Here is a 55,996-nt window from a genome sequence, read left to right on the forward strand (position 1 = left end):
CGATGCGCTGGCAATTGACGGCGTTGCGGTGCTGGGTGCCTCGGTGAGTGCGTCGCAGGCGTCACAGATCAAGGCTGGAGGGCAGATGCCTATCGTGATGGCGGACCTCGATCACGCCGGACAGGGGCTCATCGATGCCGCTCTCGTCCACGGATGGCGTGTCGCCTTCCCGCATGCAGATGGCTGGTGGGAAAGCGACGTGAAGGATGTGGCGGAGGCGGCTCGGCGCTACGGGCAACTCTACGCGTTGCGCGCCATCGTCGGGTCCTCGACCGCCAGCCCGGCGCTGATCGCGGCCAAGCGGATGATGTTCGTGAGGTAGCGAGGATGCAGGCAGGGATCGGTGACGGCGAGGCGTCTTCGATTGACTTCATCCGATGACGGGTTCGCCCTTGCCACGGGAACCCTGCATTGACCCTACACGGGGCAAGTCATTGATAACGCTTGTTACATGTAGGGTGTGCAGGGTTTGTATAGTTCTTCTTTGATTGAAATTTAAGAACTATGTCCCTGCCGAAGGATGACCCAAAATGACTGGTCATACCCGTCACACCCTACATCGAGAGCGGTCTTGTTCTGGCCGACCATGGTCGGCGGGTCGTCCAGACTCCGTCGCGGCCCATCTCCAGTTCCACAGGGAGCTTGGCGCCGCAAATGCAGGGTGTGTAGGCCGTGCAGGGTTCACAGGCGGCGCCGAGAACCACGCAGCCACCGGCACTCGGATGCCGAACTCATCGGCACCGATCAAGCGCCTCCAGCAGAACCGCCTGCGGCCCACGCCGGAGGGATACCGTTTGGACAGGCCGGTCCGCGTCGCCAGCAGCCCGCTCCAGCCGGTCAGGACCTGTGCAGCGCCGTCGCGCCCACCATGGCCGAGCCCCGTCGCCTGTCGGCTGCTGAAATCAAGAATTGAGTCTGGTCGTCAGCGCAGTGTCCATGACGCTCGGCGACGATTGCCGAGTTGTCGAGCGGCAGATCGAGCACTACCGATGGCGCCACCCCGGTGGCGCTGGCGGCGGCGTACCAAGATTCGAAAACTAGGTTCTGGCTCCGTGGAGACGGTCGAGAACCGGGTGGTCACCGGCGCCATGATGCCAGAACCTCGCAGGTGCTTGCGCTGTGGCCATAGGCCAGCGCGTCGGCAGCAGCCGTGTCCAGCCCAACAGGCCAGCCATGAACCGCCCGCCATAGATTTCAGATCAGGCGCCGTGCAGCCCTGCCGCGCCGAGCATGGCCGAGAATGGGCCACCCATCGGCGGCCGAAATCAAGAGTCGGCGTGGATCGTCCTCAGCGTCCATGACGCCCACCGGCGATGACGCGACCTGCCGTCATGGAGGTGGCTCGCTGCTGGTGCCGGAGGCGACTGCGGTCCCCAAGGTCACGGACTACGCCCTCAGGCGTCCCAGACTCTGGCTCCCAAACTTGCGGCCGCAATCCGCGCATCCGGCGCCGCCAGAGTCCAAATAGAGTCCGCCGTGGTCGATCCGGGCGATGTGCTGGTCCGGAGCCGCCATCGGCCATAGTGGCGTCGCCCGGGACCCGAATCCCACCAAAGCGAGGAAACTGGCCGTCCTTCTTGCAGCGGGGCCGGGGCGCGGCTATCGTCGGGTCTGCGTGCGGGCGTAGTTCAGAGGTAGAACGTCAGCTTCCCAAGCTGAATGTCGTGGGTTCGATTCCCATCGCCCGCTCCAGCCTCGCCCACCCAACACCCACCCGTGATCGCCACCCCCTGGACCTCCGCCGCGCGCCCTTATACTTAACCAAAGAGTTAAGTATAGCGCCCCATCGCAAGGAGATCCGCATGTCCTACATCGACGGCATGGTGGCCGCCGTGCCCGCCACCCAGCGCGCGGCCTATCTCGCCCATGCCCGGCTCTTCCAGCAGCTGGTCCAGGAATTCGGCGCGCTGCGCGCGGTGGAATGCTGGGGCGATGACGTGCCGGACGGCGAGGTCACGGATTTTCGCCGCGCCGTGCAGGCGGGGGCGGATGAGGGGGTGGTCCTCTCCTGGATCGAATGGCCCTCCCGCGCCATCCGCGATGCCGGGATGCAGCGGCTGATGCAGGACGCGCGGATGAAGGACACGCCCATGCCCTTCGACGGAAGCCGCATGATCCATGGCGGCTTCCTGCCCATCCTCGACAGCCAGGGAGAGGCCCCATGACCAACCCCCATGGCAGCTTCATCTGGTACGAGCTGCTGACCACCGATCCCGCCGCCGCCGCCCGCTTCTACGGCAGCCTCCTCGGCTGGACGGAAGCCCCGCATGGAGGCCCCGATGGCGGGCCGGTGCCCGGCTATTCCATCCTCAGCCATGGCGGCCAGGCGATCGGCGGCCTGATGCAGGCGCCGGAGGGCGTGCCGCCCGTCTGGCTCGGCTATGTCGCGGTGGAGGATGTCGATGCCGCCGTCGCCGACATCCAGGCCGCGGGCGGCGCGGTGCAGATGCCGGCGCGGGACATTGGGGGCGTCGGCCGCATCGCCATGGTGGCGGACCCCCGGGGCGCGCCATTCTACGTCATGCGCGGCAGCAGCGACCGGGCCAGCGTCAGCTTCGATGCGGAGGCCATCGGCCACTGCGCCTGGCAGCAGCTCTCGACATCCGACGCCGAGGCCGCCATCGACTTCTACGCCGGCCGCTTCGGCTGGAAGCGGGGCGAGGCGCTGCCCATGGGCCCCTCCGGCGCCTACCAGCTGATGGAACTGCAGGGCCGCCCCTTCGGCGCCATCATGCCGCGGCAGGACGCGGCGCCGCCGCACTGGGCCTTCGTCTTCCGCGTGGCGCGGATCGGTGAGGCGGCGCAGCTTGTGCCGGAAGGCGGCGGCACCATCGTGTATGGCCCGGCCGAGGTGCCGGGGGGCGACCATGTCATCTTCGGGCTCGACCCGCAGGGCGCGCTCTTCGCCGTGATCGGCAAGCCCGGCTGAACCGGCTCAGAGACCGTTTGAGAAGGCCGGCGGCCGAACCGACCCGTCCGCTCTTCTCAAACGGTCTCTCAGGCGGCCCGCGCCGCCGGCAGCGGGTCCTCCGCCAGATAGCCGCTGCCCCAGACGGTGCGGATGCAGGGCGCGGCGCCGGCCGCGGCCAGCTTGCGGCGCAGCTTGCAGATGAAGACATCGAGGATGCGGCTCTCCGGCCCCTCCGCCACGCCGTAGAGCCGGGCGAGGCAGTCCTGCTTGGTGACCAGGCTGCCGCGCCGCAGGAACAGCATCTCCATCACATCGTATTCGCGGGGCGTGACCGGCAGCGGGCGCCGCTGCACCAGCACGCGCCGGCCCGCCTGGTCCAGCGTGACATTGCCGAGCGTGATGCTGGCCGAGAGATGGCCGAGCATGCGCCGCTGCAGCGCGCGCAGGCGGACCAGCAGCGCCTCGGTCGGGATGGGCGCCTGCAGCACCTCATCCGCGCCAGCGGCGAAACCCGCCTCCTCCTCCTCTGCCGTCGCGGCGCCCAGCAGCAGCACCAGCGGCAGGCCCAGGCGCAGGCGGGCGATGCCGCGCAGGCCCTGCTGCAGGGCGGGCGTCACGCGGCCGGCCTCGGCCAGCACCGCATCGAAGGGCCCGCCGCGCCGCGCCGCGTCGGCCGGATCATCGGCCAGCCGCGCCAGCTCCACCCGCAGCCCCGCCCGCAGCAGCGCGGCCGCGAGGCGCTGGCCCGAGGCGGGGGTGGAGGCGAGGACCAGCACGCGCATCGGCAATCCACCTTCCGGATGGAAGGGCATTGTCCTGACATGGGGTGACGTGGACCAGTCAGCTTTCGTAGGCGGTCCGGCCAAAGCCTCCGCCTCCCGCTGACGGAACCTTACGAGTTCCTACAACCCGCCCCCAGGCCCGCCCGCTAGCCTGCTCCGTCTTTGGTGCGCGCAAGGCGGGGGACCGATCATGCAGCTTCTGATCATCGCCGACCGGGCCGCCGCGCAGAACGAGGTCTGGGCCGGGCTGGAGGCCGCCGGCATCGCCGCGCGGCTGCTGCCCGCCCCGGGCGGCGAGGAGGCCGCTTCCCTCCGCGCCGGCCAGCAGGCCGCCCGCGAGGCCGGAGAGGCCGATGGCGTGCTGATCGACTGCGCCGCCTTCCGGGGCCAGGCCCTGCCGCTGCTGCAGGGCCTGCGCGAGGCAGGCTGCGCCCTGCCCATCCTCCTGCTGGCCAGCGCGGGGCCGGAGGCCGAGGTCGAGGCCTTCAACCTGGGCGCCGATGCGCTGCTGCCCCGGCAGGTTCCCGTGCCGGCGCTGGTCACGCGCCTGGCCGCCATCCAGCGCCGCAGCCGCCTGCGGCCCTCCGGCCTGCTGCGCTGCGGCAATGTGGTGCTGGACCGTGCCACCGGCAGGCTGGCGGTGGATGGCCAGCCGGTGGAGGCGACGCCGCTGGAACGCGCGCTGCTCGAATTGCTGATCTCCGCCCGCGGCGCGGTGCTGCCCCGGGAAAGGATCACGAAGACGCTGCAGGATGGCCCGGCGGCGGCAAACAGCGCCGTGCTGCGCGTGATCGTCTGCCGGCTGCGCCGCAAGCTGGCGGAGTGCGGGGCGGATGACATCATCCACACCGTCTGGGGCGTGGGCTACCGCGCCGAGGCCCCGGCTTCTCGCACACCCCCGGCCTGGCAGGCGCCGCGGCTGGGTCACTAGTCCGCTCCGCGGATGGGACGCTAATCCGCTCAGCGGCTGGGCCGCTACTCCGCGTAGATCATCTTCCGCGTCATGCCGCCATCGGTGACGAATTCCGCGCCGGTGACGAAGCCGGCCTCCGGCCCCAGCAGCCAGGCGACCAGCGCCGCCACATCCTCCACCTTTCCGACCCGCCCGGCCGGGTGCTGGGCATGGTCCTCCGGCCGCAGCGCCTCGCTGCCTGTGTCGATCCAGCCGGGGCTGACGCAGTTCACCCGCACATCAGGCCCCAGGCTGATGGCCAGCGCATGGGTCAGCGCCAGCAGCCCGCCCTTGGAGGCCGCGTAGCTTTCGGTCTCGGGCTCCGACTGATGCGCGCGGGTGGAGGCCATGGTCACCACCGCGCCGCGCCCCGCGCGCAGAAGGTCCTCCGCCGCGCGCAGCAGCAGGAAGGTCGCGGTCAGGTTGGTGGCGAGTACCGCATTCCATTCGGCCAGGGTCAGCCTGGAAATCGGCTTGCGGATCATGAAGCCGGCATTGGAGACCAGCCCGTCCAGCCGGCCCTCTTGCGCCCGGATCTCCTGCACCAGCGCGGCGACGGCGGCTTCCTCCGCCACATCGGCCTGGGTGAAGCGCACGCCGTCCAGGGGCTCCGCCGGCGGCTCCCGGTCCGCCGCCACCACACGCCAGCCATCCCGCGCCAGGCGCGCCGCCACGGCCCGGCCGATGCCGCGCGCGGCGCCGGTCACCAGCGCCACCTTCTTCGCTTCCGTCATGCGATCACCCTCCGCCCGCTGCAACGGGCGCCGGGGCCTCGGGATCCGCGGGCGCGCAGTACAGCCGGTACAACGTCTCCAGCACCGCGGCGACTTCGGGGCTGGCCAGGCGGTAGTGAATGGCTTGGCCATCCCGCCGCGTCTCCACCAGGCGCAGGTCGCGCATCCGCGCCAGGTGCTGCGACAGGGCGGTGGGGGACAGGCCGACCAGCGCGGCGAGCTGGCCGACCGGCTTCTCCCCCTCCAGCAGGTGGCACATCGCCATCAGCCGCTTGGCATGGGCCAGCGCCGCCAGCATCCGCGCCGCCTCCTCGGCCTTGGCCTCCAGGGCGGCCAGGGCCGCCGGGTCGGTTTCCGCTTTCATATTGACATATTCGCACATTCGAAGGTATTAATCAAAGCACCCTCTACCCCAGGGAGCAGTCCCATGCACAACGTCGGTTCGGTCGATCGCGCCATCCGCCTCATCCTTGGCCTGGTCCTGCTGCTTTCGCCCTTCCTGGCGGCGGGCAGCTTCGCTGGCCTCGGCGCCTGGCGCTACGCCATTGCCGCGGTCGGCCTGGTGCTGATCGCCACCGCCGCCTTCCGCTTCTGCCCGGCCTATCGGCTGCTGGGCATCCAGACCTGCGCGCGGCGCTGATGGCGACCATCTTCACCCCCTGGGCCTCACTGGCCGGCGGCGCGCTGATCGGGCTTTCGGCGGTGCTTCTGATGGCGGTCTCCGGGCGCATCGCCGGGATCAGCGGCATCGTGGCGCGGCTGCTGCCGCCCTTCGAGCGGCCCGGCCTCGCCGCGCGGCTGGCCTTCGTCCTGGGGCTGGTCGTGGCGCCCTTCGCGCTCGGGCTGGCCACCGGCACGGTGCCGGCGCCGCAGATCGCGGCCGGGCCGGCGCTGCTGGTGGTCGCCGGGCTGCTGGTGGGGTTCGGCGCGGTCTGGGGCCATGGCTGCACCTCCGGCCATGGCGTCTGCGGCCTGGCGCGCCTTTCGCCGCGGTCGCTGGTGGCGGTGCTGGTCTTCATGGCCACCGCCATCGCCACCGTCTTCCTGATGCGCCACGCATGACCATCCTGCTGCACTTCGCCATCGGGCTGGTCTTCGGCCTGGGCCTGGTCATCGCCGGCATGTCGAACCCGGCCAAGGTGCTGAACTTCCTGGACATCGCCGCGATCCCCAGCGGCGGCTGGGACCCCAGCCTGGCCTTCGTGCTGGCGGGTGCCGTCGCCGTCACCTTCCTCGGCTACCGCTTGGTGCTGCGCCGGCCGAGGCCGCTTCTGGCGGAGCGCTTCCACCTGCCGACCGCCACCGCCATTGATCGCCGTGTGGTCCTGGGGCCCGCGATCTTCGGCATCGGCTGGGGCCTGGCCGGCTTCTGCCCCGGCCCGGCGCTGACCGCCCTCGGCACCGGCGGCTGGCCCGCTATCCTCTTCACCCTCGCCATGCTGGCTGGCATGGCCGTTGCGCGACGACTCAGCCGGCCTTCAGCCGGTCCGGAATCGGCAGGCCGAGGCGCAGCGGCACCGGCCACAGCTCCCGCACCACCCGCGTGATCCGAAAACCCGCCTCCAGGTAGTTGGGCAGGGCGCGCGGATGGTCGGCGGTGCAGGTATTCACCGTCAGCAGCCGCGGCCGCTCCGCCCAGGCGGTGTCGATCGCATGTCGCAGCAGGGCGCGGCCGGCGCCGCGGCCGATGGCATGCGGCATCAGCCCGAAATAGGCGAGGTTCATGCCCTGGTCGGCGCTGCGGCGCTCCAGCTCGTAGAAGCCCGCCGGCTCGCCGCCCTGATACAGCACATGCATGCTGATCTCGGGCCGCGCCAGCAGCGCCGCGATCTCCGCATCCGGCACGGTGCGGCGCAGCCACCAGACATAGTCGCGGCCGACCGTGTCATAGAGGTAGCGATAGAAGGGCACGGAACAGGCGGCCAGCCGCGCCACGCCGGCGCCGGGCGGGAAATCCGGTTTCGTGGTGGCGGGCGGCGCATCCATGCGCAGGAAGGTGACATCCACCTCGATCCGCTGCACCGGTTCGCGGAGGCCGGTGCGCGCCGCCGTCGCCATGGCTCAGTTGTCCAGGAAGCTGCGCAGCTTGCGGCTGCGGCTGGGGTGCTTCAGCTTGCGCAGCGCCTTCGCCTCGATCTGGCGGATGCGCTCGCGCGTCACGTTGAACTGCTGGCCCACTTCCTCCAGCGTATGGTCGGTGTTCATGCCGATGCCGAAGCGCATACGCAGCACGCGTTCCTCGCGCGGCGTCAGGCTGGACAGCACCCGGGTCGTGGCCTCGCGCAGGTTGGACTGGATCGCCGCATCCAGCGGGATGATGGCGTTCTTGTCCTCGATGAAATCGCCGAGGTGGCTGTCCTCCTCGTCGCCGATCGGCGTCTCGAGGCTGATCGGCTCCTTGGCGATCTTCAGGACCTTGCGGACCTTCTCCAGCGGCATGCCGAGTTTTTCCGCCAATTCCTCCGGCGTCGGTTCGCGCCCGATCTCGTGCAGCATCTGGCGGGAGGTGCGGACCAGCTTGTTGATCGTCTCGATCATATGCACGGGGATGCGGATGGTCCGCGCCTGGTCCGCGATGGAGCGCGTGATGGCCTGCCGGATCCACCACGTCGCATAGGTCGAGAACTTGTAGCCGCGGCGGTATTCGAACTTATCGACCGCCTTCATCAGGCCGATGTTGCCCTCCTGGATCAGGTCCAGGAATTGCAGGCCGCGATTGGTGTATTTCTTGGCGATGGAGATCACGAGGCGCAGGTTCGCCTCGATCATCTCCTTCTTCGCCTGCGTCATGTCGCGCTCGCCGCGCGAGACGGTCTGGTAGACCCGGCGGAAATCCGGCACCGGCAGGCCGGTATCGGCGGCAACGCGGGCGATCTCCGCGCGGATCGCCTCCGCCTCGTCCTTCGAACGCGCGACGAAGGTCTTCCAGCCGCGCGTCTGCAGCTTGCTGATGCGTTCGAACCAGGCCGGGTCCAGCTCGCTGCCGCGCCACTGTTCCAGGAATTCCTCGCGCTTGACCTTCTGGGCCTCGGCCAGCCTCAGCACCTGGCCTTCGAGAGTCGTCTGGCGGCGGTTCAGGCCCTTGAGCTGGTCGACCAGCTCCTCGATGCGGTTGTTGTGGAGATGCACCTTCTCCACCAGCGCCACCAGCTCCTGGCGCTGCTTCTCATAGGTCTTCTCGGAGCGCTGGGACGTCTCCCCGCCCGAGGTGTAGGCATCCATCCGCTTGGAGGCGAGTTTCTGCAGCTTGCCGAACAGGCTCTCGATCTGCTCGAAGGCGGCCAGCGCCTCAGGCTTCAGCTTTTCCTCGAGCGCCGAGAGGGACAGGCCGACGCCTTCCGCGGCCTCGTCGCCTTCCTCGTATTCCTCCTCGGGCGGCGGCGTGCCCTCGGGGGTGTTGGCGCCGGCGGTCGCCTCCAGGTCGATCACGTCGCGCAGCAGCATGCGGCCTTCCTTGACCGCGTCGTGCCAGGCGACGATGGCCTTGAAGGTCAGCGGGCTTTCGCAGAGCCCGCCGATCATCATGTCGCGGCCGGCCTCGATGCGCTTGGCGATGGCGATCTCGCCCTCGCGGGACAGCAGCTCCACGCTGCCCATCTCGCGGAGATACATGCGGACCGGGTCGTCGGTGCGGCCGAGATTGGCCTCGTCGACATTGCCGCCGCCTTCCTCGTCGTCCTTCTCCTCCTCATCGGCCTTGGCGGCGGGCTTTTCCGCGGCGCCCTCGCCATCCTCGCTTTCCTCGGATTCGACGACATTGATGCCGAGCTCATTGAGCGTCGCCATCGTATCCTCGATCAGCTCGGAGGAGACCTGTTCGGAGGGCAGTGCGGCATTCAGGTCGTCATAGGTGACGTAGCCGCGTTCCTTGCCACGGGCGATCAGCTTCTTGACCGCGGCGGTCAGGGTGTCCAGCAGCACGCCTTCCACCGCCTCGTCGCGTCCTTCTGCCGTGTCGGCGCCATTCGCGGCCTTGCTCGCCATGCCTTTTCCCGCTCCGTCAAAGGCGCCCTGGCAGGGTGGGCTCTTGCCCCCGCCCTGCCCGCGCGAATTCGCCACTTCGGCGCCACCGCGCCATCTCACCGGCCCACCGGGTCATCCGCCCAACCGCTCAACCAAGCGAGCCGGCCGGCAGGGCCGCCTCCTCCGCCTCGCCGCGGCGTTGCGCCGCCAGCGCCTGCTTCAGCCGGATCAGCCGCTGCTGCACCCGGGCCTGCGCCACCGGATCGGTCGCCGTCACCCAATCCCGTTGCGCGATGGCCAGATCCTCCAACAGCGCCGCCTCGCCCCGCAGCAGGCCATAGAAGTGCCACCAGCCATCCAGCACATCCTTCGGCTGAGCCTCCGCACCGGCGGCCTCCGGCAGGCCCGGATCCCGCAGCAGCCCGGTTGCCAGCTCCGCCAAGCCTCTGCCGGCGAGTTGGTCCATCAGGCGGGTTGAGTCAAGTTCGTGGCCGCCTTCCAGCCAGGCCAGCATCGCCGCGTGGCATTCGGCCAGGCGGGCGTCATCCGGATCGATCGCGGCGAAGCATTCCTCCACCTCCGCCAGCAGCCAGGGATGGCGGAGCGTGATGGCCAGCAGCGCCGCCGCCTGGGCGCCGCGGGTGCGCGCCGCCGTGATGGCGGGGCGGTTGCGCGGCGGCGCCTGCGGCTTGCGGCCGGGCGGCCCGCCGCGCCCGCCGGGGGCGGCGCGGGTGCTGGCAAAGAAGCGGTCCAGCAGGGCGCGGCGATACTCCGCCGCCAGCGACTTGTCCGGGATGGCATTCGCGGCCTCCGCCAGCCGGTTGCGCAGCCCGGCGCGCTGTTCCGGCGTGGCGGCGGGGCGGCCTTCGGTCAGCAGCGCATACAGCGCCTCGGACAGTTGCCGGGCGCCGTCCAGCACGGCGGTGAAGCCGGCGGGGCCGCGGCGCGCCACTAGCGTATCCGGATCCTCCCCCTGCGGCAGGGTGGCCAGCTTCAGGCTGCGCTCCGTGGTCAGCAGGGGCAGCGCCGCCTCCGCCGCCCGGGCCGCGGCGCGGCCACCGGCGGCATCGCCATCGAAGCAGAGCACCGGTTCCGGCGTCAGCCGCCAGAGCTCCTCCATCTGCTCCGGCGTCAGCGCGGTGCCGAGCGGTGCCACGGCGCCGGCGAAGCCCGCCTGGTGCAGGGCGATGACATCCATGTAGCCTTCCACCACCACCACCGGGGCGCCGCGGAAGGCGCCTTCCCGCGCCAGGTCCAGGCCATAGAGGTTGCGGCGCTTGGAAAACAGGCTCGTCTCCGGCCCGTTCACGTATTTCGGCTGGCCATCCCCCAGGATCCGCCCGCCGAAGGAGATCACGCGGCCGCGCCGGTCGCGGATCGGGAAGATCACGCGGTTGAAGTAGAGGTCCGAATACCCCTCGCCATCCTCGCGTTCGCGCATCAGCCCGGCCTCGGCGAGCTGGGCCGGGGTGATGCCCTCCGCCTTCAGCTCGGCCGCCAGCACGCCGCGGCCGCTGCCGGACCAGCCGAGGCCGAAGGCGGCGATGGTCTCCTCCGTCAGTCCCCGGCGCTTCAGATAGGCCAGCGCCGCCTCGCCCTCCGGCAGGCGCAGGCGGCGCCGGAAGGCGGCCTCCGCGGCCTCCAGCACGCCATACAGGTCGCGCGCCCGGCGTTCGCGCGCCGCGGCCTCCGGCGTGGCCTGGGGAATCCGCATCCCGGCCTCGGCGGCCAGGCGCTCCACCGCCTCCGGGAAGCCCTGCCCCTCCGCCCGCATGACGAAGCTGATGGCATCGCCATGCGCGCCGCAGCCGAAGCAGTGGAAATGGTCGTCATAGACGTAGAAGGAGGGCGTCTTTTCCCCATGGAAGGGGCAGCACCCCTTCCAGTTCCGGCCGGACTTGGTCAGCCGCGTCTTCCGCTGGATCAGCGGTGCCAGCGGGGTCCTTGCGCGCAGCTCCTCGAGGAAATTGGGAGGAAGGGCCATTGAGCGCGCTCCTTAGCATCCCGGGCAGGGGTCAGGGGAACAGGCTGGCGTAGCGAAATCTTCAGGCTTTGCCGCCCAGCATGGGGGCGGTGACGCGTTCCCCCAATCCTTCCCTGGCCGCCCGCCGCCCCGACAGCCAAGGGACGAGCTGGCGCGATGCCCTGGCCATCGACTACAAGCCGATGCCCGCGGCCGAGCTGGCGGAGATGCTGGCGGCGCACCAGCTCCACCTGAAGGGCGCCAAGGATGGGCGCCGCGCCTCCTTCAAGTTCACCGACCTCGGCCATGCCAGCCTGCGCGGCGCGCAGCTGGCCGGCGCGGACCTGACGGGCGCGCGGCTGGAAGGCGCCGACCTGGCGGAGGCCGATCTGCGCGATGCCTGCCTCTTCGGCGCCAATCTCCGCCGCGCCGATCTGAGCCGGGCGCAGCTGCAGCAGGTGGATCTGCGCGGCGCATCCCTGCGCGGCGCGTCGATGATTCGCGCCAACCTGACCGGCGCCGACCTGCGCGACGGCCACCTGGTCCGCGCCAGGAACGGGGAGCTGGTGCCGGCCGGGACGACGGAGGGCCATGGCGACCTGGCCGAGGCCAGCGCCGCGAACGCCAACCTGACCCGCGCGAAACTCTCCAACGCCTTCATCGTGCAGACCGACCTGCGCGATTCCAACCTGCGCGAGGCGGTCTTCATCCGCGCCGACCTCAGCTGCACCGATCTCAGCGGCTGCAACCTGGAAGGTGCCGACCTGTCCGAGGCGAACCTGACCGGCGCGGTGCTGGAAGGCGCGATCCTGACCCGCGCGGTGCTGCGCGCCACCAATCTCAGCGGCGCCAATCTGCTGGGCGCGCTGCTGGACGAGGTGGACCTCAGCAGCGCGAAGCTGGAGGGCGCGGAGATGACGCGCAAGCTGGAGAACCTGGACGGCGCGGTGGGCGCCGCGCTGCGCCTTCACCAGGACTGGATCCGCAGCAATGGGCGGGAGGGGGAGCGCGCGGACCTCTCGGCCTGCGACCTTTCCGGCCTGAACCTGGCCGGCGTGAACCTGGCGGCGGCGGTGCTGAAGCATGCGGTGATGCGCGGCTGCGACCTGACCGGCACGGTGCTGGCCATGGCGGATCTTTTCATGGCGGATCTGCGCGGCGCCAAGCTTTCGGGCGCCGTGCTGCGCGGCGCCAGCCTGGTGCGGGCCTCGCTGAACGAGGCCGATTGCAGCCGGGTGGAGGCCGGGCCGATGCTGCTGAAAAGCGGCCAGAGCTGGCCGACCAATTTCAGCAATGCGCGGATGGTGCGGGCGAAGCTGGTCGGCGCCAATCTCTCCGCAGCCCGCATGGCGGATGCCGACCTGACCCAGGCCGATCTGCGGGAGGCCGGGCTGGTCCAGGCCGATCTGACGGATGCGACCATGACCATGGCCGATCTGCGCCAGGCCGATCTGCGCGGCGCCCGGCTGGTGGGGGCGGAGGGGCTGATCCTGCCGGGGCGGGACGAGGTCTAGGCGCCGATCCGCCCGAGGCGTCGGGCTATGGTGGCTGCGGCCTGGAATGAGCTGTTGCCTTGCGGCCGGCGATCCGCGATCCTCAGCCTGTGATTGAATATTGCATATAATCAGAAGATGAAATGATCAGCGCGGACTCGCGCCGGCGCGAATGGTCGCTCGGACTGAGCCTGGCGGCCGATACGGTCATGCTGCTCGCCTATTCCGTGGCGTCCCTTGGCGCCGCCTCCCTTCCGATGCTGGCCGAGACGCTGCGCGCCAGCATCCAGCTCACCCTCGGCTGGGGGATCCTGGCGATGATGCGCCGGGTGCATCGCGGGCATCTGCAAGCCTATGACTATGGCAGCGGCAAGCTGGAGCGCTTCGCCAACCTCCTGATGGGCCTGCTGATGCTGCTGGGCGCGGCCTGGGTGGTGACGCGCACCCTGGGCGCCTACCTGACCGGACCCTCGCCCGCCGCCAGCGGGCCCTGGCTGCTGGCGGCAACCGTGCTAACGGCGCTGAACGTGGTGGTGAACGGCCTTGCCTTGCTCGGCCTGTGGCGCGCGGCGCGGGACGGCACCTCGCTGCTGATGACCGGCCAGGTGCAGGCGCGGCTGGGCAAGCTCGCCATCTCCGCGCTGGTGCTGGCGGCGGTCGCGGTCGGCGCGGCCTGGCCGGGTACGCGGGCGGCCTGGATTGCCAATCTCGCCGGCGGGCTGACGGTGGTGGCGGTGATGGCCCTCATCGGCGCCGCCATGCTGCGCCAGGCGCTGCCGGACCTGCTGGACCGCGCGCTGGAGGAACGGCTGCAGCAGGCGATCAACCGCAGCCTCGGCAGCCACTTCCACCGCTATGAGACGCTGGAGCGGGTGCGGTCCCGGCAATCCGGCGGCCGCGCCCATATCGAGATCGCGCTCGGCTTCGCCCCCGGGCGCCCCTTCGGCGAGGTGGCGGCGGTGGCACAGGAAATGGCGCGGGAGCTGGAGGCGCTGATCCCGGGTGCGGAGGTGGTGGTGGTGCCGGTCGCCGCGCCCTGAGCCGGCCTAACCGCCGAGGGCCGCCTTCACCAGCGGGCCGGCCTTGGCCATGTCGAGGCTGGCGGCGTGCTTCGCGCGCAGCGCGGCCATTACCTTGCCCATGTCCTTGACGTTCTGCGCGCCTGTCTCGGCCACCGCATCGCGCACCGCCTGCTGCATCGCGGCCTCATCCATCTGCTGCGGCAGGAAGCTCTCGATGATGGCGATCTCCGCCTCCTCCTTCTCCGCCAGCTCCGGGCGGTTGCCCTGGCGGTAGAGCGCGGCGGCCTCGGCGCGGGATTTTGCCATGCCGCGCAGCATGGCGATGATCTGGTCGTCCGGGATCTTGTCCACGCCGGAGGGGCGGGCGGCGATATCGGCGTCCTTCAGCTTGGCGGTGATCATCCGCAAGCCGGAGGTGCGCGCGGCGTCCTTGGCCAGCATCGCGGTCTTCAGCTCGGCGGTGAAACGGGTGCGCAGGTCGTCGGCCATCGGGATTCTCCTTGTGACCAGGGTGTAGCATGGCGTGGCCCTTGGGAAAAATCTTCCCGTGGGACGATCGCCCTTCCCCTGGGAGGAAATTTCCCACATTATCCGGCCATGCGAACTGTCGAAGAGATCATCGCCCTGATGGGTGGGCCGGAGGCCGCGGCCCAGCGCCTCGGCATCGGCACCGAGGCCGTGCGGAAGTGGCGCCAGGCGCGCGCCATCCCCACGAAGCACTGGTCCGCCATCCTGGCCGCCACCGGCCTCGCCCTGACTGACCTGCCGCAAGCGGATAGCACCCCCCGCCCCGCCCCGCATCCGGAGAACCGCCCCGTGAGCCAGACCGATACCCCTCCTGCCGGCGCGACTGCCGCCCTGGTGCTGGCCGATGGCAGCGTCTTCTGGGGCCGCGGCTTCGGCGCCCAGGCCACGACGGTGGCGGAGATCTGCTTCAACACCTCCATGACCGGCTACCAGGAGGTGCTGACCGACCCCTCCTATGCCGGGCAGACCATCTGCTTCACCTTCCCGCATATCGGCAATGTCGGCGCCAACCCCGAGGATATCGAGGCGGTGACGCCGGCCGCGCGGGGCCTGATCGTGAAGCAGGACCTGACGGAGCCCGCGAACTACCGCGCCACGCGGCACCTGGATGACTGGCTGAAGTCGCATGGCGTGCCGGGCATCGCCGGCATCGATACCCGCGCGCTCACCATCCGCATCCGCGACGGCGGCGCGCCGAATGGTGTGCTGGCCCACCCGGCCGATGGCCGCTTCGACATCCCGGCGCTCGTCGCCCAGGCCAAGGCCTGGCCGGGGCTGGAGGGGATGGACCTGGCCAAGGAGGTCTCGACCCGCCAGTCCTATAGCTGGGACGAGACCGAATGGGCCTGGGGCCAGGGTTTTGGCAGCCAGACGGCGCCGAAGGTGAAAGTCGTGGCCGTGGACTACGGCGCCAAGCGCAATATCCTGCGCTGCCTGGCCGCCGCCGGCTGCGCCGTGACGGTGGTGCCGGCGACGGCCACCGCCGAGGATATTCTGTCGCACAAGCCGGACGGCGTTTTTCTCTCCAATGGTCCGGGCGACCCCGCGGCGACGGGCGCCTACGCCGTGCCGGCAATCCGCGGCGTGCTGGAGACCGGCCTGCCCGTCTTCGGCATCTGCCTCGGCCACCAGTTGCTGGCGCTGGCCCTTGGCGCAAAAACCTACAAGCTGGATCGGGGCCATCGCGGCGCGAACCAGCCGGTCAAGGAACTCGCCACGGGCAAGGTGGAGATCACCTCGCAGAACCACGGTTTTGCGGTGGACGATGCCAGCCTGCCCGAGGGCGTGACGGTGACGCATCGCAGCCTGTTCGACGGATCGAACGAGGGCATCGCCAGCAGCACGAAGCCGGCCTTCTCGGTGCAATACCATCCGGAGGCGAGCCCGGGCCCGACCGACAGCCACCACCTGTTCAAGCGCTTTGTCGGCATGATCGAGACGGCGAAGGGCTGAGCCATGGTCGCGCCCGCCACCCTGCTGGCCTTCGCGGCAATCGCGCTCGGCATGGTGCTGACGCCGGGCCCGAACATGATCTACCTGATCAGCCGCAGCATCCTGCAGGGCCGCGTGGCGGGCTTCGTCTCGCTGGCCGGGGTGGCGCTGGGCTTCGTCTTCTATCTGCTCTGCGCGGCGCTCGGCATCACCGCCATCGTGATGGCGGTGCCCTTTGCCTATGACGCGCTGCGGCTGGGGGGCGCGGCCTATCTGCTGTTCCTCGCCTGGCAGGCGGTGCGCGCGCCGGGCACGCCCTTCGCGCCGCAGGCCCTGGCGCCGGACAGCCCGGCGCGGCTGTTCGCCATGGGCTTCCTGACCAATCTGTTGAATCCGAAGATCGCGGTGCTCTACCTGTCGCTGCTGCCGCAATTCATCGACCCTGCTGCGGGGCATGTCTTCGCGCAATCCGTGCTGCTGGGCGCCACGCAGATCGCGGTCAGCATCAGCGTGAATGCGATGATCGTGCTGGCGGCGGGGTCCGTCGCGGCCTTTCTCGGCACGCGGCCGGTCTGGCAGCGGGTGCAGCGCTGGCTGATGGCGACGGTCCTCGCCGGGCTGGCGCTGCGGCTGGCCCTCGACGGGCGGCGCTGACATGCCTTCCCTCGACACGCTGCTGATCTTCGCGGCCCTCTCGCTTGGCCTTGCGGTCACGCCCGGGCCGAACATGCTGTACCTGATCTCGCGTTCGCTCGCGCAGGGCACAGGCGCGGGCATGGTCTCGCTGGTCGGCTGCCAGTTCGGCTCCTTCACCATCATGGTCTGCGCCGCAGCCGGCATCACCGCCGCGCTGCTCGCTATTCCCTATGCCTGGGACATTCTGCGAATCGGTGGTGCCATCTACCTGCTCTACCTCGCCTGGCAGAGCGTGCGACCCGGTGGGCAGCCGATCTTCGCGGCGCGGCCGATGCCGCGGGAGCCGCGGGCGCGGCTGTTCTGGGTGGGGTTTGCCACCGCCGCGCTGAACCCGAAGGTGGCGCTGTTCTACATGGCGGTGCTGCCGCCCTTCCTGGATCCAGCTCGGGGAAATCTGTTTGCCCAGGCCGCCATCCTCGGCTTCGTGCAGATCGCCATCTGCACCGCCTGGGATGCGGTGCTGGTCTGGGGCGCGGCCGGCGCCGCGCGTTTCCTGGGCGCGAATCCCACCTGGATGGCGGTGCAGCGCTGGGTGCTGGGCGGTGCGCTGGCGCTGCTGGCGGTGAAGCTGGCGACGGAAAGCCGCGCCGCATGATCCCCTTCGCCGTCGCGCTGTTTGCGCTGGCCTATTCGGGCCTGGTGCTCTTCACCGTCGCCTCCTCGCTGCGCCGGCTGATGTCGCCGATGCGCGCGGCGGTCGCGGCCTTCCTGCTTTCCGTCCTCGTGCATGGCGCGACGACGCTGATGTTGGCGGAGGAAGCGCCCACCGCCCTGTATTTCTGGGGCATCCCCCATCTGCTGATCCTGCCGCTGCTGCTGCTGAGCGCGCGGAAGCAAACCCCTTCGACCGGAGCCTGACCATGCCGAAGCGCACCGATATCAAGTCCATCCTCATCATCGGCGCCGGCCCGATCGTCATCGGCCAGGCCTGCGAATTCGACTATTCCGGCGCCCAGGCCTGCAAGGCGCTGCGCTCCGAAGGTTTCCGGGTGATCCTGGTGAACTCCAACCCCGCCACGATCATGACCGATCCGGGCCTGGCGGATGCCACCTACATCGAGCCGATCACGGTCGAGATGGTGGAAAAAATCATCGCCAAGGAGCGGCCGGATGCGCTGCTGCCCACCATGGGCGGCCAGACCGCGCTGAACACCGCGCTGAAGCTGGATGCCGCGGGTGTGCTGAAAAAATACGGCTGCGAGCTGATCGGCGCCAAGGCGGAGGTGATCGACAAGGCCGAGGATCGCCTGAAGTTCCGCGATGCCATGAGCAAGATCGGCATCGAGAGCCCGCGCTCCGCCATCGCCCATTCCATGGAGGAAGCGCGCGCAGGGCTGGATCTGGTGGGCCTGCCCTGCGTCATCCGCCCGAGCTTCACCCTTGGCGGCACCGGCGGCGGCATCGCCTATAACCGCGAGGAATTCGAGCAGATCGTGGCCGCCGGCCTTTCGGCCTCGATGACGACCGAAGTCCTCGTCGAGGAAAGCGTACTGGGCTGGAAGGAGTTCGAGATGGAGGTGGTCCGCGACAGCGCGGACAACTGCATCATCATCTGCTCCATCGAGAACCTGGACCCGATGGGCGTGCATACCGGCGACAGCGTCACCATCGCCCCGGCGCTGACGCTGACCGACAAGGAATACCAGCGGATGCGCGATGCCAGCATCGCGTGTTTGCGGGAGATCGGCGTCGATACCGGTGGCTCCAACGTGCAGTTCGGCATCAACCCCGTCGATGGCCGCATGGTGGTCATCGAGATGAATCCGCGCGTCTCGCGGTCTTCCGCGCTGGCGTCGAAGGCCACCGGCTTCCCCATCGCCAAGATCGCCGCGAAGCTGGCCGTGGGCTACACGCTGGACGAGCTCAAGAACGACATCACCATGGTGACGCCGGCGAGCTTTGAGCCGACGATCGACTATGTCGTGGTGAAGATCCCGCGCTTCACCTTCGAAAAATTCCCGGGCACGCCGGCGACGCTGACGACCAGCATGAAGTCGGTCGGCGAGACCATGGCGATCGGGCGTTCCTTTGCTGAGGCTTTGCAGAAGGGCCTGCGCGGGCTGGAGACGGGTTTCACGGGGCTTGATGAGATCGAGGTGCCGGGCGATGGCAGCCACGCCGCCATCCGCACCTCGCTCGCCACGCCGAAGCCGGACCGGGCGCTGGTCGTGGCGCAGGCGCTGCGCGCCGGCATGTCCGTCGAGGACATCCACGAGGCCTGCCGCTTCGACCCCTGGTTCATCCGCGAGATCGCCAAGATCGTGGACGCCGAGACGAAGGTGAAGGCCGAGGGCCTGCCCAAGACCGCGGACGGCTTTCGCGCGCTGAAGGCGCTCGGCTTCGCGGACACGCGGCTCGCCAAGCTGACGGGCAAGACCGAAGCGCAGGTTTTTGCCGCGCGCGATGCGCTGGGCGTGCATGCCGTCTTCAAGCGCATCGACACCTGCGCCGCCGAATTCGCCTCCGACACGCCCTATATGTACTCGACCTATGAGGGCGGCTTTGGCGCCCCCACCTGCGAATCCCGCCCGACGGACCGGAAGAAGATCATCATCCTCGGCGGCGGTCCGAACCGGATCGGCCAGGGCATCGAATTCGACTATTGCTGCGTCCATGCCTGCTACGCGCTGCGCGATGCGGGCTACGAGACCATCATGGTCAACTGCAACCCGGAGACCGTCTCCACCGACTACGACACCTCCGACCGCCTGTATTTCGAACCGCTGACGGCCGAGGACGTGCTGGCGATCTGCCGCAAGGAACAGGAATCCGGCGAGCTACTGGGCTGCATCGTGCAGTATGGCGGCCAGACGCCGCTGAAGCTGTCGCAGGCGCTGCACAAGGCGGGCATCCCCATCCTCGGCACCAGCGCGGAAGCCATCGACATTGCCGAGGATCGCGAGCGCTTCCAGCTGCTGCTGAAGTCGCTGGGCCTGAAGCAGCCGCAGAACGGCATCGCGCGCGACCTGGACGAGGCGCTCGTGGAAGCCGAGCGGATCGGCTACCCGGTCGTCGTGCGCCCCTCCTATGTGCTGGGCGGCCGCGCCATGGAGATAGCCCATAGCAAGGAACAGCTCCGCCGCTTCGGCGCGGAAGCCGTGAAGGTCTCGGGCGAGAATCCGATCCTGATCGACCAGTACCTGGCGGATGCCATCGAGGTCGATGTCGACTGCATCGCCGACGAGACCGGCGACGTCTATGTCGCCGGCGTCATGGAGCATATCGAGGAAGCCGGCATCCATTCCGGCGACAGCGCCTGCTCCCTGCCCCCCTATTCCCTGCCGCCCGCCATCATCACGGAGCTGAAGGCGGAAACCGAAGCCATGGCCAAGGCCCTGAAGGTGAAGGGCCTGATGAACGTGCAATACGCGGTCAAGGACGGCGAGATCTTCGTCCTCGAGGTGAACCCCCGCGCCAGCCGCACCGTGCCCTTCGTCGCCAAGGCCACCGGCATTGCGGTCGCCAAGATCGGCGCCCGGGTCATGGCCGGCGCGCATCTGCGCGAATTCGGGCTGGACGATACGGCGGTGTCCCGCCACGTCGCGGTGAAGGAAGCGGTCTTCCCCTTCAACCGCTTCCCCAATGTGGACGTCATCCTGGGCCCGGAGATGAAATCCACCGGGGAGGTGATGGGCCTCGACCTGTCCTTCGAGAAGGCCTTCCTCAAGTCGCAGATGGGCGCGGGCGTGAAGCTGCCGGAATCCGGCACGGCCTTTCTCTCGGTGAAGGACAGCGACAAGGCCGGCGCCGTCACCCTCGCCCGCCGGCTGATCGAGATGGGCTTCAAGATCCTCGCCACCCGCGGCACCGCGGCCCGGCTGCGCGAGGTCGGGCTGGATTGCGCTGTGGTCAACAAGGTTGCAGAAGGCCGGCCGCATTGCGTGGATGCGATCAAGTCGGACGCCATCCAGCTGGTGATCAACACCGCCAGCGGCGGGCAATCGGTCTCCGACAGCTTCGACATCCGCCGCAGCGCGCTGACGCACGGCGTTCCGCACTACACGACGCTGGCAGGCGCCCGCGCCGCGGTTCACGCCATCGCGGCCTTGAAGGGCGGAACCCTTGATGTAACGCCGCTGCAGGCCTATTTTAAGGGCTCATTCTGAGCGGGCGGGGAAGGGGCAGCACCCCTTCCCCGCCTCGCCTGTTTCAGCGCGCCCCGCGATCTGCTTGCATAGGCCCAGCCCCATCCGGGACACTGGGCCAAAGGCAGGGCCGGGCGCGAAGTGCCCGGAGGAAGGACGCGACGTGCAGAAGTTCCCCATGACCGCGGAAGGCCTGGCCCGACTGACAGAGGAGCTCCGTGAGCTCAAGGTCGAGGAACGCCCCGCCGTGATCCGCGCCATCGCGGAGGCGCGCGCCCATGGCGACCTGTCCGAGAACGCCGAATACCACGCCGCCCGGGAACGCCAGTCCTTCATCGAGGGCCGCATCGCGGAACTCGAATCCGTCATCCCCTCCGTCGAAGTCATCGATTCCAGCAAGCTTTCGGGCGACAAGGTGCTGTTCGGCGCCCATGTCACCGTGGTGGATGAGGAGACCGAGCAGGAGAGGACCTACCGCATCGTCGGCCAGTACGAGGCCGATATGAAAAACGGCTCGATTTCCAACTCCTCCCCGCTGGCCAAGGCCCTCATCGGCAAGAAGGTCGGCGACAGCGTCGAAGTGCCGGCCCCGGGCGGCGCCAAGGTCTATGAGATCGCCAGCGTCCGCTTCAGCTAAGGCCATGAGCCCCGTCACGAGCCTGGCCCCGGTCGAGGCGCCCTCGATCGGCCTGGCGGATGTCCGCGCCGCCGCCGCCCGCATCCAGGGCGCGGTGCTGCGCACGCCCACCATCCACTCGGACGCCCTCTCGCGCGCCACTGGCGCGCGGATCCACCTGAAGCTGGACAATCTGCAGGCCACCGGCGCCTTTAAGGAACGCGGCGCGGCCAATCGCATCGCCCTGCTCACCGCCCGCGAACGCGCCGCCGGCGTCATCGCCATGTCCGCCGGCAACCACGCCCAGGCGGTGGCCCGCCACGCCTCGCTGGCCGGCATCCGCGCCACCATTGTCATGCCGCGCTTCACCCCCGCCACCAAGGTGACCCGCACCGAAGGCTGGGGCGCGCAGGTGGTGCTGCATGGCGAGACCCTGGCCGAGGCCGCGGCCCATGCCCATGAACTGGCCTTGAAGCAGGGCCTGACCTTCGTGCACCCCTATGACGATGCCGCCGTCATCGCCGGCCAGGGCACCGCCGCACTGGAAATGCTGGAAGACTTTCCGGAGATCGACACGCTGGTGGTCCCGGTCGGCGGCGGCGGGCTGCTGACCGGCTGCGCCGCCGCGGCGCGGGAATTGAAGCCCGGCATCACCGTGGTCGGCGTCGAGGTCGAAGGCTACCCGGCCATGTACCAGCGCTTGGCTGGCCTGCCCGTCTCGGTCGGCGGCCCCACCGTCGCCGAGGGCATCGCGGTGCGCGACGTCGGCGAAGTCCCCTTCGCCTGGCTGCAACGCCACGGCATCGAGGTGCTGCTCGCCCCCGAGCGCAGCGTCGAACAGGCCATCGCGCTGCTGGCCGAGGGCGCCAAGCTGGTGGCGGAGGGCGCCGGCGCCGCCGGCCTCGCCGCCGTGCTGGCCCATCCCGAACGCTTCGCCGGCCGCACCGTCGGCATCCCGATCTGCGGTGGCAATATCGATGCGCGGGCGCTATCCAACGTGCTGCTGCGCCAGCTGCTGCGCGACGGCCGCATCCTGCGCCTGCATTTCGACATTCCGGACCGGCCGGGCGTGCTCGCCGATATCGCAGGCCGCATCTCTTCCCTCGGCGGCAATGTCATCGAGGTGAACCACCAGCAGCTCTTCGGCGCGCCCACGGTGCAGAGCACCGAGCTGTATCTGATGGTGGAGGTGCGCGACGGCGCCCAGGGCAATGCCATCATCGCCGCGCTGCAGGCGGCGGATTATGTGGTGCGGCGCGGCTGAGGCCTGGCCTGGCCCTCAGCGCCGCCGGCTGCGGCGGAACAGGCCCCAGAGGCCGCGAATGATCGCCACGTTGCGCAAAAGCCTGAACATCCTTCATCCCTTTCCTGCCTGTCTGCAGGATCCAGCGCAGACCGCGGCGCGCGGTTCCGCCTTCAGCGCGGATTGACCCGCGCCTCCCAGGGCTGGGGGACGTAGCCGGGCCGGATGCGGCAGGGCCCCGGGTGGCGGGCGCGGGCGGCCTCGCAGCCGCGGCGGATCTCCTCCACCGTCGGCCTGTGCCCGGTCTCCACCCAGCCGCGCAGCGCGGCCATGGCGGCGGGGTAGAGTGGCGCGGACATCTTGTTGTGCGCCTCCTCCTCGACGAAGACCTGCTGCAGCAGATGCGCGGTGCCGGCGCGTTCCAGCGTGGCACGATAGGCGGCCTGGTGCTCGACGAAGACGGTGGCGTCCTCGATCCCGTGCAGGGTCAGCACCGGGATGGCGATGGCCCCGGTCGGGTCGCCATCCTCCGCCAGCCGGGCCTGCGCATCCGGGTCGGGCGCGATGCGCGGCACCCGGGCATTGAAGGCGGCGTCGTCGCTGGTGCCCTGGTAGCGGACATGCGCATTCCCGAAGGCGCTGCGCCCGTCCATCATGTTCCAGGCGATATCGGCGAAGACATTGGTGGCCCAGGCCATATGCGTCGGGATCGACCAGGCCGGGATGCGGGTGACCGCGACGAGATCCGCCAGCGCCCGCCGCTGCGCCGGGCTGCGCGACTGCTGCGCCAGGTCCGAGCCGGTGCAGGCGGTATAGCGCGCCATGATCTCGTTCCAGGCCATCCGCTCGCCCCGCGGCAGGCCGAGGGTGACCGGGTATTGCGGCTCCTGCGGCCCGGGATGGGTGCCGCAGATCACCTGGAAGGCGGCGCGCAGGTCCACCCGCATGTCATAGGCGCGCGTCGGTCCGGCCAGCACGGCGGAGGTCAGCAGCGCGCCCTGCCAGGGGCGCCGGCCCTCGGCATCCGGGTGGTTCAGCGTCTCGATCGCGCGGGCGCTAATGGCGCCGCCCCAGGACTGGCCGTGGATCACCGCGATGCGCGGCCGGCCGAAGCTGGCCTCCGCGATGCGCCGGGCGCTCAGCGCATCCTCCCCCGCCTGGCGGATGCCGAAGCCGGGGCGGCGGCGGCTGGTGGAGACCCAGGCCCAGCCATCGGCGACATATTCGGCGAAACGCAGCAGATCCTCATCCGTCGTCTCGGGGCGGATCGGGGCCATGCGGGGCCCGCCGAAGACATGGGTCACCAGCCCGCCATTCCAGTTGGCGGGGCGCGCCAGCAGCAGATGGGCCCCGTTCGCATCCTGGCCGCGCAGGCAGGTGAGATGGGCGGGCGCGCCCTGGGGGCAGGGCGCCGGTTTCGGGGCCTCGGCCGAGACGCCGTGGGAGGCACCGGCGCTCAGCAGCAGCAGCGCCGCCGCCAGCCAGCGCCGCGCTGTCACGCCGGCGCGCCCTCCACCGGCACGCCGGAGGCGTCCTTGGTGGTGCGGATGGTCTGCAGGGTCTGCACCCGCAGCACATTGGGCGCGTCGGTCAGCTTGGCGGTCAGGGCATTCTCATGCGCCGTGTCGCGCGCCACCAGGCGCAGCATGAAGTCGCCGCCGCCGCGGATCATGTGGCATTCGCGCACCTCGGGCCATTCGCAGACCATCGCCTCGAAGGCCGAGAGCACGGATTGCTTCTGCGTCTCCAGGCCCACCAGGGCGAAGAAGGTGATCTCCCAGCCCAGCACCTGGGGGTCGAGGTCGGCGTGGTAGCCGCGGATCACGCCCTGCTCCTCCAGCCGCCGGACGCGGCGCAGGCAGGGCGGGGCCGAGAGGCCGACGCGGCGGGCGAGCTCCACATTGGTCATCCGGCCATCGGCCTGCAGCTCCGCCAGGATGTGGCGGTCCACCTCGTCGATATCCGGCTCGGTCGTATCCGTCATTCAGCCCGTCATGTCCCAGCCTGGGTTCGCGACGCAATATCCTTTCGACCTGGGCGATCTACAAGACGCAGGAAACCGATTCCGTGCCAGCATGGCGCAAGGCTGGGGGCGGAGCGGGGCGGGGTTGAGCATTGGGCCGGGGCGGCCGATATGCTGGGCCGCGTTTTCCCCTGCCGGATCGATCATCGTGTCCCAGACCATCCAGACCCGCCTGCTGATCCTCGGCGCCGGCCCCGCCGGCTATACCGCCGCCATCTACGCCGCCCGGGCCGGGCTGAAGCCGCTGGTGGTGGCGGGGCTGCAGCCGGGCGGGCAGCTGACCATCACGACCGAGGTGGAGAACTTCCCCGGCTTCGCCGAGCCGATCCAGGGCCCCTGGCTGATGGACCAGATGCAGGCGCAGGCGGTGCATGTCGGGGCGCAGGTGATCCAGGACGTGATCACCAAGGTCGATCTCGGCCGCCGGCCCTTCCTCTGCACCGGCGATTCGGGCGCGGTGTACGAGGCGGAATCGCTGGTCATCGCCACCGGCGCGCAGGCCCGCTGGCTGAACATTCCCGGCGAGAAGGAGCTGTCCGGCTTCGGCGTCTCCGCCTGCGCCACCTGCGACGGCTTCTTCTATCGCGGCAAGGACGTGGCCGTGGTGGGTGGCGGCAATTCCGCGACGGAGGAGGCGCTGTACCTGTCGAACCTGGCGCGGCACGTCACGCTGATCCACCGGCGGGACAGCCTGCGGTCCGAGAAGATCCTGCAGGCGCGACTGTTCGAGCGGCCGAATGTCTCCGTCATCTGGGACACCGCGGTCGATGCCGTGCTGGCGGATACGACCGGCCGTGTCGCGGTGGCGCGGGCCCTGGCGCTACGCAACCTGAAGACCGGCGAGGCGCGCGAATTGCCGGTGCATGGGCTGTTCGTGGCGATCGGCCATGACCCGGCGACGGCGCTGTTCAAGGGCCAGCTGGGCATGGATGACGAAGGCTATATCCGCACCACCCCCGGCACGACCCAGACCAGCATCCCGGGCGTCTTCGCGGCCGGCGACGTGCAGGACAAGATCTATCGCCAGGCGGTGACGGCCGCTGGCACCGGCTGCATGGCGGCGCTGGAGGCCGAGAAGTTCCTGGCGCATCTGCCCGCGGTGGACGTCGCGGCGGCCTGAGGCGCCGCCGGCGACGGCGTTCCGCCCCCTGGCCCTTCAAAATCCAGGAAAAAAAACGCCCCGTCAGCAACTGACATGCTACTCAAACGCCGGAGGCGCATGGCAGCCTGTCATGCAACGAGAACAGGGAGTCGTGCGCAGGCATGCCGTTGGATTGGGACAAGCTGCGCGTTTTCCACGCGGTGGCGGAGGCGGGGTCCTTCACCCATGCCGGCGAAACCCTGAACCTTTCCCAGTCCGCCGTCTCGCGCCAGATCCAGGCGCTGGAGGAGGCGCTGCAGGTTCCGCTCTTCCACCGCCATGCCCGCGGCCTGATCCTGACCGAGCAGGGCGAGACGCTGAACCGCGCGGTGCGGGAGGTCTTCGCCAAGCTGGCGATGACGGAAGCCCTGCTGACCGAAAGCCGGGAGCGACCAACCGGCCGGCTGAAAGTTACCACCACCACGGGCTTTGGCAGCGTCTGGCTCGCGCCCCGGTTGCGTCGCTTCATGGCGCTGCATCCGGACGTTACGCTGACCGTGGTACTGGATGATGCCGATCTCGATCTTGCGATGCGGGAAGCGGATGTCGCCATCCGCCTGCATCCGCCGCGCCAGCCGGACCTGATCCAGCGCAACCTGGGCACATTCGGCTGGCGGGTCTGCGGCGCGCCGGACTATCTGAAGGCGGCGGGCATGCCGATGCGGGCGGAGGACCTCGATGCCCACCGCATGATCGTCTATGGCGACTATCGCCCGCCCGTCGAATCGGTGAACTGGCTGCAGGAGGCCGGGCGCCGGCCCGGCTCCGCCCGCCGCGCGGTGCTGGAGATGAACAGCCTGCCGGGCATCCTCGCCGCCGTACGCAGCGGCCTCGGCATCGCTGCCCTGCCCGACTACATGGGCGAGGAGCTGGACGGGCTGGTCCAGGTGCTGCCGGAGCTGAAATCGCCGCGCATCGAGGCCTATTTCGTCTATCCGGAGGAGCTGCGCCATTCCAAGCGCGTGGCGGTCTTCCGCGATTTCCTGGTGGCTGAACTGGCCATGCCGGCGCGGCTTCAGGCCGCCAGCTGACCTCCTGGATCCGGCCAGCGATCGCGGAATGCGATCGCTCGCTTGAGCAATGTGTCCTGCGAGGTTGTATTACCTAACCATGCATAGAGCGCATGGCGGCCACCGCCTTTTCACCCATCCGCCATGCCGCACCGCACACTATGTTGGCGGTGTTCCGACGGCGACGTTGGATCAGGGTCACTCGGGTTATCCCGAACCCCTTCGTCTCCCAGACGTGAAGCCTCCCTGTTTGACTTAGGCCGCTACCCCAACGGGCTGGCGGCCTTTTTTTTGGCCGCGGGCCCGTCGCCGCGGCGGGCGGCTGGCGCGGGTGATGATATTCATTAATCCTTCGGCCTGAAAAGCAGGGGGAGAGCCGGCGCATGTGCATGATCTGTGCGGGCACGGGGCTGCGGGCCGAGGACCAGCCGGCGCAGCACCTGGCGGCCAGCCTCGCCGTGCCGCCCCAGCGGCAATGGGAATTTGCCGACTATACCGGCGATGCCACGCTGGATTCCCTGCTGCTCGGCTCCCGCTGGACCGGCACCAGCCTGTCCTACGCCCTGCCGGCGGACCAGGCCGCCTGGGGCGATGGCGTCCTGGCAGGCCTTTCCGAGGCCGCCCTGCCGCCCAGCGAATCCCTCGCCCGCGCCATGGACCTCATCCTCACCGGCCGCAGCGAGGGGGCGGAGGGGACTTTGCAGCGCCTGACCTCGCTCTCCGCCTTCACGCCACTGACCCTGGCGCGCGGCGAGGATGTGGACGGCGCGACGCTCCGCCTCGGCCTCGCCGACCGGCTGCCCGAGGCCTTCGGCCTCGCCTTCCCGCCGGGCGACGAGGTCTGGGGCGGCGGGACCCCTTCGATCGGCCCGGGGGTGCGCGGCGGCGATATTTGGCTCAGCTTCGCCAATTTCATGACCGGGCCCGGCGGCGTGCTGGACCCGGTGCCGGGGGGCCTGGCCTGGCATACGCTGACGCATGAGCTGGGTCATGCGCTGGGCCTGGCGCATCCGCACCAGGGGCCGGGCCAGGCGGGCGGCACCGTGGTGGCCATGCCGGATGCCTGGAACAGCGTCGAATTCACCAACATGGCCTATCGGCTGCATCCGGACGGCTCGGTCGACGACCAGTCCCCGATCGACAGCTTCGACCTGCCGCAGACCTGGATGACCTACGACATCCGCGCGCTGCAGCACCTCTATGGCGCCAATTACACGACGGAGTCCGGCGACACCGTCTATCGCTTCGATCCCCTGACCGGGGAGGTGACGGTGAATGGCCTCGGCCAGGGCGCGCCGGGCACCAACCGAATCCTGCTGACCATCTGGGATGGCGGCGGCCGGGACACCTACGACCTCAGCGCCTATGCCGACGACCTCCGCATCGACCTGGCCCCCGGCGCCGGCTCCATCCTTGCGCCGGACCAGCTGGCCGACCTGACGCCGCTGGGCGAGGAACCCGGCACCTGGCGGGCGCAGCGCAACCTCTACAACGCCTTCCTCTACCAGGACGACCCACGGTCGCTGATCGAGGATGTCTGGGGCGGGACGGGCGATGACCGCATCTCCGGCAACCTCGCCGCCAATCGCCTGCTGGGCGCGGCGGGGGCGGATACGCTGCTCGGCCTGCAGGGCGCCGATACGCTGGATGGCGGGGCCGGGGCGGATCGGATGGAGGGCGGCGCGGGGGACGATACCTACCTGGTCGACCAGTCCGGCGACCGGGTGGTGGAGCAGGCCGGCGGCGGCCGCGATACCGTCATCGCCGCCCGCGGCTGGCAGCTCGGCGCGCATTTCGAGGCGCTGCTGCTGACCGAGGCCGCCGGCGCCGCGCGCGGCCTGGGCAATGCCGAGGCGAACCGGATCGAGGGCAATGGCGCCGACAATACGCTGGTGGGCGGCGCGGGGAATGACGCGCTCTCCGGCCATGGCGGCATCGACCGGCTGTTCGGGGAGGCGGATGCCGATCTCCTCTACGGCGGCGCAGGCGACGACCTGCTCTTCGGCGGGGACGGCGACGACCTGCTGCTGGGCGGCGAGGGTGCGGACCGCATGGCCGGCGGCACCGGCAATGACAGCTACGCCATCGACCAGGCCGGCGACCGCGTGCTGGAACGGGCGGAGGAGGGGCAGGACACCGTCATCTCCAGCCTCGAGATCACCCGCCTGGGCGCGGCGCTGGAGGAGCTGGTGCTGATCGACCGTGCCCTGCAGGGCTTCGGCAATGCGCTGGACAACGACATCAGCGGCAGCGCGATGGACAACCGGCTCTCCGGCCTTGGCGGCGACGACACCATCTCGGGCGGCGCCGGGGCGGACCGGGTGCTGGGCGGGGCGGGCGCCGATTCGCTGGTGGGCGGTTCGGGCGATGACTGGCTGGCCGGCGGCGTCGGCGATGACAGCCTGGAAGGCGGCAGCGGCCGGGACACGCTGCGCGGCGGCGAGGGCGCGGATGTGCTCCTCGGCGGCGCGGGCGACGACCGCATGGCGGGCGATGCCGGGGCGGATACGCTGCTGGGCGAGGGCGGCAACGACACGCTGATCGGCGATGCCGGCAATGACCTGCTGGTGGGCGGCAGCGGCGAGGTTCGCCTGCAGGGCGGCGCCGGCGCCGATATCTTCGCCTGGGCCGGCGGCAGCGAGGGCCGGCTGATCATCGCCGATTTCAGCCTGGCCGAGGACCGCATCGGCCTGGCCGCCTATTACGACGATTTCGCCGTGCTGGCGGACGACCTCAGCGGGATCGAGGGCGGCACGCTGCTGCGGATGGACAATGGCAATGAGGTGGTGATCCAGGGCCTCGCCCTGGCCGAGGTCAGCGCCAGCCTGTTCCTGCTGGCGCCGCCTGGCAGCCTGGTGGGGTAGCGGGGGCGCCCCCTCAGGCGGTCTTGCTGATGTTCCAATAGACCGGGATGGCGGCGTTCAGGATGCCCTGCAGCCGGGCGGAATGGCCGCGCACCAGGCTCATCATGCCGATCGGCAGGTAGGGCACCGTCTCCACCGCCCGCTGCTGCACCTGGCGCGCGATGCGCTGGCGATCCTCCTGCGTCGCGGCGAAGGCGAATTCGTCGCGCAGGCGTTCCAGCTCCGGGTCGTCGGGCCAGCCCGGCAGGGCGGTGCGGGCGCCGGCGGCGCGCAGCGCGATGTGGCTGACGGGGTCCATCAGGTCCACCGCCGCGGGGGCCGAGACGAACAGGCTCCAGCCGCCCTGCCCCACCGGGTTTTTCGACAGCCGGCGGGTGACCAGCGTGGCCCAGTCCATCGCCTGCAGATCCACCGTCATGCCCACGCGCCGCAGCCGGTCCGCCGCGACGCGCGCAAAGGTGCTGCTGATGGTGCTGTCCTGCGCATCCAGCACCACCACCGGCGTGCCGTCATAGCCGGATTGCTGCACGGCGGTGCGGGCCAGGTCGAGATTGGGCGCCATCCAGCCCTCGCTGGTGTGGAAGGGGGAGGCGCAGGGGAAGAAGCTGCGGCAGTCCTGCCAGCGGTCGCGCTCCGTCATATAGGCCGGCATCATCTCCGCCGGGTCCACCAGCAGCCGCATCGCCTGGCGGAGCTTCAGGTTATCGAAAGGCGGCACGGCGTGGTTCATGCGGAAGATCGGCTGCACGCCAGCGGCATCCTGCGCCGCCAGCCGCAGGTTGCGGTTGCGGGCCACGACGGGGAACAGGTCCGGCGGGCATTCCTCGAAGATGTCGATCTCGCCGGTCTGCAGCGCGCTCAGCGCCGTGGTGGCATCGGGCAGCGCCACCCATTCCACGCGCTCGATCCGGGCGTGCTTGCCGCCCGCGAGCCCGTCCGGCGCCTCGGCGCGCGGCTGGTAGTCCGGGTTGCGGCGATAGGTGGTGCGGTCGCCGATCCGCCAATCCTCCCGCCGCAGCATATAGGGGCCGCTGCCGGTGGGGTCGGTGATGGGCGTGGTGATCGGCGTGGCCGCCACGCGCGCCGGCATGATGAAGGCGGGCAGGCCGGAGGGTTTCGCCAGCGCATCCAGCACCAGCCCCCAGGGCCGCTGCAGCACCAGCCGGAAGCGCCGCGCGTCGAGCGCCGTGAGGGTATTCCCCTCCGCCAGCATCTGCGCGCCATGCCCATCCCGGATCGCCCAGCGGCGGAGCGAGGCCACCACATCCTCGGAGGTGACGGGCGCCCCGTCATGGAAGCGCAGCCCGGGGCGCAGCGCAAAATCCCAGGTCAGGCGGTCGGCGCTGACGCTGTGGCTTTCCACCATCTGCGGCTGCGGGCGCAGTCTGGAATCCAGTGCGAAGAGCGTATCGTAGACCATGTAGCCATGGTTGCGGGCCATGTATTCGGGCGAGATGAAGGGATCGAGCCCGCGCAGATCGCCGAAGAGCTTGACCCGCAGCGTATCCGGATCGCCGCGGCCCTGCGCCAGGGCGGGCGCGGCGAGCATGGCAGGCAGCAGCGCCAGCGTGGCGCGACGCGAGATGGACATCCTGGACCTCCCGGCGCGTCCATCTGGCGGGGCGCGCTCGGGCCTTATCCTGATCTTCGTTACGGGGGTTTGTCACCACCGGTCTGCGGATCAATCCCCCCGCAGCGCCGCCCCCGCGGCCAGCGGCGCCATCGGCGCCGCGATGGCCAGCAGCGCGCCCAGCAGCAGCAGATAGGGCCGCGGGGAGATGCCGCCCGCCGCCGCCTCGATCGCCGCGGCGCCAAAGATCACCGCCGGGATGGACAGTGGCAGCACCAGCAGCGGCAGCAGCACGCCGCCGCGCCGCGCCCCCAGCGTCAGCGCCGCGCCGGCCGCGCCGAACAGGGACAGCACGCCGGTGGCCAGGCCCAGCGCCAGCGCCGCCGTGCCCCAGGCCTCCACCGGCAGGTTCAGCATGGCGGCCGCGATGGGGGTGGCCAGCAGCAGCGGCAGGCCGGTGACCACCCAATGGCCGAGCGCCTTGGCGCCCGCCAGGGCGGAGGGCGGCAGGCCCGAAAGCAGCAGCTGGTCCAGCGAGCCATCCTCCGCCTCCGCCCCGAACAGCCGGTCCAGCGGTAGCAGCGCGGCGAGCAGGGCGGCGGCCAGCAGCGCGCCCGGCGCGATGCGCGCCAGGATCTCGGGGGATGGCCCGATGCCGAAGGGAAACAGGGCGCAGACCAGCACGAAGAACAGCACGGCGGCCAAGGTATCGGCCGGATGCCGCAGCGCCAGCCGCACCTCCCGCCCCAGCACGGCGAGAAAGCCGCTCACAGCGCCAGCTCCCGCGCGCCCGGAAGCGGCAATGGCAGATGCGTCGCGGCGATCACCGCCCCGCCGGCCGCCCGGTGCGCCGCCAGCAACCCGCCGAGCCGGGCGACGGAGGCCGCATCCAGCCCCACCGTCGGCTCATCCAGCAGCCAGAGCCGCGCCGGGGCCAGCGCCAGCCGGGCCAAGGCGAGCCGGCGCTTCTGGCCGGAGGAGAGGATGCGCGCCGGAAGTTCGGCCAGGTCGGTCAGGTCCACCGCCTCCAGCGCCCCCGCCACATCGCCGCCCCAGAGCCGCGAATAGAACAGCAGGTTCTCGCGCGCCGTCAGGCTGGGCTTCAGCGCGTCCTGGTGGCTGAGGTAGCGCAGCCGCGCGGCATGGGCGACGCGATCGGCCAGCGCATCGGCGCCGTCCCACAGAAGCGCGCCTTCCGCCGGCGGGATCAGCCCGGCCAGCAGGCGCAGCAGGCTGGACTTTCCCGCCCCATTGGCGCCCAGCAGCAGCAGCGCGCCGCCCGCTTCCAGCTGGAAGGACAGGCCGGCAAAGATCGCGCGGTCGCCCCGCCAGCAGGCCAGATCCCGCGCTTCCAGCACCCCGAACTCCCCCCAGCCTGCCGCCGCGCACGAAAACATCCCCCCTGGGCGCTCCGCGGGTCGGTTAAGGCATGCGCCAAGCGCATCACACCGCACAAGCCTGCGTAACAGCGCCGTAGCGGATGGACCGCCCCGTGCCCCTGTGGTTTAAGCCGCCTGCTGCGGTCGCGAAAGCGGCACGGCGGAACCGCGCCAGGCTTGGCGGAAGGCGCCCCGCTTCCGGGGTGGCACCCAACCCGGCGCCACGCGAACGGGGACCCCGGACCATGCGGATGATCGGGCAGGACAGCCTGAAGACCCGCCGCACCCTCAAGGTGGACGGCAAGGACTATCATTATTTCAGCCTGCCCGAGGCTGCTTCTGCCATCGGCGACCCGGCGCGGCTGCCCTGCAGCCTGAAGGTGCTGCTGGAGAACATCCTGCGCTTCGAGGATGGGCGCAGCTACACGGTGGACGACGCCAAGGCCGTCGTGGCCTGGCTCGAGAAGGGCTCCTCCACGAAGGAGGTCCCCTTCCGCCCCGCCCGCATCCTGCTGCAGGATTTCACCGGCGTGCCCGCGGTGGTCGACCTGGCCGCGATGCGCGATGCGCTCTCCACCCTGGGCGGCGACCCGCGCAAGGTGAACCCGCTGGTCCCCGTCGACCTCGTCATCGACCACTCCGTGATGGTCGACGTCTCCGGCACCAAGGACGCGCTGCAGAAGAACGTCGACATCGAGTTCGAGCGGAACGGCGAGCGCTACGAGTTTTTGCGCTGGGGCCAGTCCGCCTTCGCCAACTTCCGCGTCGTGCCGCCGGGCACCGGCATCTGCCACCAGGTGAACCTGGAATACCTGGCGCAGGTCGCCTGGACCTCGCAGGACGGCCCGGACACCTATGTGTTCCCGGACAGCTGCTACGGCACGGACAGTCACACCACCATGGTGAACGGCTTGGGCGTGCTCGGCTGGGGCGTCGGCGGCATCGAGGCGGAGGCCGCCATGCTCGGCCAGCCCATCGCCATGCTGATCCCGGATGTCATCGGCTTCCGCCTGACCGGCAAGCTGCGCGAGGGCGTGACGGCCACCGACCTGGTGCTGACCGTCACCCAGATGCTGCGCAAGAAGGGCGTGGTCGGCAAGTTCGTCGAATTCTTCGGCGCGGGCCTCGATGACCTGCCGCTGGCCGACCGTGCGACGATCGGCAACATGGCCCCGGAATACGGCGCCACCTGCGGCTTCTTCCCCGTCGACAAGATGACGATCGACTATCTGCGACTGTCCGGCCGCGACGAGCACCGCATCAAGCTGACCGAGGCCTTCTGCAAAGCGCAGGGCCTGTGGCGCGACGCCAGCACGCCCGACCCGGTCTTCACCGACGTGATGGAGCTGGACCTGTCCACGGTCGAGCCCTCCATGGCCGGGCCGAAGCGCCCGCAGGACCGCGTGCCGCTGACCCAGGTCTCCACCAGCTTCGCCAAGGACCTGGCCGCCGGCACCATGGGCGTGCCCGGTGACAAGGCCGACCTCCGCGTGCCGGTCTCGGGGGCCAATTACGACCTCGGCCATGGCGACGTGGTGATCGCCGCGATCACCTCCTGCACCAATACCTCCAACCCCTATGTCATGGTCGCCGCCGGCCTGGTGGCGAAGAAGGCCCGCGCGTTGGGCCTGAAGCCGAAGCCCTGGGTGAAGACCTCGCTGGCCCCCGGCTCCCAGGTGGTCACCGAGTATCTCGACAAGGCCGGCCTGTCGGCGGAGCTGGATGCGCTCGGCTTCCAGACCGTGGGCTATGGCTGCACCACCTGCATCGGCAATTCCGGCCCGCTGGCCGATCCGATCCTGGAGGCCATCGAGGACAACAAGCTGGTCGTCTCCTCCGTGCTGTCGGGCAACCGCAACTTCGAGGGCCGCGTCCACGCCAATGTCCGCGCCAACTACCTGGCCTCCCCGCCGCTGGTGGTCGCCTATGCGCTGGCCGGCACGGTGAAGCTGAACATCACGCAGGACGCCATCGGCACCGGCAGCAACGGCCAGCCCGTCTACCTGAAGGATATCTGGCCGACGCAGAAGGAAGTGAACGACACCGTCCATGCGGCGGTGACGCGGGAAATGTTCCTCGACCGCTACGGCGATGTCTTCAAGGGCCCGGCGCAGTGGCAGGCGATCCGCGTCGACACGGACAGCGACACCTATCGCTGGAACGGCGGCTCCACCTACGTGCAGAACCCGCCCTACTTCACCGGCATGACGATGGAGATCCCCGCGATCCCGCCGATCACCGGGGCGCGGGTGCTGGCCGAGCTGGGCGATTCCATCACCACCGACCACATCTCCCCGGCCGGTGCCATCAAGAAGACCTCGCCGGCCGGCGACTACCTTCTGCAGCACCAGGTGCGCCAGCACGACTTCAACAGCTACGGCGCCCGCCGCGGCAACCATGAAGTCATGATGCGCGGCACCTTTGCGAATACCCGCATCCGCAACGAGCTGGTGCCGGGCATCGAGGGCGGCATGACCAAGCACCAGCCCTCGGGCGAGGTGCTGCCGATCTACGACGCGGCCATGAAGTACAAGGCGGAGGGCGTGCCGCTGGTGATCTTCGGCGGCAAGGAATACGGCACCGGCTCCTCCCGCGACTGGGCGGCCAAGGGCACCTTCCTGCTCGGCGTGAAGGCGGTGATCGCCGAAAGCTTCGAGCGCATCCATCGCTCGAACCTGGTCGGCATGGGCGTGCTGCCGCTGGTCTTCCAGAACGGCGAGACCCGCCAGACGCTTGGCATCACCGGCCCCGAGATCATCGACCTGACGGGGCTGGAGACGCTGAGCCCGCGCATGGAGGTGGGCATGGTGATCCACCGCCCGGACGGCACGAAGCACGAGACCAAGCTGCTCTGCCGCGTCGATACGGCGGATGAGGTCGAATACTACAAGAACGGCGGCATTCTGAACTACGTGCTGCGCGGGATGGCGAAGGCGGCGTGAGCCGGCTTCACCCCGGGTGACAGAAAGGGCGCGGTCCGCAGGGGCCGCGCCCTTTTCTTTTGCGGCGGGCTGTAACACTCCGACCTCGGAACCTTGGGCCTCCGCCTTCGCTCTCACCCCGTTCCATCCGCCGACCGGAGGCCTATCCTGCCGCTTTCGCCACCCCAGCACGCCGAAGCCCCCATGCGCGTCGCCGTCGTCATCAACGCCGCCTCTGGCACCGCGCTCGGCCGCGACACGATCGAGGCCGAGGTCACGCGCCACCTCGCCGAGGCTGGGCTGGAGGCCGTGCTGGTGCCGGATCATGCCGAAGGGCTGCTCGCCCGGCTGGATGCGGCCGTGGCCATGGGCGCCCAGGCCGTGGTGGTCGGCGGCGGCGACGGCTCCATCGCGGCCGCCGCGGCGCGGCTGATGAATGGGGAGGCCGCGCTCGGCATCCTGCCGCTCGGCACCATGAACATGCTGGCCAAGGACCTCGGCATCCCGCTGGAGCTGGAGGCGGCGGCGGCCGCCCTCGCCCACGGCACCATCCGCGCCATCGACGTGGCGGATGTGAACGGCCATGTCTTCCTGTGCTCCTCCGTTCTCGGCAGCCCCTCCTGGCTCGGCCGGCATCGCGAACGTGGGCGCGGCAAGGTCGGCTGGCGGCCGCGCCTCCTCTTCGCGCTGGCCGCGCTGCGTTCCGAATGGCGGCACCGGCCGATGCGGCTCAGCGTGCGGCTGGGCACCGGGCGCACCGTGCGGCTCTGGACCCGGGCACTGGCGGTGGCGAACAACCGCTATGCGGAGGGCTTTAACCTGATGATGGCCCGCCCGCGGCTCGATGCCGGGGAACTCGCGCTTTATGTCGCGCGTCGCTACGGGGCATGGTGGTGGGTGAAGCTCATGGCAGGCATGTTCCTGGGCAGCTGGCGCGGCTCCCGCCTCGTGCAGGAACGCACGGCGCAGGAGGTGACCATCGGCTCCGCCCGCACCGCGATCCGCGTGATGAATGATGGCGAGGCGGTGCTGCTGCCGCCGCCGCTGGTCTATCGCATCCATGCCGGTGCGCTGCGCGTCATCGTCCCCGGCCCGCCCGCCACCGATCCGCCGGCGGAGACGGCGCCCGCCTCCGACATCACCTCCGACCTGAGGGCATGACCCGCCGCATCGCGCATCTGTCCGACCTGCATTTCGGCGCCGAGGACCCGGCGGTGGTGGCCAGCTTCGCGCAGGAGCTGGCGGACTGGCAGCCCGACCTCATCGCCGTCTCGGGCGACCTGACCCAGGGCGCGCGGCATGAGGAATTCATCGCCGCCATGCAGTTCCTGGACGGGCTGCCGGCGCCGCGGCTGATCGTGCCGGGCAATCACGACATGTCGCCCTACAACCTGATGGAGCGCTTCACCGACCCCTATCGCCGCTGGCGCCGCCATGTGCAGGAGGCGACGGAGCCGGTTTTTGCGGATGCGGAAGTCGCCCTGGTCGGCATGAACACCGCCCGCCGGGCGGGGCTCTATCTCAACTGGGCACGCGGCCGCGTCTCCGGCAGCCGGCTGGCGGCGGCGGAGGGCCGGCTGGCCGCCCTGCCGCCGGGCCTGTTCCGCATCGTCGTGGCACACCACCCCTTCCTGGCGCCGATGCTGAAGCCGGGGGCGCGGCTGGTCGGCAATGCGGAGCCCGCTCTGGCCGCCTTCGCCCGGCACGATGTGCGGCTGGTGCTGACCGGGCATCTGCACCTGGGCGATGTGCGCCCGGTGCGGGAGGGGGGGCTGGTGGTGGCCCAGGCCGGCAGCGCCACCTCCGTCCGGCTGCGCGGCACGCCCAATGCCTATAACCGCATCCTGGTGGAGGAGGGCCGCGCCAGCGTCACGCCGCGCATCTGGCACGGCGCGGGGTGGGAAGACCTGCCAAGGGCCTAGGGCGACCGCCGCAGCGCAGCCCCCAGCGCCAGGCTGGCCGGCACCGCGAGCGCGCAGAGCGCCGCCATCGCCCAGAATCCGGCCCCACCGGCCGCCGCGTAGAGCGGCCCGCAGGCCAGGGCCAGCAGGCCCATCCAAAGCCCGACGCCGAGCGAGGCATGCAGGGTCTGCGCCGTGCCGGCCTCGGCCGGCGGCACCACCCGCCCCAGCACCGCCATGGTGGCCAGGTGCTGCATGCCGAAGCTCGCCGCGTGCAGCATCTGCGCCGGCACCAGCAGCCAGGGGTCGACGGTCAGCGCCGTGACGCCCCAACGCAGCACGCCAGCCCCCGCCGCCGCCAGCGACAGGCCCACCGGCCCGAGCCGCGCGACCAGCCCCTTTCCCCAGAGGAACAGCGCCACCTCCGCCAGCACGCCCACCGCCCAAAGCCCGCCGATCAGCCCGGCGCCGAGTCCCGCCGCCTGCCAGTGCAGCGTGCCGAAGCCGTAATACAGCGCATGGCTGCCCTGGATCAGTGCGGAGACCAGCATCAGCCGCCGCACCGCCTTGATGCGCAGCGGCGCCAGGAACCCCGCCCAGCCAAGCGCCACCACCCGGCTGGCCCGCGGCGGTCCCGCGGGCAGCGCCAGCGCCGCCAGCGCCGTGGCGCCGAAGCCCGCCACCAGCAGCCAGGCCGCCGCCTGGATGCCGAAGAGGGCCACCGCCTGCCCCACCGCGATCGCCGCCAGCATGAAGGAAATGCTGCCCGCCGCCCGTACCCGCGCATAGTCGAAGCCTCCCGAGGGGGAAGCGGGGGCGCGGGAGGCCGCGACGGCCAGCGCATCGGTCAGCGGCACCACCGGCGCGAAGGCCGCACCCTGCAGCGCCATCACCAGCAGCAGCAGCCCGAATCCCGCCGGCAGCAGGAAGCCGCAGGCGGCCAGCGCCGCCAGCGCGGATCCCGCCACCAGCAGGACCCGGGCATCGCCCAGCGCATCCGCCAGCCGCCCGCCCGCCGGCCCGGCCACCAGCCGCACGCCGGCCGCCACCGCCAGCGCCACCCCCACCTGCTCAGGCGAGAGGCCATGGCCGGCCAGCACCGAGGGCAGGAAGGGCAGCGTGATCCCGACCACCACGAACTGGGCGCTGTAGAGCAGGACGAAGCGGTTTGCGGGGGTCACGGGCGCAACCTCGCCCGGCCCCGCCCCGCTGCCAAGCACCCCCTGCCGAGGCCTGCGCCCCGCGGGGGCCGCCTTTTCAGCCCGTGCCGGCCCTGGCCAGGTGGCGCGGGCCCGGCTGCGGCACGGGCGCCAGCAGGGGCGGCTCGGGCACCTCCACCGCCTCCGCCAGGCGGCCGACGGTCTGGATGCTGCGATCCGCCGCGTCACGCAGGTCCACCACCTGCAGCGCCAGGTCGCGCACGCCCTGGGCCACGGCGAGTTGCGCCGGCTCCAGCTGCGCCACCGGCGGCCGCAGCGAGGCCTCCAGCGCCAGCGCGGCGGCGGAGGCCGAAAGCCGTTCCATCTGCCGGGCGGCGGTCGCCATGCGCAGGCCGGCCTCGGCCAGGCTGGCGGGGTCGCGCTCGGCCTCGGCGCGCAGGGCGAGCGCCTGCAGGCGGAAGCGTTCCAGGCTGCGCGCCAGGGCGCCGGCCTCGTCGTCCCGCGCGGTGCCGGGCACTTCCGTGCCCAGATGGCCTTCCGCCATGGCGGCGGCGACCGCGCGCAGGGCGCGGAAGGGGGCGAGCAGCAGGCGTTCCAGCAGCAGCGCGCCGAGGCCGGCCAGCAGGGTGGCGGCCGCCAGCGTCACCGCCAGCGGCACCAGCGCCACGCTGCCGGGATCGCTGCCGGCATCGATCCGTGAGTCGGGGCGTGAGTCGGGGCGTGAATCGGGGCGGGGGTCGGGCCGGGACTCGGGCCGCGCCTCCGCCTCGGCCGCCACGGGGGCCGAGGCCAGTTGCAGCATGGACCCGCCGCGGGTGAATTGCGCCGCCCGATCGCGCAGCGTGCCGAGGTCGACGCGGCCCTCCGGCGCCACCAGCCGCTGCCAGGTCTGCAGGTCACGATCCAGCCGGGCCAGCGCCCGGTCCACCCCGCCCAGCGTCGCAGGCTCCGGCGGCAGGGGCGCCAGCAGGGTCAGGGCCTGCAGGGTGGTGGGCGCGCCTGCCGCGCGCTCGGCCGGCTGCGCGCCGGGTTCTCCCGGCTGCCAGGCCAGCATCCCGGTGACGATCAGGCAGAAGGCCGCGAGGGCGCCAAGGCCGCCCCACCAGGCGAACCGGCCGCCCTGCCCATCCTCGGGAAGGGCGTCGCGGCGGGGTTCGGCGCGCAGCTGGAGGCGATCCAGCGGTCGGCGGATGGTGGCGGACATGCAGGGCCTCCTGCCCGGATGTGGCCAAGGGGGGTCAGGCCACCGAGGGCAAGCTGACTCAGGGAAGTTTACGCTTCGTTGCTGGTGTGAAGATGCGGCGTGGCGTCCCGGCGCAGGGCGCCGGCGGGGGGCTGCAGTTGCCAAGGGCGCGGCGGCGTGCCACGCAACCGCTGCCCCCACGGACCATGCTGAATACCCCTATGTCCGACCATCATATGTCCCATGGCCAGATGTTCGCCCCGCGCGTCCGCGCGGTGCTCGGCCCGACCAATACCGGCAAGACCCATCTGGCGATCACCCGCCTGCTGGCGCATGCCTCCGGCATCATCGGCTTCCCGCTGCGCCTGCTGGCGCGCGAGAACTACGACCGCATGGTCGCCGCCAAGGGGGAGAAGTACGTCGCCCTGATCACCGGGGAGGAGAAGATCGTCCCCCCCGAGGCGCGCTGGTTCGCCTGCACCGTGGAAGCCATGCCGCTGGATCGCCGCGCCGAATTCGTCGCGGTGGACGAGATCCAGCTCTGCGCCGATGCGGATCGCGGCCATATCTTCACGGATCGCCTGCTGCATGCGCGCGGCATGGTCGAGACCATGTTCCTGGGCGCCGAGACCATCCGCCCGCTGCTGCAGCGCCTGGTGCCGCAGGCCGAGATCGAGACGCGGCCGCGCCTGTCGCAGCTGACCCATTCCGGGCCGGCCAAGCTGACAAAGCTGCCGCCGCGCAGCGCCGTCGTCGCCTTCAGCGCGGCCGAGGTCTATGCGATCGCGGAGGCCATTCGCCGGCGCCGCGGCGGCTGCGCCGTGGTGATGGGGCGCATGTCGCCCCGCACGCGCAATGCCCAGGTCGCGCTGTACCAGAACCGCGAAGTGGACTTCCTGGTCGCGACCGATGCCATCGGCATGGGCCTGAACATGGATGTCGACCACATCGCCTTCGCCGACCTGCAGAAATTCGACGGCCACCAGATCCGCGCGCTGAACGCGCAGGAGGCCGCGCAGATCGCCGGCCGCGCCGGCCGCGGCATGCGCGACGGCACCTTCGGCACCACCGCCGAATGCCCGGCTCTGCCGGAGGAGCTGGCCCGCCAGATCGAAGGCCATGCCTTCGAGCCACTGACGCAAATCGCCTGGCGCAATTCGGACCTGGATTTCGCCAGCATCGACGGGCTGCTGGACAGCCTGGCCGCCGCGCCGCCCACGCCGGGCCTCGCCAAGGGCAATGACGCGGTCGACCACATCACGCTGAACGCGCTGTCCCGCGAATCCGAGATCCGTGAGCTGGCCCGCGGCCGCGCCCGCGTGCGGCTGCTCTGGGAAGCCTGCCAGGTGCCGGATTTCCGCAAGATCGCCGACGACAGCCACACCCGCCTCTGTGCCAAGATCTTCGGGCATCTGGCGACGGATGGCCGGCTGCCCGGCGACTGGGTGGCGGGCAACATCGCCTCCCTCGGCAATGTCGAAGGCGACCTCGACACGCTGATGGCGCGGCTGGCCACCATCCGCATCTGGTCCTACATCGCCGCCCGCGCCGATTGGATCGCCGACGCCGCGACCCAGCAGGCGGAGGCCCGCAAGGCCGAGGAAGCCGTCTCCGACGCGCTGCATGAGCGCCTGATCGCCCGTTTCGTCGACCGCCGCGCCGCGCATCTGATCCGACGGCTCGATGACACGGAGGAGACGCTGCTCTCCGCCGTCACCCGCCAGGGCGAGGTGGTGGTCGAGGGCCATACGGTCGGCCGCGTCACCGGCTTCCACTTCCAGCCGGACCCCGAGGCGACGAAGGAGGAAGACAAGCGCCTGGTGCTGCGCGCCGCGCGCCGCGCGCTGCGGGAGGAAATCCCGCGCCGCCTGGCCGCGCTGGAGACCGCGAAGGACGAGGCCTTCACCCTGACCCCGCAGCATCGCGTGGTCTGGGACACGGCGGAAATCGCCCGCCTGCGCCCGGGGCCGGAGCCGCTGAAGCCGCATGTCGACGTCATCGCCACCGAATTCCTGGATAACGCCCAGCGCGAGCGGGTGCGGGTGCGCCTGGCCGCCTGGCTGGATTCGCTGGTCAAGCGCGAGCTGGGCGGGCTGGAGGCGATCGAGGCCAAGGCGGCCGAGGACAATACCCTGCGCGGCCCCGCCTTCCGCCTGCGGGAGGCCATGGGCCTCGCCCCCGGCGCGACCGAACGGGAAATCCCGGCCGAGCTGCGGGCGCGGCTGAAGACCATCGGCATCCGCGCCGGGCGCTACGCCATGTACCTGCCGGACGTGCTGAAGCCCCGCGCCATGGGGCTGCGCGCCCAGCTCTGGGCGCTGCGCCGGAACATCCCGACGCCGCTGCTGCCGAACCCCGGCCTGGTTTCCGTCACCCTGCCGGAAACGCCGCTGCCGGCGCCGGAGGATCCCAATACGCCGCGCGGGCCGGAAGGCTGGCCGCAAGGCTTCGCCGTGATGGCGGGCTGGCTGCCGGCCGGGCGCGTGCTGCTGCGGTTGGACGTGGCGGAACGCATCGCCGGCGAGCTGGGCTACCTGACCCGCCGCGCCCCGGCACCGGTGCCGGATGGCCTGGCGTCTCGCCTTGGCGTGAAGGGCGAGACCCTGCCCATGGCGCTGGAGGCGATGGGTTTTCGCCTCATGCCCTCGCCGCCGCTCGAGGAAGGGCAGTTCGGCCCGCCCGTGCCGGCGCGCATCAGCGCGGTGCGGCAGGACCGCCCCGCCCAGCGCGGCCCGCGCCGCGACGGGCGCGGCGAGAGCCGTGGTGAGAATCGGGGCGAAAATCGGGGCGAAAACAGGGGCGAGCAGCCGCGTGGCCCGCGGCCCGAGCGTGGACCGCGCCCCGAAGGCCCCCGCCCGGTTTATTTCGGCCCGCCCATCCCGCCCGAACTGCGCCCGGCTCGCCCCGAAGGCCCGCGCACCGAGGGGCAACGCCATGGCCCCCGCCAGGACGGGCCGCGCCGCGACGGGCCACGGCGCGAAAGGGTGGATCACGGCCCGCGCCGCGACTGGCGCGTGGATGGCCTGCCGCCCGGCGTCTCCCCGCCGCCGGAAGGCGGCGCCGAGGCACCGCGCCCCGAGCGCGGCGGCCAGGACCGGCCCCGCTTCGAGGGTCCGCGCCGCAACGGCCCGCCCGGCCCGCGCCCGGACGGCGCGCCGCAGGAAGGCCGCCGCGACGATCGCGGTCCGCCGCGCGGCCCGCGGCCCGGGGGAAACAACGGTGGCAAGCCGGGGGGTGGCGACCGCTTCCCGCGCCAGGATCGCGACCGCGACCGGGATCGCGGCGGGGACCGGGGTGCGCCGCGCGAATGGTCCTCCGGCCCCAAGCCGGAATCGCCCTTCGCCGTCCTCGCCCAGCTGAAGCTGCGCAAGGACTGACCGGGTGGCGGCGGAGGCCGGCTGGCAGCGGCTCGACCTCTGGCTCTGGTGCGCGCGCACGGCCAAGACGCGCACGGAATGCGCCCGGCAGGTCGAGGCCGGGCGGGTGCGGGTGAACAGCCAGCGCACCGACAAGCCGCACTACAAGCTGCGCCCCGGCGATGTGCTGACCTTCGGCATGGGCAGCGAAATCCGCGTCTGGCGCGTGCTTTTCCTGGCCAGCCGCCGCGGTCCCGCGAGCGAGGCGCGCGGCCTCTATGAGGACCTCTCGGACCCGTCCCCCGTGGCCGCGGCCGTGCCGGACCCCGAGCCGGGCTGATGTTGCGGTGCGGCGCTTGCCTTGCAGGCGGCGCTGGGCCATGTGGGGCTGGCCGCGCCCCGAACATGGCGCGGCGGTGGAGCGGCCGATGGGCGCCGCCCCGCATCCCCGCCGGAGGCGCAGTTGACCTACGTCGTCACCGAGAACTGCATCAAGTGCAAGTACATGGACTGCGTGGAAGTCTGTCCGGTGGACTGCTTCTATGTCGGCGAGAATATGCTCGTCATCCATCCGGATGAGTGCATCGATTGCGGCGTCTGCGAGCCGGAATGCCCCGCCGAGGCCATCCTGCCCGACAGCGACGACAAGGCCACCGCCTGGGTCGAGCTGAACCGCACCTATGCCACGCAATGGCCGAACATCACCCGCAAGGGCGAGGCCCCGGCCGATGCGGATGAGTGGAAGGACAAGCCCGGCAAGAAGGACCTGTTCGACCCCGCCCCCGGCAAGGCCTGACGCCCTGCCGCGGCGCGGTCGCATGGGCTGAGACGCGCTCTTCTGCCCCCGATTCGCCCGGGGGTGGCAATTCGCGCAGGTTTGTATTATATTATCAATGGGATCGGGAACCGCGAGCACCCCTCCGCGGCTATACCGCCCATCGGGTCCATGACATGCCCAGGGATGGGGCCGCCTCCGCCAGTGGCGCGGGTGGTTGGCCTTCTTCATGGGATGCAAAAGCGGGTGGCCATATGAAACAATCCGCCCCGGCGAAGACCGGCCAGACCGACGCCGAGGCCGCGGGACGTTCCGCCAAGGCCGCCGCCAAGCCGGAGAAGGCTGCCGCGGCCAAGGCCGTGACGCCGCCGCTGCCGGCGCGCCAGGACAGCCCCCCGCCGCCGCACCGGCCGCCTACGCGCGCCGGCGCCATGGCCGCCAATTCCCCGCGCCCGCCCATCTTCCCGCCGCGCGGTGGTCCCCGGGTGGAAGACCCCGAGGATGGCAGCCCGCCGCCGCCGCCCAGGCCCAAGGGCCCGCCCGTGGAATTCAAGGCCGGGGACCACGTGGTCTACCCGACCCACGGCGTCGGCCAGGTTCAGGGCATCGAGGAAATGCCCGTCGCCGGCATGTCCCTGAAGGTGATCATCGTCACCTTCGAGGAGAACCGCATGACGCTCCGGGTGCCGGTGAACAAGGCCGCATCCTCTGGCCTGCGTAAGCTGGCCACCGGCGACCAGATGAACGAGGCGCTGGAAGTGCTGCGCGGCCGCGCCCGCATCAAGCGCACCATGTGGTCCCGCCGCGCCCAGGAATACGAGGCGAAGATCAACTCCGGCGACCCCATCGCCATCGCCGAGGTGGTGCGCGACCTGCACCGCAATGCCGGCCAGCCGGACCAGTCCTTCTCCGAACGGCAGATCTACGAACAGGCGCTCGACCGCCTGGCCGCCGAACTCGCCGCGATCGACCGCACCGACAAGGCCGCGGCCTCCGAGAAGCTGCTGACCTTTCTGAAGGCGGCCTGACGGGCTTCCGGCGGCCAGGCGCGCATGGCATCTGGCATGCGCGCCATTCGCCGCGGGAGACGCAACGAACCATGCCGCATCTGACTCCCCATCTGGCGCCCCATCTGCGGCGGCTGGAGGCCGAGGCCATCGGCATCCTCCGCGAAACCGCGGCCAGCTTCCGCAACCCGGTCCTGCTCTATTCCATCGGCAAGGACAGCTCCGTCGTCCTGCAGCTGGCGATGAAGGCCTTCGCCCCAGGCAAGCCGCCCTTCCGCCTGCTGCACATCGCCACCGGCTGGGATTTCCGGGCGATGCTGGAGTTCCGGGATCGCCGCATGGCGGAACTCGGCCTCGACTGCATCGTCCATACCAATCCGGACGGCCTAGCCCGCGGCATTGGGCCCCTCACCCATGGCTCGCAGCTGCACATGTCGGTCATGGGCACCGAGGCCTTGAAGCAGGCGCTCGACGCGCATGGCTTCGACGCGGCCATCGGCGGCGCCCGGCGGGACGAGGAAAAGGCCCGCGCCAAGGAACGCGTCTTCTCCTTCCGCGCGCCAGGCCATGTCTGGGACCCGCGTGGCCAGCGGCCAGAATTGTGGGGCCTCTACAACACGCGCATCAACCAGGGCGAGGGCATGCGCGTCTTCCCCCTGTCCAACTGGACCGAATTCGACGTCTGGGACTATATCGCAGCCGAATCGATCCCTGTTGTGCCGCTGTATTTCGCCGCCCCCCGGCCGATGGTGCGCCGCAGCGGCGCCCTCATCATGCGCGACGACGACCGGATGCCGCTGGAACCCGGCGAGGTCGAGGAAACCCTCTGGGTCCGCTTCCGCACCATGGGCGACTGGCCGCTGACCGGCGCGCATGAAAGCCGCGCCGAAACGCTCGACCAGGTGCTGGCCGAAATCCGCGACAGCCGCACCAGCGAACGCCAGGGCCGCCTGATCGACACCGACCAGGAGGCGTCGATGGAACGCAAGAAGAAAGAGGGATATTTTTAGAGTTTGCGATCTTTAGGAGGTTAAGGTGCCGAGCGATTATACCGTTGCGAGGATACGTGGCCGCCTTCATCTCAGCGAACTTATTGCCCTGAACGATTTCATATGGTCAGCGAATACACCTAAAGTGCTTATCGATTTCGACGGATACAGCCACTCGTCGATATTTGATCTAACGTTTCTTGCCCACCAAATAAAAGCAATTCAGCTAAAGAAAAAAATTCGAGTTGAGTCTATTAACGACGATCACATGTCGTGGGCGCGCGGCATGAACTTCTTCTCTGTCAGTGGAACCGACTGGGCCTCCCAGGTTTCTGCGAACCGCGGTGACGGGCATAATTTCATACCCATCACCATTATTGAGTGCGGCAAAAGCGGCTCAGCCTTATCCCGCACAGAAATGAACGAGGAAATCGACAGGCACGCCTCGAAGCTTGCGAAGGTACTGCTGCACCTCGGCTCGGGCCCGACCTACGACACAATCCAGTATACTTTTCGTGAGGTGATACGTAACATATTTGAGCATAGTGGCGCGAAGACTTTTTTGATGTCTGGCCAGTACTACCCGAGCCATGGCAACGTTCAAATTGTTATAGCGGATACGGGCCTCGGCATACCTAATTCACTTCGCTTTAACAAATCCTTTAAAAATCTGTCGGATCGCGATGCACTCCAGATCGCCCTAATGCCGGGCGTTTCAGGCAACGCGAGCGCCATGCGTCGGGAACGGACGGATATCTGGCAGAATTCTGGCTATGGACTCTACATGATGACAAGACTTGCCCGGAATCGCGGAATGATGACGGTGATTAGCGGCAATAATGTCATTCACATAAACAATAGCGACGACGCGCGACCCGCAAAAGAGAACTTCACCATCTCTAATTTCTCGGGGACACTTATTCGCCTAGGCATCAAGATCGATGATATGGACCTCGCACCGAAGCTGCAGGAGTGGGCAGAGGAGGGCAAGATTATCGCTCGTGACATCGCCGGCGCGAAACAGTTGGACGCGAGCGCGGCATCGCTTCTTCTAAGGCGCGATTTTGAGAGAAATATGTAGCCGCAATTCGCCTGACGGATCAGCTCAGCTCGTACTCCACCTCCGGCACGTAATGCGCCGCCTCCTTGCCGAGGTAGGAGGAGAAGAGCACGAAATTATCGATCGGCACCGGCGGCGACCGGAACAGGCTGTGGGCGTGGATGAAGCCGATCAGCTTGTGCGTCTCCGCCTTGTCGGTCCGTGCCAGGGTCACATGCGGCGCGAAGCGGCGGCGTTCCGGCTCCAGCCCCACGCGCTGCAGGGCCGTCTCCACCTTGGACTGCAGCCGGGTCAGCGCCTCGCTGCGCTCCGCCGTGATGTGGATGGACTGGATCCGCCCGCCCTTCTCGAAGGTGCCGATGCCCGCCAGCGCCAGTTCGAAGCGCGGGGCGCGGATGGCGGCCAGCGCCGCATCCACCTCCTCCGCCTGCCAGCTCTCGATCTCGCCGATGAAGCGGAGCGTCAGGTGGTAGTTCTCCGGCGGCACCCAGCGGGCGCCGGGGATGCCGCCGGCCAGGGCGGCCAGCTGGGCCTTCACCTCGTCGGGCAGGGCCAGGGCGACGAAAAGGCGAATCATGGTCTGGCCCTCCGCGACTCCGAGGTCCCCTCAGCCTGGAGCAGAGCGGGCCGCGCGGTCCAGTAGCGTTTCGATGGCAGGCAGCATCCGCTCCGCCAGCACCTGCGCCCCGCGCGGATTAGGATGGATGCGGTCCGCCTGGTTCAGCGCCGGGTCGCCCGCCACGCCCTCCAGCAGGAAGGGGTAGAAGACCATGTCGGGCCGCGCCTCCGCCAGGTCCGAGAAGACCGCGGCGAAGTCACGCCCGTAATCGGCACCCAGATTGGGCGGCGCGATCATGCCGGCCAGCAGGGTCGGGATTCCCCGCGCCGCCAGCCCGTCCAGGATGGCGGTCAGGTTGGCGCGCATCTGCGCCGGCGTCAGGCCGCGCAGCGCGTCATTGCCGCCCAGGGCCACGATCGCCGCATCCGGATTGTCGGCCAGCGCCCATTCCAGCCTGGCCCTGCCGCCCGCCGTGGTATCGCCGGACACGCCGGCATCGATCACCCGCACATTCCGCCCGCGGTCCCGCAGCAGCGCCTGGATGCGCGCCGGCGGCCCCTCGGACCGCGCCAGCCCGTAGCCGGCGGTGATGGAATCGCCCAGCATCAGCAGGCGGATCTCCCGCCCCGCCCCCTGCGCGGCGGCGCCCTTCGTTCCGGCCAGCAATACTCCGAAACCAAGCGCCGCCTTTTGCAGCGCAACACGCCGCCCATATGAGATGACATCGCCGTAACAGGATTTTTGGCCCGTGACCCCACCTGCCTCACCGCTGATCGCAGCATCCGGGCTCGTCTTCACCGCCCAGGCGGCCTCGGGCCCGGTGCATGTGCTGCGGGGCGTGGACCTCTCGGTCCAGGCCGGGGAGGCGGTGGGCATCGTGGGGCCTTCGGGCTCGGGCAAGACATCGCTCCTCATGCTGCTGGCCGGGCTGGAAACGCCGAGCGCGGGGCGCCTGGCGGTGGCCGGGCGGGATCTGGGGGCGCTGGACGAGGATGCGCTGGCCCGCTTCCGTCGCGACGAGGTGGGGATCGTCTTCCAGGCTTTCCACCTGGTGCCCACCATGACGGCGCTGGAGAATGCCGCCATGCCGCTGGAATTCGCCGGGCGCCGCGACGCCTTCGAAAAGGCGGCGGAGGCGCTGAAGACCGTCGGCCTCGGCCACCGGCTGGATCACTACCCCGGCCAGATGTCGGGTGGGGAGCAGCAGCGCGTGGCACTCGCCCGCGCCGTGGTGGCGGAGCCCCGGCTGATCCTGGCGGATGAGCCCACCGGCAATCTGGATCGCGCCACCGGCACGGTGGTGATGGACCTGCTCTTCGGCCTGCGCGCGCGGCTCGGCACCACTTTGCTGCTGATCACCCATGACCCGGCGCTGGCCGAGCGCTGCGGCCGGCAGGTGCGGATGGAGGATGGGCGCATCGTCTCCGACACTGCCGGCCTGAAGCTGGCGGCGGAATAGCGCCATGATGCAGCATCTGGCGCTGGGCGCGCGGCTGGCGCGGCGGGAATTGCGCGGCGGGTTTCGCCAGCTGCGGCTTGTGCTGGCCTGCCTGGCGCTGGGCGTGGCGAGCATCGCCGCCGTCGGCACGCTGCAGAGCGCGGTGAAGGCCGGCATGCTGGCCGATGGCGCGCGGCTGCTCGGCGGCGATGTGGAAGTGCGGGTGAACTACCAGCCGCTGCGCGCCGCGGCGCTGGACTGGGCCGCGCAGCGCGGCGCCACCGCCTCCGAGGTGGTGGAGATGCGCGCCATGGCCGTCGCACCCTCCGGCGACCGCGCCTTGGTCGAGCTGAAATCGGTCGATGCCGCCTATCCGCTCTATGGCGAGCTGCGGCTGGACCCGCCGGGCGCGACCCTGGCCGCGCCGGATGGGCGCCACCGCGTGGCGTTGGAGGGATCGGTGGTGGAGCGGCTGGGCCTGGTGCCCGGCGACACCGTCCGCATCGGCGAGGCCAGCTTGGTTTTCGCCGGCACCATCGCACAGGAGCCGGACCGGGTGGCGAGCCCGGCCGTGCTCGGCCCGCGCGCGCTGATTTTGGACAGCGCCCTGCCCGCCACGGCGCTGATCCAGCCGGGCAGCCTGGTCTCCTACGACACCCGCTTCCGCCTGCCACCCGGCACCAATGTGCGGCAGTTCGCCACCCAGTTCCGGGAGGCGATGGGCGATGGCGGCTGGCGCGTGCGCACGGCGGACCAGGCGGAGCCCGGGGTGAACCGCTTCCTGGATCGCGCCTCTGCCTTCCTGGTGCTGGCCGGCTTCACCGCGCTGCTGGTCGGCGGCATCGGGGTTGCCACCGGCGTGCGCGCCTGGCTGGAGGCGCGCGGCCGCACCATCGCGACGCTGCGCTGCCTGGGCGCGCCGGCGGGCACCATCCTCGCCACCTATCTGATCCAGGTGCTGGTGCTGGCGCTGATCGGCATCGCCATCGGCCTGGTCGCGGGCTTCGGCCTGACCTGGCTGGCGGCCCAGGCGCTGGCCGGCGCGCTGCCGGTGCCGCCGCGCTTCGGCCTCTATCCGGCGCCGCTGGCGCTGGCCGGGCTCTATGGCCTGCTGACGGCGCTGGCCTTCTCGCTCTGGCCGCTCGGCCGGGCGCAGCGGATTCCCGGCGCGGCGCTGTTCCGCGACCTGGTCACGGCGACGCCGGGCTGGCCCTCCCGCGGCATCCTGGTGGCGAATGGCCTCACCGCGCTCGCGCTGGTCGCGCTGGTGGTGGGCACGGCGGAGCAGCCGCGCTTCGCGCTGGGCTTCTGCGCCGGCGCCGCGCTGACCCTGCTGCTGTTCCGGCTCGGCGCCACCGGGCTGATGGCGCTGGCCCGCAGCCTGCGCGGCATCCGCCGGCCGACGCTGCGGCTGGGCCTGGCCAATCTCCATCGCCCCGGCGCGCCGACGCCCACCATGCTGGTGGCGCTCGGCATCGGCCTGACCACCCTCGCCGCCATCGCCACCATCGAGGGCAATCTCCGCCGCCAGCTTTCGGACCAGATGCCGGCCGCGGCGCCCAGCTTCTTCTTCATCGACATCCAGTCCGACCAGTCCGAGCGCTTCAACGCCTTGGCCGCCGCGCAGCCGGGCGTGACGGAGGTGCGGTCCGTCCCCTCGCTGCGCGCGCGCATCGTCGCGGTGGATGGCACGCCGGCCGAGCGGGTGCAGGCGACGGAGGATACGCGCTGGGCGCTGCGCGGCGATCGCGGCCTGACCTATGCGGCGACGCCGCCGGACGGCACGCGCCTGGTGGAGGGCCAGTGGTGGCCGGCGGATTACAGCGGCCCGCCGCTGGTCTCCTTCGACGCCAACCTGGCGCGCGGCTGGGGCATGGGAATCGGCTCGACGGTCACCGTGAATGTTCTGGGCCGCGACATTGATCTCAAGGTGGCCTCACTACGAGAGATCCAGTGGCGGGGGCTGGGCATCAACTACGTCATGGTCGCCTCCCCCGGCCTGCTGGCCGCCGCGCCGCACACCCACATCGCCACCGTCCGCAGCGCGGAGCAGGTGGAGCCCGCGGTGCTGCGGGTGCTGACCGATGCCTTCCCGAACATCTCCGGCATCCGCGTGCGGGATGCGCTGGAGGCGGTGGCGGGGCTGCTGACGCGGGTCGGCGTCGCCCTGCAGGCCACCTCCTCCGTCACCCTGCTGGCGGGCATGCTGGTGCTGGCCGGCGCGGTGGCCGCCGGGCAGCGGGCCAGGGTGCGGGATGCGGTGGTGCTGAAGACCATCGGCGCGACCCGTTCGCAGATCCGCGGTGCCTGGCTGGTGGAATTCGGCCTGCTCGGCCTGGTGGCCGGGCTGCTGGCCGCCGCTGCCGGGTCCGCCGCCAGCTGGGCGGTGGTGCGCTACGTCATGCGGGCGGACTGGATCTTCCTGCCCGGCACCCTGGCGCTGACCGTGCTGGGCTGCGTAATGCTGACGCTGGGCCTCGGCTATATCGGCACCGCGCTCGCCTTGCGCGCGCGCCCCGCGCCGCTGTTGCGCAACGAGTAACGCCGGGCTTGGATGGGCGGCATGGACACCGACCTGCTGCCCTCCGAGCTGCTGCCCGAGGATGAGGATCACCTGCGCCACGCCTTCCGCCTGGCGGGCGAGGCGCGGGCGCGCGGCGACCGCCCCTTCTCCGCCGTGATCGTGGCGGAGGACGGCACCATCCTGGCGGAAGGCCTGTCCACCCAGGGCAGCGGCGGCGGTGGCACGCTGGCGCACAGCGAGATGAATGCCTGCCAGGCGGTGATCGCGGCCGGCGTGCCGCGGCCCCGGCTGCGGCGGGCCACCATCTATTCCTCGGGCGAGCCTTGCGCGATGTGCGCTTCCGCCATCTTCTACACCGGCATCGGCCGGGTGGTTTACGGCCTCTCGGCCGCCGCCATCCTGCATCTGCGCAATGCCCAGCCGCATACGGCGGGCCTGTCGCTGTCCTGCCGCGCCGTGCTGGCGGCGGCGGCGGAGCCGGTGGAGGTGGTGGGTCCGGCGCTGGAGGCGGAGGGCGCGGTGCCGCATGAGGGCTACTGGATCCAGGGCGCCGCCTGAATCTTCTGCCCCCCGCAAGGCCCCGGTTGATCCGGATTACAGAAGTTCCATATACTGCGGCACATGCGGGCGGCCCGAACCATCGCCCGCGAGGAGATTTCGACACCATGGCTCTCGGTCCCGACAACCGCTTCCAGACGGGCGCGTCGGCCTGGACCCAGCCCTATGGGCGGGCCGCGGGCGTTGACGCCGCCGCACTCGATGCGGGCCTGCGCGCCTATATGCTGCGGGTCTACAACTGGATGGCCTCCGGTCTCGCCCTGACCGGCATCGTCGCCTATTTCATCGCCTCCAACCCGGATATCGCCAGCCTGTTCTACCAGGTGGTGCGCACGCCGCGCGGCAATGCCACGGCGCCGACCATCCTGGGCTGGGCCGCGATGTTCGCGCCGCTGGCCTTCATCCTGGTGCTGAGTTTCGGCATCAACCGGATGAGCAAGACCAGCGCGCAGGCGCTGTTCTGGGCCTTCGCCGCCGTCATGGGCGCGTCGATGTCCAACATCTTCGCGATCTATACCGGCGCCTCCATCGCCAGCACCTTCTTCATCACGGCCGGCATGTTCGCGGCGATCAGCCTGTATGGCTACACCACGAAGGCCGACCTGACGCGGATGGGCAGCTTCATGATGATGGGCCTGATCGGCATCATCATCGCTGGCCTGGTGAACATGTTCCTGCAGAGCTCCGCCCTGCAATTCGCCATCAGCGTGATCGGCGTGGTGGTCTTCGTCGGCCTCACCGCCTACGACACACAGCGGATCAAGGCGGACTATGTGGAACACGCCTATGCCGAGGGTTCGGACGAGGCCGGCAAGCGCAGCGTTTTCGACGCGCTGGGCCTGTACCTGAACTTCGTGAACCTGTTCCAGCTGCTGCTGCAGTTCATGGGCGTGCGCCAGAACAGCGATTGATAGGCGACACCGCAAGGTGATGCGGGGCGGGGCGCAATCCGGAAGGGTTGCGCCCCGCTTCCGTTTTCGGGCCCCGCAATGGTATGGATCGGCCGTGCGCCTCCGCCCCGCCCTTACCCGGCTGCTGGTCCTGCTGCTGCTGCTGCAGTGGGGCACCGCCTTCGGCCATTGCCTGAAGCTGGCCGCGCCGCATGGCGCGCTGCCGGGCGTGCTGCACATGGACATCTGCACGCCGGAGGGGCTGCGCAGCATCGCGCTGCAGTTCGATCCCGGCGAGGCGCCGAAGGCGGATCATGCGGCCGGCATGCTCTGCCCGCTCTGCGGCGGTCTCGGCGGCGCCGCGCTGCCGCCGCCGCCCGTCGCCCTGCTGCCGCCCCTGCTGCTGGTGCAGACCGAGGCGCCGCCCCCCCCCAGCACGCCCAGCCCGGCCCCGCCGCCGCGCTGCCAGCCTCCGCCGAGGGCCCCGCCCACCTCCTGAACCCCGCGGATTTCTCCCCAGGATTCAGGATCAGGACCATGTTGAAGACGACGCTCGCCGCGCTGGCCCTTGCCGGCGCCGCGCTCGGCAGCCTGCCGGCCGCCGCCCATGTGACGCTGGAGACCCAGCAGGCCACGCCCAATTCCACCTACCGCGCCACCTTCCGCGTGCCGCATGGCTGCGACGGCGCCCCCACCATCCGCTTCACCGTCCGGGTGCCGGAAGGCGTCACCGTGGCCCAGCCCATGCCGAAGCCCGGCTGGACGCTGCGCACCGTGGCGCGCGGCGAGGCCGCGGACGGCCATGGCGCCACCCCCCCGCTTGCCGAGATCATCTGGGAAGGCGGGTCCCTGGACAGCGCGCATTACGACGAATTCGTCGTCCGGATGCGCCTGCCCAATACCCCTGGCGAGCTGTTCTACATCCCCGTGGTGCAGGATTGCCCGGACGGCAGGCAGGCCGCCTGGGTCGAGATCCCGGAGCCCGGCCGCCGCATCACCGACTACCGCATGCCCGCCCCGGCCGTGCGGCTCACGCCGCGCAACTGAGGATCACGCCATGACCCAGACCCGCCGCTTCCTGCCGCTCGCCGCCGCGGCCGTCGCCGCCGGCAGCCTGCTCGCCCCCCGCCGCGCCGCCGCTTGCGATGCGGAGGCGATGGAGGCCCACCTCACCGCCGTCTGCGACGGGGCGCTCGCCCCCGCCCGTGCGGCGCTTGAGGCCGCCCTGCCGCATGCCACCCAAGCCGAGGTGCTGGCCATGCAGCGCGCGCTCACCATCGCGAACGGCACCTGCACCACCGGCGACCCGGTGGCCGGCGCCCGCATCGCCGCGAACCTGGCCCGCCTGGCGGGCCGTATCGAGGGCCGCGCGGGCATCGGCCCGGACAGTCTCGAACTGCTGGGCTGAGGACAGGGAGCTGAGGACAGGGACATGACGGATTTCTCGCGACGCGCCGGCCTCGGCGCGCTGATCGCACTGGTCGCGACCGGCGGCCAAGGCCAGGCCCAACCCCAGGCCACCATCCGGGCCGAGGCGGGCTGGAGCCGCGCCGCCGGCGCCGGCCGCACCGGCGCCGGCTACCTCACGCTGCGCAATGGCGGCGCGGCGGACCGGCTGGTCTCCGCCCGCGCCGAGATCGCCCGCGCGGTGGAGCTGCACACGCATATGCACGACAACGGCGTGATGCGGATGCGCCCGGTGGAGGCGATCGAGGTGCCGGCCAATGGCAGCGTCACGCTGGAGCCGGGCGGGATGCACCTGATGCTGCTGGAGCTGAAGCGGCCGCTGAACCAGGGCGACCAGGTGCCCGTCACCCTGGTCTTCGAACGGGCCGGGGAGGTGCAGCTGCAGCTCGCCGTGCAATCCGCCGGCGCCCGCGGCCCGGCACCGGCCGCGCACCGGCACTGACGCGATGCCCTGGCCATGCTGTGGTGCGTTCCGATCCCCGGGGAGCCTCACGGCATGGCCAAGCGCATCGATCCCGCCACCCTGCTGCCTGTCATCGGCTGCTCCTACCCCGTGCCGCATGACGAACCCTGCCGGGGTCGGGAACGCCGGCGGCTGGGCGATGCGGCGGGGCTGACGCAGTTCGGCGTCAACCTGCTGCGCCTGCCGCCCGGCGCCTGGTCCAGCCAGCGGCACTGGCACGGCCTGTCCGACGAATTCGTCTTCGTGGTGGCCGGGGAGGTGACGCTGGTGACCGATGCCGGCCCTGAACTGCTGCGCGCCGGGGAGGCGGCCGGCTTCAAGGCCGGCGAGGCGGATGGCCACCACCTGCGCAACCTCTCGGGCGCCGAGGCCCTGGTGCTGGAGATCGGCAGCCGGATCGAGGCCGACGACGCCACCTATAGCGACATCGACATGCTGGCCCCTCCGCATGACCGGCCGGCGATGTACACGCGCAAGGACGGCACGCCGTTGCAGGCGACACAGTCCGCGCCGCTGGCGGCGACACAGCCCGCGCCGCTGGCGGCGACACAGCCCGCGCCGCTGGCGGCGACACAGCCCGCGCCGCTGGCGGCGACCAAGCCTGGGTGATGGCCGCGCGGCGCGGGGCGGTGTAGGTCGGCGCGTGCCCCTTCTCGCTTTCGCCTTCCTCGCCTTCATCGGCCTCGGCCTGCCGGACCCGATGCCGGGTAGCCTCTGGCCGGAGCTGCGGCCCTTCTATGGGGTGCCGAATGCCGGCCTCGGCCTGATCCTGGCGGTCACCGCCGGCGGCTATGTGCTGGCCGGCATTTTTACGGCGCGGCTGATCGATGCCTTCGGCATCGGCTGGCTGCTGGTGGCGAGCCTGGCGGCGACCGCCACCGCCGCGCTGCTGCAATCCTCGGCGCCGCCCTTCCTGGGTTTCGTCGCGCTGGCCGCGCTGGCGGGCGCCGGCGGCGGGGCGGTGGATGCGGGGATGAACGCCTTCGCCGCCGCGCGCTTCCAGCCGCGCCACATGAACTGGCTGCACGGTTTTTGGGGCGTGGGCGCCACGCTCGGCCCGGCCGTGGCGGCGGCGCTGCTGGCGGCGGGCTTCGGCTGGCAGGCGGGCTACCTCGCGGTGGGGCTGGCGCTGGCGGCGCTGACGCTGGCCTTCTTCGCGACCCGCGACCGCTGGACCGGCGCCGGCCCCGCCGAGGGGCCGCGCCACACCGCCTGGACCGTGCTGCGCAACCCGGTGGCGCGGCTGCAGGTGGCGATCTTCTTCCTCTATACGGGCCTCGAGGCCGGCGCCGGCCAATGGGCGGCCACCATCCTCACCGCCGGCCGCGGCGCCACCCCG

At 70.6% G+C, this 55,996-nt stretch carries 53 protein-coding genes, 1 tRNA gene and 1 pseudogene (1 of these 55 cut by a window edge); 39 read left to right on the forward strand and 16 right to left on the reverse strand.

What is annotated here, in order from left to right:
* The 4 genes from J3S20_RS22795 to J3S20_RS22810 form a co-directional block, all read left to right on the forward strand.
* Positions 1-322, forward strand: a 322-nt coding sequence (locus tag J3S20_RS22795) for a hypothetical protein (RefSeq protein ID WP_216838891.1), incomplete at its 5' end; no start/stop codon positions are given.
* A gap of 1,295 nt (positions 323-1,617) precedes the next feature.
* Positions 1,618-1,692, forward strand: a tRNA-Gly gene (locus J3S20_RS22800).
* Positions 1,693-1,802: 110 nt separating this feature from the next.
* Positions 1,803-2,165, forward strand: coding sequence for a DUF1428 domain-containing protein (locus J3S20_RS22805; RefSeq protein WP_216838893.1), 363 nt, complete (start codon positions 1,803-1,805; stop codon positions 2,163-2,165).
* The gene (locus J3S20_RS22810; RefSeq protein WP_216838895.1) at positions 2,162-2,929 is read left to right on the forward strand and encodes a VOC family protein; all 768 of its coding nucleotides are present in this window, start codon (positions 2,162-2,164) and stop codon (positions 2,927-2,929) included. Before J3S20_RS22805 ends, J3S20_RS22810 begins: the two co-directional genes overlap by 4 nt.
* Before the next feature lie 68 nt (positions 2,930-2,997).
* Here the strand turns inward: J3S20_RS22810 and J3S20_RS22815 are convergent, their stop codons facing one another.
* The gene (locus J3S20_RS22815; RefSeq protein WP_216838896.1) at positions 2,998-3,693 is read right to left on the reverse strand and encodes a winged helix-turn-helix domain-containing protein; all 696 of its coding nucleotides are present in this window, start codon (positions 3,691-3,693) and stop codon (positions 2,998-3,000) included.
* Between the two features lie 190 nt (positions 3,694-3,883).
* Between J3S20_RS22815 and J3S20_RS22820 the strand changes: the two genes are divergently transcribed.
* A complete protein-coding gene (locus J3S20_RS22820; RefSeq protein ID WP_216838897.1) occupies positions 3,884-4,624 on the forward strand; it encodes a winged helix-turn-helix transcriptional regulator in 741 nt (246 codons plus the stop codon).
* 44 nt (positions 4,625-4,668) lie between these two features.
* Here J3S20_RS22820 and J3S20_RS22825 read toward each other — a convergent pair whose 3' ends face one another.
* Positions 4,669-5,379 carry an SDR family oxidoreductase gene (locus J3S20_RS22825; protein WP_216838899.1) on the reverse strand — a complete coding sequence of 237 codons (711 nt, stop codon included), beginning with the start codon at positions 5,377-5,379 and terminating at the stop codon, positions 4,669-4,671.
* Between the two features lie 4 nt (positions 5,380-5,383).
* Positions 5,384-5,743: an ArsR/SmtB family transcription factor gene (locus J3S20_RS22830; protein WP_216838901.1), complete on the reverse strand. Its 360-nt coding sequence runs from the start codon at positions 5,741-5,743 to the stop codon at positions 5,384-5,386.
* A gap of 63 nt (positions 5,744-5,806) precedes the next feature.
* Here J3S20_RS22830 and J3S20_RS22835 point away from each other — a divergent pair, with 63 nt between their 5' ends.
* From J3S20_RS22835 to J3S20_RS22845, 3 genes are read left to right on the forward strand one after another with little or no spacing between them, the layout of a single operon-like run.
* Entirely contained in the window at positions 5,807-6,019 is a 213-nt protein-coding gene (locus J3S20_RS22835; protein ID WP_216838903.1) for a YgaP family membrane protein, read from the forward strand.
* Positions 6,019-6,441: a YeeE/YedE family protein gene (locus J3S20_RS22840; protein WP_216838905.1), complete on the forward strand. Its 423-nt coding sequence runs from the start codon at positions 6,019-6,021 to the stop codon at positions 6,439-6,441. Before J3S20_RS22835 ends, J3S20_RS22840 begins: the two co-directional genes overlap by 1 nt.
* Positions 6,438-6,926 (forward strand): YeeE/YedE family protein, encoded by a 489-nt coding sequence (locus J3S20_RS22845; protein ID WP_216838907.1) that lies wholly within the window; start codon positions 6,438-6,440, stop codon positions 6,924-6,926. Before J3S20_RS22840 ends, J3S20_RS22845 begins: the two co-directional genes overlap by 4 nt.
* On the opposite strand, the gene J3S20_RS22850 is transcribed toward J3S20_RS22845, so the two are convergent.
* The 3 genes from J3S20_RS22850 to dnaG form a co-directional block, all read right to left on the reverse strand.
* A complete protein-coding gene (locus tag J3S20_RS22850) occupies positions 6,847-7,437 on the reverse strand; it encodes a GNAT family N-acetyltransferase (protein WP_216838909.1) in 591 nt (196 codons plus the stop codon). The two genes, J3S20_RS22845 and J3S20_RS22850, sit on opposite strands and share 80 nt — an antisense overlap.
* 3 nt (positions 7,438-7,440) lie before the next feature.
* Positions 7,441-9,363 (reverse strand): RNA polymerase sigma factor RpoD, encoded by a 1,923-nt coding sequence (gene rpoD, locus J3S20_RS22855; protein ID WP_216838911.1) that lies wholly within the window; start codon positions 9,361-9,363, stop codon positions 7,441-7,443.
* Between the two features lie 127 nt (positions 9,364-9,490).
* Positions 9,491-11,326: a DNA primase gene (dnaG, locus tag J3S20_RS22860; RefSeq protein ID WP_216838912.1), complete on the reverse strand. Its 1,836-nt coding sequence runs from the start codon at positions 11,324-11,326 to the stop codon at positions 9,491-9,493.
* 89 nt (positions 11,327-11,415) lie between these two features.
* Between dnaG and J3S20_RS22865 the strand changes: the two genes are divergently transcribed.
* The gene (locus J3S20_RS22865) at positions 11,416-12,819 is read left to right on the forward strand and encodes a pentapeptide repeat-containing protein (RefSeq protein ID WP_216838914.1); all 1,404 of its coding nucleotides are present in this window, start codon (positions 11,416-11,418) and stop codon (positions 12,817-12,819) included.
* Positions 12,820-12,941: 122 nt separating this feature from the next.
* Complete coding sequence (locus J3S20_RS22870; RefSeq protein WP_216838916.1) at positions 12,942-13,838, forward strand: cation transporter; 897 nt, start codon at positions 12,942-12,944, stop codon at positions 13,836-13,838.
* 6 nt (positions 13,839-13,844) lie between these two features.
* Here J3S20_RS22870 and J3S20_RS22875 read toward each other — a convergent pair whose 3' ends face one another.
* Positions 13,845-14,309 (reverse strand): GatB/YqeY domain-containing protein, encoded by a 465-nt coding sequence (locus J3S20_RS22875; RefSeq protein ID WP_216838919.1) that lies wholly within the window; start codon positions 14,307-14,309, stop codon positions 13,845-13,847.
* A gap of 108 nt (positions 14,310-14,417) precedes the next feature.
* Between J3S20_RS22875 and carA the strand changes: the two genes are divergently transcribed.
* The 7 genes from carA (at position 14,418) to J3S20_RS22910 (ending at position 22,440) form a co-directional block, all read left to right on the forward strand.
* Positions 14,418-15,800, forward strand: a complete 1,383-nt coding sequence (carA, locus tag J3S20_RS22880) for a glutamine-hydrolyzing carbamoyl-phosphate synthase small subunit (protein ID WP_216838921.1) — start codon at positions 14,418-14,420, stop codon at positions 15,798-15,800.
* A gap of 3 nt (positions 15,801-15,803) precedes the next feature.
* Positions 15,804-16,433 (forward strand): LysE family translocator, encoded by a 630-nt coding sequence (locus J3S20_RS22885; protein ID WP_216838923.1) that lies wholly within the window; start codon positions 15,804-15,806, stop codon positions 16,431-16,433.
* A gap of 1 nt (position 16,434) precedes the next feature.
* A complete protein-coding gene (locus tag J3S20_RS22890; RefSeq protein WP_216838924.1) occupies positions 16,435-17,070 on the forward strand; it encodes a LysE family translocator in 636 nt (211 codons plus the stop codon).
* Complete coding sequence (locus tag J3S20_RS22895; RefSeq protein ID WP_216838926.1) at positions 17,067-17,333, forward strand: hypothetical protein; 267 nt, start codon at positions 17,067-17,069, stop codon at positions 17,331-17,333. The genes J3S20_RS22890 and J3S20_RS22895 overlap by 4 nt, the downstream gene beginning before the upstream one ends.
* 2 nt (positions 17,334-17,335) lie before the next feature.
* Positions 17,336-20,581 carry a carbamoyl-phosphate synthase large subunit gene (gene carB / locus J3S20_RS22900; protein WP_216838928.1) on the forward strand — a complete coding sequence of 1,082 codons (3,246 nt, stop codon included), beginning with the start codon at positions 17,336-17,338 and terminating at the stop codon, positions 20,579-20,581.
* A 142-nt stretch (positions 20,582-20,723) separates the two neighbouring features.
* Positions 20,724-21,197 (forward strand): transcription elongation factor GreA, encoded by a 474-nt coding sequence (gene greA, locus J3S20_RS22905; protein WP_216838930.1) that lies wholly within the window; start codon positions 20,724-20,726, stop codon positions 21,195-21,197.
* A 4-nt stretch (positions 21,198-21,201) separates the two neighbouring features.
* Positions 21,202-22,440, forward strand: a complete 1,239-nt coding sequence (locus J3S20_RS22910; protein ID WP_216838931.1) for a threonine ammonia-lyase — start codon at positions 21,202-21,204, stop codon at positions 22,438-22,440.
* Between the two features lie 152 nt (positions 22,441-22,592).
* Here J3S20_RS22910 and J3S20_RS22915 read toward each other — a convergent pair whose 3' ends face one another.
* Together J3S20_RS22915 and J3S20_RS22920 are read right to left on the reverse strand one after the other, a co-directional pair.
* Positions 22,593-23,918, reverse strand: a complete 1,326-nt coding sequence (locus J3S20_RS22915; RefSeq protein WP_216838932.1) for a hypothetical protein — start codon at positions 23,916-23,918, stop codon at positions 22,593-22,595.
* On the reverse strand, positions 23,915-24,403 hold the full coding sequence (locus J3S20_RS22920; protein WP_216838934.1) for an Lrp/AsnC family transcriptional regulator: 489 nt from the start codon (positions 24,401-24,403) through the stop codon (positions 23,915-23,917). The genes J3S20_RS22915 and J3S20_RS22920 overlap by 4 nt, the downstream gene beginning before the upstream one ends.
* A gap of 187 nt (positions 24,404-24,590) precedes the next feature.
* Here J3S20_RS22920 and trxB point away from each other — a divergent pair, with 187 nt between their 5' ends.
* From trxB to J3S20_RS22935, 3 genes are all read left to right on the forward strand, one after another.
* The gene (trxB, locus tag J3S20_RS22925; RefSeq protein ID WP_216838936.1) at positions 24,591-25,562 is read left to right on the forward strand and encodes a thioredoxin-disulfide reductase; all 972 of its coding nucleotides are present in this window, start codon (positions 24,591-24,593) and stop codon (positions 25,560-25,562) included.
* 143 nt (positions 25,563-25,705) lie between these two features.
* Entirely contained in the window at positions 25,706-26,614 is a 909-nt protein-coding gene (locus J3S20_RS22930) for a LysR family transcriptional regulator (protein ID WP_216838939.1), read from the forward strand.
* Between the two features lie 362 nt (positions 26,615-26,976).
* On the forward strand, positions 26,977-29,457 hold the full coding sequence (locus J3S20_RS22935; protein ID WP_216838941.1) for a M10 family metallopeptidase: 2,481 nt from the start codon (positions 26,977-26,979) through the stop codon (positions 29,455-29,457).
* Positions 29,458-29,470: 13 nt separating this feature from the next.
* On the opposite strand, the gene J3S20_RS22940 is transcribed toward J3S20_RS22935, so the two are convergent.
* The 3 genes from J3S20_RS22940 to ccmA form a co-directional block, all read right to left on the reverse strand.
* Complete coding sequence (locus tag J3S20_RS22940; RefSeq protein WP_216838943.1) at positions 29,471-31,048, reverse strand: ABC transporter substrate-binding protein; 1,578 nt, start codon at positions 31,046-31,048, stop codon at positions 29,471-29,473.
* Between the two features lie 90 nt (positions 31,049-31,138).
* Positions 31,139-31,798 (reverse strand): heme exporter protein CcmB, encoded by a 660-nt coding sequence (gene ccmB, locus J3S20_RS22945; protein WP_216838946.1) that lies wholly within the window; start codon positions 31,796-31,798, stop codon positions 31,139-31,141.
* Positions 31,795-32,385, reverse strand: a complete 591-nt coding sequence (gene ccmA / locus J3S20_RS22950) for a heme ABC exporter ATP-binding protein CcmA (protein WP_456305707.1) — start codon at positions 32,383-32,385, stop codon at positions 31,795-31,797. Before ccmA ends, ccmB begins: the two co-directional genes overlap by 4 nt.
* 266 nt (positions 32,386-32,651) lie before the next feature.
* Here ccmA and acnA point away from each other — a divergent pair, with 266 nt between their 5' ends.
* The 3 genes from acnA to J3S20_RS22965 all read left to right on the forward strand — a co-directional run bounded on the left by acnA (position 32,652) and on the right by J3S20_RS22965 (position 37,249).
* The gene (acnA, locus tag J3S20_RS22955; RefSeq protein ID WP_216838955.1) at positions 32,652-35,348 is read left to right on the forward strand and encodes an aconitate hydratase AcnA; all 2,697 of its coding nucleotides are present in this window, start codon (positions 32,652-32,654) and stop codon (positions 35,346-35,348) included.
* A 183-nt stretch (positions 35,349-35,531) separates the two neighbouring features.
* On the forward strand, positions 35,532-36,488 hold the full coding sequence (locus tag J3S20_RS22960; RefSeq protein WP_216838957.1) for a diacylglycerol/lipid kinase family protein: 957 nt from the start codon (positions 35,532-35,534) through the stop codon (positions 36,486-36,488).
* On the forward strand, positions 36,485-37,249 hold the full coding sequence (locus tag J3S20_RS22965; RefSeq protein WP_216838959.1) for a metallophosphoesterase family protein: 765 nt from the start codon (positions 36,485-36,487) through the stop codon (positions 37,247-37,249). Before J3S20_RS22960 ends, J3S20_RS22965 begins: the two co-directional genes overlap by 4 nt.
* Here the strand turns inward: J3S20_RS22965 and J3S20_RS22970 are convergent.
* Positions 37,246-38,409, reverse strand: a complete 1,164-nt coding sequence (locus J3S20_RS22970) for an MFS transporter (protein ID WP_216838960.1) — start codon at positions 38,407-38,409, stop codon at positions 37,246-37,248. The two genes, J3S20_RS22965 and J3S20_RS22970, sit on opposite strands and share 4 nt — an antisense overlap.
* 76 nt (positions 38,410-38,485) lie before the next feature.
* Entirely contained in the window at positions 38,486-39,592 is a 1,107-nt protein-coding gene (locus tag J3S20_RS22975; protein ID WP_216838961.1) for a HAMP domain-containing protein, read from the reverse strand.
* A 185-nt stretch (positions 39,593-39,777) separates the two neighbouring features.
* On the opposite strand from J3S20_RS22975, the pseudogene J3S20_RS22980 reads away from it, so the two are divergent.
* From J3S20_RS22980 to J3S20_RS23005, 6 genes and pseudogenes are all read left to right on the forward strand, one after another.
* A pseudogene (locus J3S20_RS22980) lies at positions 39,778-42,300 on the forward strand (helicase-related protein); the annotation flags it as partial.
* Positions 42,301-42,952: 652 nt separating this feature from the next.
* Positions 42,953-43,267 carry an RNA-binding S4 domain-containing protein gene (locus J3S20_RS22985; RefSeq protein ID WP_216838962.1) on the forward strand — a complete coding sequence of 105 codons (315 nt, stop codon included), beginning with the start codon at positions 42,953-42,955 and terminating at the stop codon, positions 43,265-43,267.
* Positions 43,268-43,390: 123 nt separating this feature from the next.
* Complete coding sequence (fdxA, locus tag J3S20_RS22990; protein ID WP_216838965.1) at positions 43,391-43,723, forward strand: ferredoxin FdxA; 333 nt, start codon at positions 43,391-43,393, stop codon at positions 43,721-43,723.
* Between the two features lie 233 nt (positions 43,724-43,956).
* Entirely contained in the window at positions 43,957-44,730 is a 774-nt protein-coding gene (locus J3S20_RS22995; RefSeq protein WP_216838966.1) for a CarD family transcriptional regulator, read from the forward strand.
* A gap of 71 nt (positions 44,731-44,801) precedes the next feature.
* Entirely contained in the window at positions 44,802-45,719 is a 918-nt protein-coding gene (cysD, locus tag J3S20_RS23000) for a sulfate adenylyltransferase subunit CysD (RefSeq protein WP_216838969.1), read from the forward strand.
* Positions 45,720-45,744: 25 nt separating this feature from the next.
* Positions 45,745-46,779: an ATP-binding protein gene (locus J3S20_RS23005; RefSeq protein WP_216838971.1), complete on the forward strand. Its 1,035-nt coding sequence runs from the start codon at positions 45,745-45,747 to the stop codon at positions 46,777-46,779.
* Between the two features lie 19 nt (positions 46,780-46,798).
* Here the strand turns inward: J3S20_RS23005 and thpR are convergent, their stop codons facing one another.
* Together thpR and J3S20_RS23015 are read right to left on the reverse strand one after the other, a co-directional pair.
* Positions 46,799-47,335: an RNA 2',3'-cyclic phosphodiesterase gene (gene thpR, locus J3S20_RS23010; RefSeq protein WP_216838973.1), complete on the reverse strand. Its 537-nt coding sequence runs from the start codon at positions 47,333-47,335 to the stop codon at positions 46,799-46,801.
* A 30-nt stretch (positions 47,336-47,365) separates the two neighbouring features.
* Entirely contained in the window at positions 47,366-47,983 is a 618-nt protein-coding gene (locus J3S20_RS23015; RefSeq protein ID WP_246603193.1) for an arylesterase, read from the reverse strand.
* A gap of 82 nt (positions 47,984-48,065) precedes the next feature.
* Between J3S20_RS23015 and J3S20_RS23020 the strand changes: the two genes are divergently transcribed.
* The 10 genes from J3S20_RS23020 to J3S20_RS23065 form a co-directional block, all read left to right on the forward strand.
* Positions 48,066-48,776 (forward strand): ABC transporter ATP-binding protein, encoded by a 711-nt coding sequence (locus tag J3S20_RS23020; RefSeq protein WP_343215280.1) that lies wholly within the window; start codon positions 48,066-48,068, stop codon positions 48,774-48,776.
* Between the two features lie 4 nt (positions 48,777-48,780).
* Complete coding sequence (locus tag J3S20_RS23025) at positions 48,781-51,297, forward strand: ABC transporter permease (protein WP_216838975.1); 2,517 nt, start codon at positions 48,781-48,783, stop codon at positions 51,295-51,297.
* A 21-nt stretch (positions 51,298-51,318) separates the two neighbouring features.
* Positions 51,319-51,837: a nucleoside deaminase gene (locus J3S20_RS23030; RefSeq protein ID WP_216838978.1), complete on the forward strand. Its 519-nt coding sequence runs from the start codon at positions 51,319-51,321 to the stop codon at positions 51,835-51,837.
* Positions 51,838-51,944: 107 nt separating this feature from the next.
* Positions 51,945-52,748 (forward strand): Bax inhibitor-1/YccA family protein, encoded by an 804-nt coding sequence (locus tag J3S20_RS23035; RefSeq protein WP_216838980.1) that lies wholly within the window; start codon positions 51,945-51,947, stop codon positions 52,746-52,748.
* A 94-nt stretch (positions 52,749-52,842) separates the two neighbouring features.
* On the forward strand, positions 52,843-53,226 hold the full coding sequence (locus J3S20_RS23040; RefSeq protein WP_216838982.1) for a DUF2946 family protein: 384 nt from the start codon (positions 52,843-52,845) through the stop codon (positions 53,224-53,226).
* 38 nt (positions 53,227-53,264) lie between these two features.
* Positions 53,265-53,774: a YcnI family copper-binding membrane protein gene (locus tag J3S20_RS23045; protein ID WP_216838984.1), complete on the forward strand. Its 510-nt coding sequence runs from the start codon at positions 53,265-53,267 to the stop codon at positions 53,772-53,774.
* Between the two features lie 10 nt (positions 53,775-53,784).
* Positions 53,785-54,135, forward strand: coding sequence for a hypothetical protein (locus J3S20_RS23050; protein ID WP_216838986.1), 351 nt, complete (start codon positions 53,785-53,787; stop codon positions 54,133-54,135).
* 24 nt (positions 54,136-54,159) lie between these two features.
* Complete coding sequence (locus J3S20_RS23055; RefSeq protein ID WP_216838988.1) at positions 54,160-54,636, forward strand: copper chaperone PCu(A)C; 477 nt, start codon at positions 54,160-54,162, stop codon at positions 54,634-54,636.
* Positions 54,637-54,690: 54 nt separating this feature from the next.
* On the forward strand, positions 54,691-55,266 hold the full coding sequence (locus tag J3S20_RS23060; protein ID WP_216838990.1) for a cupin domain-containing protein: 576 nt from the start codon (positions 54,691-54,693) through the stop codon (positions 55,264-55,266).
* A gap of 34 nt (positions 55,267-55,300) precedes the next feature.
* Positions 55,301-55,996, forward strand: the 5' portion of a protein-coding gene (locus J3S20_RS23065; RefSeq protein ID WP_216838992.1) for an MFS transporter. 426 nt of this gene lie beyond the right edge of the window; the window shows 696 of its 1,122 coding nt (coding positions 1-696); it begins with the start codon at positions 55,301-55,303; its stop codon lies off the right edge, out of view.

It is taken from the genome of Falsiroseomonas tokyonensis, from assembly GCF_019024325.1.
Classification (GTDB): Bacteria; Pseudomonadota; Alphaproteobacteria; order Acetobacterales; family Acetobacteraceae; genus Falsiroseomonas; species Falsiroseomonas tokyonensis.

Coding starts and splice junctions, on each gene's coding strand:
- J3S20_RS22965 (WP_216838959.1), top strand. CDS start 36,485: ATGACCCGCCGCATCGCGCATCTGTCCGACCTGCATTTCGGCGCCGAG.
- J3S20_RS23035 (WP_216838980.1), top strand. CDS start 51,945: ATGGCTCTCGGTCCCGACAACCGCTTCCAGACGGGCGCGTCGGCCTGG.
- J3S20_RS22815 (WP_216838896.1), bottom strand. CDS start 3,693: ATGCGCGTGCTGGTCCTCGCCTCCACCCCCGCCTCGGGCCAGCGCCTC.
- J3S20_RS22830 (WP_216838901.1), bottom strand. CDS start 5,743: ATGAAAGCGGAAACCGACCCGGCGGCCCTGGCCGCCCTGGAGGCCAAG.
- dnaG (WP_216838912.1), bottom strand. CDS start 11,326: ATGGCCCTTCCTCCCAATTTCCTCGAGGAGCTGCGCGCAAGGACCCCG.
- J3S20_RS22920 (WP_216838934.1), bottom strand. CDS start 24,403: ATGACGGATACGACCGAGCCGGATATCGACGAGGTGGACCGCCACATC.
- acnA (WP_216838955.1), top strand. CDS start 32,652: ATGCGGATGATCGGGCAGGACAGCCTGAAGACCCGCCGCACCCTCAAG.
- J3S20_RS22910 (WP_216838931.1), top strand. CDS start 21,202: ATGAGCCCCGTCACGAGCCTGGCCCCGGTCGAGGCGCCCTCGATCGGC.
- J3S20_RS22940 (WP_216838943.1), bottom strand. CDS start 31,048: ATGTCCATCTCGCGTCGCGCCACGCTGGCGCTGCTGCCTGCCATGCTC.
- carA (WP_216838921.1), top strand. CDS start 14,418: ATGCGAACTGTCGAAGAGATCATCGCCCTGATGGGTGGGCCGGAGGCC.
- J3S20_RS23025 (WP_216838975.1), top strand. CDS start 48,781: ATGATGCAGCATCTGGCGCTGGGCGCGCGGCTGGCGCGGCGGGAATTG.
- J3S20_RS22850 (WP_216838909.1), bottom strand. CDS start 7,437: ATGGCGACGGCGGCGCGCACCGGCCTCCGCGAACCGGTGCAGCGGATC.
- carB (WP_216838928.1), top strand. CDS start 17,336: ATGCCGAAGCGCACCGATATCAAGTCCATCCTCATCATCGGCGCCGGC.
- J3S20_RS22810 (WP_216838895.1), top strand. CDS start 2,162: ATGACCAACCCCCATGGCAGCTTCATCTGGTACGAGCTGCTGACCACC.
- cysD (WP_216838969.1), top strand. CDS start 44,802: ATGCCGCATCTGACTCCCCATCTGGCGCCCCATCTGCGGCGGCTGGAG.
- J3S20_RS23045 (WP_216838984.1), top strand. CDS start 53,265: ATGTTGAAGACGACGCTCGCCGCGCTGGCCCTTGCCGGCGCCGCGCTC.
- J3S20_RS22845 (WP_216838907.1), top strand. CDS start 6,438: ATGACCATCCTGCTGCACTTCGCCATCGGGCTGGTCTTCGGCCTGGGC.
- J3S20_RS22975 (WP_216838961.1), bottom strand. CDS start 39,592: ATGTCCGCCACCATCCGCCGACCGCTGGATCGCCTCCAGCTGCGCGCC.
- J3S20_RS22840 (WP_216838905.1), top strand. CDS start 6,019: ATGGCGACCATCTTCACCCCCTGGGCCTCACTGGCCGGCGGCGCGCTG.
- J3S20_RS22870 (WP_216838916.1), top strand. CDS start 12,942: ATGATCAGCGCGGACTCGCGCCGGCGCGAATGGTCGCTCGGACTGAGC.
- J3S20_RS23060 (WP_216838990.1), top strand. CDS start 54,691: ATGGCCAAGCGCATCGATCCCGCCACCCTGCTGCCTGTCATCGGCTGC.
- J3S20_RS23050 (WP_216838986.1), top strand. CDS start 53,785: ATGACCCAGACCCGCCGCTTCCTGCCGCTCGCCGCCGCGGCCGTCGCC.
- J3S20_RS22835 (WP_216838903.1), top strand. CDS start 5,807: ATGCACAACGTCGGTTCGGTCGATCGCGCCATCCGCCTCATCCTTGGC.
- J3S20_RS22935 (WP_216838941.1), top strand. CDS start 26,977: ATGTGCATGATCTGTGCGGGCACGGGGCTGCGGGCCGAGGACCAGCCG.
- J3S20_RS22805 (WP_216838893.1), top strand. CDS start 1,803: ATGTCCTACATCGACGGCATGGTGGCCGCCGTGCCCGCCACCCAGCGC.
- thpR (WP_216838973.1), bottom strand. CDS start 47,335: ATGATTCGCCTTTTCGTCGCCCTGGCCCTGCCCGACGAGGTGAAGGCC.
- J3S20_RS22960 (WP_216838957.1), top strand. CDS start 35,532: ATGCGCGTCGCCGTCGTCATCAACGCCGCCTCTGGCACCGCGCTCGGC.
- J3S20_RS22995 (WP_216838966.1), top strand. CDS start 43,957: ATGAAACAATCCGCCCCGGCGAAGACCGGCCAGACCGACGCCGAGGCC.
- J3S20_RS22820 (WP_216838897.1), top strand. CDS start 3,884: ATGCAGCTTCTGATCATCGCCGACCGGGCCGCCGCGCAGAACGAGGTC.
- J3S20_RS23055 (WP_216838988.1), top strand. CDS start 54,160: ATGACGGATTTCTCGCGACGCGCCGGCCTCGGCGCGCTGATCGCACTG.
- J3S20_RS22825 (WP_216838899.1), bottom strand. CDS start 5,379: ATGACGGAAGCGAAGAAGGTGGCGCTGGTGACCGGCGCCGCGCGCGGC.
- J3S20_RS22875 (WP_216838919.1), bottom strand. CDS start 14,309: ATGGCCGACGACCTGCGCACCCGTTTCACCGCCGAGCTGAAGACCGCG.
- J3S20_RS22885 (WP_216838923.1), top strand. CDS start 15,804: ATGGTCGCGCCCGCCACCCTGCTGGCCTTCGCGGCAATCGCGCTCGGC.
- J3S20_RS22930 (WP_216838939.1), top strand. CDS start 25,706: ATGCCGTTGGATTGGGACAAGCTGCGCGTTTTCCACGCGGTGGCGGAG.
- rpoD (WP_216838911.1), bottom strand. CDS start 9,363: ATGGCGAGCAAGGCCGCGAATGGCGCCGACACGGCAGAAGGACGCGAC.
- J3S20_RS22895 (WP_216838926.1), top strand. CDS start 17,067: ATGATCCCCTTCGCCGTCGCGCTGTTTGCGCTGGCCTATTCGGGCCTG.
- J3S20_RS23030 (WP_216838978.1), top strand. CDS start 51,319: ATGGACACCGACCTGCTGCCCTCCGAGCTGCTGCCCGAGGATGAGGAT.
- J3S20_RS22890 (WP_216838924.1), top strand. CDS start 16,435: ATGCCTTCCCTCGACACGCTGCTGATCTTCGCGGCCCTCTCGCTTGGC.